The organism is Hafnia sp., from assembly GCF_036648275.1.
GTDB lineage: Bacteria > Pseudomonadota > Gammaproteobacteria > Enterobacterales > Enterobacteriaceae > Hafnia > Hafnia alvei.
In genome coordinates this window covers 1-57671 of the sequence record NZ_JAVXIQ010000002.1, presented here as the reverse complement: position 1 = coordinate 57671, position 57671 = coordinate 1, and the positions used below count along the sequence as shown (strand labels likewise).

Sequence of the window (57671 nt, the reverse complement as noted above, 5' to 3'; positions counted from 1 at the left end):
CAATAAGGCCCCCAAAAGCTATTTTGACAGAATTCATTGACTAACAACTAATCGTCTTTGGTTCGATTCCGTTGCAGATATATCGTACTCGAAAACTTCATTTTATCTTATCTCAATGAGATCCTCGTAAAAGACCTAGTGTCTGCCGAGCTCGCAAAATATCAACAGCCCGAATATAAGGGGATTGTTCTTGCCAGCTAAATCCCTTCCTGTCGATACGGACCAGTTCGTATTTTTCCACCAGAAAATTCACGGCATCAGCCAGCGTGATACCGGCATCGATATGTTCCTGTATAACACGTTCCTCACTGAATGGTGTGTCGTTGAGGGTGAGACCATAGTGCTGTTCCAGCAGGCGTGTCAGTAACATTTGCCAGACAGCCACGGGCGACAGACAGGGCTTCGTCGCCCGCGAAATTGTTGCAGGTAGAGTTTTCATGTTTGCTCTCGTGAAATTCTTTAGCGTTGAGTGGGATAGACGGCGATATATACATAGCCGCAACTGCCAAGAGTGTCGGCTTCGCAGGTGAAACCGTTGTGATACAGGATGACGCAATGGGCATGGCGGAGATTCATTTCACCAGTGGTCAGCATCGATTCCATTTGGCTGATAAAGTGCGGGAATGTTTCATCCAGCTTCCGGCATTCGGCGTCACTGAATTTACCGGTGATACTGGCCCGGTCAGCCAGATAATGCAGTTGGTTCCCCTCCTGTACCAGACGGGCTCCCAAACGCGGTGTGGTATCCCGCTGCAGGCCCCATGTAATGTTGCTCATTTATAACCTCCTTTATTGTCAGTTCAGAGTGATACTCATCAGACAGGCATAGGGCCCGTTGCGGTCCTGGCGGCGTTCGGCGTATACCGCCAGCACGCCGGGAATGTCAGGAACGGCCAGACCTGTGTAATGACAGACACTGCCATGCCACTGGTATCTGCCGGTGCAGTATCGAAAAATGCGGGAGGCCGGATGCTGACGGTAAATCGTCATCGCCCTGCGTTTACTGATAATTTTCATGTCATACCTCACAGCAGACCGTGTTCTGCGAACGAATAGATTTGCCTGCCGCCGACAATCAGATGGTCAGGGACACGGATATCCACCAGTTGAAGCACCTGCACCAGTCGCTGCGTGAGGGCTTTGTCAGCCTGGCTGGGCGTCGTCTCGCCGGAAGGATGGTTATGCGCCAGTATCACCGCCGCCGCATTGAAATAAAGAGCACGTTTGACCACTTCCCGGGGATGGACCTCGGTGCGGTTAATCGTGCCGCTAAAGAGCGTCTCATGGGCAATAAGCTGATTCTGGTTGTCCAGATACAACACCCGGAACTCTTCCCGCTCAAGCGCGGCCATATGCAGTCGCAGCCATTCACGTACGGCGTGGGTGGAGGTGAAGGCTACCCCGGGCTCATGCAGATGCCGGTCCAGAATCCTGAGGGCTCGCTGGATGAGACGCCGGTCCTGTGGCGTTATCTCGCCGGGTAAAAAGGAAAGCTGGTTCATTCGTTGTACCTCCGGTCAGTCGATGATGCGCAGAATGGCGTGAGCTTCAGGATGCTGCAGGGCATAGTCCCGCAGGCGGTAATAGTGCGCGGTCATTGCGTCACACTCTGTACGGCAGGCGCGATGGCTGTATTCAATCAGGCAGACCGCGATACCTGCGGCTTCTGCACTCATATCCGCATCATTGCCGTTCATGCTGTTGAACAGACGCCATTTATCGTCACTGTCAGCATCAGGTGCCATAAACGCGCCGCCATTACTAAGCGTGTAAAAGGACCAGATACCACCACTGTACTCATCACAGAAGCGGTCCATCCAGGCGAAAATACGCGGTTCCAGCGTTATCCATTGCGGGATCTCGCCAAAGTACAGCGGCCAGAAATCGAGACGCTGTACGTCAGGTACTGGTGTTGCAGTAAGGGCAAATTGAGGTTCATTAGCAGACATCAATTCGTATTGCGTTTGTGTCGTCATGAATATTCTCCGTCATTAAAAACGCCAGCGACGATGGCTGGCGTATGGGAAATAAAGGACATGCAGGGATGATGAATGGGTGTGGTCAACAGGAGGATGCATCTGAGGATGCCGTATTGCCGGATATAGCGGTTAAGTCCTTCACCGGCATCCGTTTCAAAGCACCACGCCCGCCAGACCATTCGGCCTTCAGAGTCACGAACCACCAGACGGAAGTGGCTGCCCTGGTCGTCTTCAATGCTGATGTTGTGATACCGGCGGGTAACACCTTCAGCCTGCCGTCGGGTGAAAGGTCCCGGTGGCAACATGTGAGATTCAGGCATTCGGTGTACCTTAAAAGCAAAAGCCCCTGACGCAGATGCGTCAGGGGCTGTGGGTGTATGCAGGTGTGGGGGGATTATCAGTAACCGGTTTGTACCTTATACAGCCTCAGGGTTTTGCTGCCCCGGACAATCTTCACATACAGGGCATTATCTTTCGTGCCTCGCACAAAACCGGCCTGCACATCGCCCTTACAGTCACCACCATCGTAAGGAACATTGATGCCGGTCTGGCGCACCAGGTCGATAACCCCGAAGCTTAAATCTTCACAGGCAGGGCCCGGCAGGTCCTGAATCAGGGCAAACTTACGGTCATGACTGACGCCGGTCAGTGAGCACATGGAGGTGTTGATGTCGTTTCCCTGGCACCAGTACTCCTGGCCTGGATTGTCTTTATCCATCAGGCTTGCCGGAAGCTGTGCGGCACCGGTACTGAAGGTGGTGAGTGACAGAATGAGAGCGGGTATGGCTGAGGTTATAATTCTTAACATGGCATTCTTCCTGAATTAATGGGTGTCCTATACACCCGATAGATTGCCAGGCATCTGATGTAATTTAAAACGCCTGTAACCAGATTCTCAGCAGTTACCAGTACGGCGGCACAGTTCAGCCATGCTTTGCTTTGCCACCCACTGCTGCAGTTCGCGGTCTTTTTGAGAACGCTTAGCCGCCAGCGCGGCCTGTTGTTTTGGATTGACGCAATTATCCGGCACGACCAGCAGGGCTTTCGGAACGTAGGTAGACCGGACATGGTTCAACGCTTCTGTCGGATTATCTATACCACCCGATCTCTGTTGTGCTTCGTCCAGCAGCGAGGCCTGGGTATCAATCAGAGTGAACCCACACGCCTTACCCTCTCCCTGGTACACGGATGTCAAATCGGCGGGGGAGCCACTGGCCGTTTTGAGTGCAAGTTTGCGTACCGTTTTGGTGTTTTTGTCAGCGAGAAAATAGCCTCCGTTGTATCCCATCCGTAGCAGAAACTGCCGGGTCCAAGGGTAATTATCAATGACTCTGGCGCCGTAGAGCGCATTGCTGAGGGTGTGATTGTCCAGACCATCGGCTGATTTCCAGCCGTCAGCTTGCATGTATTGCCAGGCCTTAACAGTCCCTACGACATTTTCAGCGGCTACTGGCAAAACGGTACCCGCGCACAGACTGAGCGCCAGCGCCGTGGTAGTAAGTAATTTCATATCTGTTCCTTTTGAGGTGAAAACCCGTCGTCACTGACAACGAGCAGTGAGTGGAAGGTTTGAAAGTAAGGTAATACCCGAAGAAAATCGGGATTTGACAGCAGGTTACGCACCCGTGCATCCGGCACGAACAGTGCCGGGTGGAAGGTTACCGTGTGAATATCGCCCAGCGAGAAAACCGTTATATGCCCCCCGAGCTCACCGGTCAGATACCAGCAACCGTCGCTGCACACCAGACGGTAAGGAGCCAGGCCGGAGTAACGACCGCCTTCTGCCAGTAGCGTCACCCGACGGTGTTCAGTGATAGCGCGAACCAATCGCGTAAACACTTCAGGCCGTGCCAGTGCCCGGGAGGTAGCGCTGTGCCAGATAAGGCAGGGAGATTCGCTGGCACTCAACAGAGAGGTAACCAGTTGATTGTCGATATCCGGAAAGAGCGCCTCCACACCGGAGTGGCGGACGAAAGTCTGCACCGCCAGCTCCCGCTGGCGACTACCGGACAGCAGGCTGCACTGCCCGTCACGGAACTCCAGGTCGAGATAGGTCAGCCGCTCACGAAAATCCCTACGCAGCGTGCGAACTGACACGCCAAACTCGGCAGCCAGCTTCTGCATGATAAGTGTTTCTCCCGCTACAAGGCGGCTGATAATCAGCGACAAGCGGACCGCAAGGCGCTCATGGCGGCGCTCAGCCTGAGACATGAGAGGCGTTCTCCATTCTGTTAATGGACTGAAAATTAAGTGATTATTGTAACTAGAGGGCCGGACAGGATATGGACAGCCGAAGCTGTATTTTTTCAGCAGGCTGAATGCAATCAGAATGCGGCTTCGTGTCCAGTCAGAGGAAAAATTGCCTGTAAATTGAGCAGCGAACGGACAGGTGATGTCCGCATTAATCCGGAGCTAGTATTTGTTTGTCTGCAACCCGCTGAGCATCGTTTCTGCCATCACCCACAGCGCACGGTTAAGCTTCACATCACCGTCAATACCGCGCACCGCACGGGTATGCGTTCGTCCGCCTTTCGCACTCCGACCACTAAGCCCGCCCTTAATCAGGTTCTCCTGAATACGCTGATACGTGGTCCACAGGTCGTTGCTTTCATCCTGCCAGCGGCGTGGGGACAGCACCTGTGATGGAGCAACCGGCTGGTGGTCTTCCCCGAAACGGTACGTCAGTGCAGCCTGTGCCAGCGCCTGTTGCGCAGGAGGTGGCAGTATCAGCGACTGCATCGCATCCCGTTTTTCCTCCACGCGGTCAAAAATCCCCAGCACCTCATACACCCCTTCAATCACCTGACTCACCACATCCCCTTTGTGCGGCACCCGCACCTCTCCAAACGACTCACCGCAGACGAGCCCGTTCTGGCACACTGCACGAAATAGTCCCGGCAGCATCTGGTACGAACTTGTACCATCATGAGAGTTGAGCAGAATGATTTCCGGTACCTGTTTGCCGGTGATTTGTCCCTCCCGGCGCAGGCGTAACATATGCTTTGTATGCTCACGGCGATCGGGGTCACGAACGCGAGTCTGACAGGCAAAGAACGGCTGAAAGCCTTCGCGTTGCAGGCTGTCGAGCAGGGAAATTGTGGGAATGTAGGTATACCGCTCACTGCGGGACGCGTGTTTATCCTCACTGAACACACTGGGCACCACGCGATACAACTCTTCACGGGTTAGCGGACGATCACGACGAATAAGGTTTGCTGCGCCAAAGCGCGAAGCCAGACGGGTCATAAGCAGACTCCTCATGATGGATAAAAAAAGCAAAAAAGCCTTGTCGCTCAAATGGCGACAAGGCTCAGGAAACGACGGATTAAGTGGCAATATTCAGAAGAAGAAATTCCAGACGGCACGGGCGACTGACACCACGGTATCGCGTACAGCCTGAATGATTGCCCGAACCGGGGCTGGTATCAGGGGCAGGGAACTTATTGTGTCCACTACCGAGCCTACCGTTTCCCCAAAATCGTCACAGGCTTTTTTATTAACGGCATCGGTACGAAGCGGCGCACTGAGCTGTACCGCTACCGGACTGCTGGCCTCGCGTGGCAGGCAACGGATCATCCTTTCAGCCATTACCCGAAGCTCCCATTGCAGACGTACTGACACCGCGCAAACCGGGTTTACCGGCTGGAACAGTTCATGTAACAGGCAGATTTTGCGGCTGATATTGCGTTTCTGCTCCGTAGATAATATCTCGCTGCCACTGGCTGGCTCAATCTTGTCGGCCTGACTGATGACAAACAGCATCTTATGCCGGTACTGCTCGCCAATCACCTGACGGTAAAAATGCTCATCCACCGCCAGCGCCCGGTCATCGGCCTTAATCAACCACAGCACCAGGTCAAGCCGGGGAAGCTGTTGCCGGTACAGCGTGACATATTCCGTATCACGACTTTCGCTTTCACCGACACCTGGCAAGTCCACAATAGTCATAAAGCGCTCGCCAATCTGCAAACGAAAGCGCAGGGGGTCACGGGTACAGGCCACCACATCGCTGACCGGCGATACCTCTCCGGCAAACAGGGCATTGCACAAACTGCTCTTGCCCGCCCCGGTTTTACCCATAATGCCGATCACCGGTTCGTAGTGAGTAAGCTGGTTTATCTGCTGCAGAATACGCTCCGACGCCCACTGCGGCAGGCCAGAAAGCGATTGCTGCAGGGGCTGCAGGCCTTCCTGATTTTTCATGACATCTCCTGAGATAAAGAAAACAAAAAACTGCAGAACCGTTAGGTTCTGCAGTTAATGAGGTATGTTCAGGGAGATGATATATATTTGAATTCTTTTTAAATAAACAAAAGTATTTTACTTTCTACAGATCATTCCTAGCACACTCACTTTCAATAAGCAAGCTCATCATATCCAACTCAGAAATCTCGTATTTCTGTGAAAGCTTCGTCAGTTTTTTTCTTATTTTTGCTGGGAGTTTTAGTTCTGCATTATGATTATTTACTGTCTTACGACCCAGTTTCATCTTCCAGGCTTTTTCCAGTTCATCCATCAAGACAGCCTTGTGTTTCCTCGGAGGGCAAACAGATAACTTTAACTCAAGGCGTTGCGGACTTATTTTTTTCTGACCTCTCGTTAATTCATCAAGCTGCTCTTTAGTCCATCCCTGCCATAAATCGAAGGTTGCGCAGATAAAATGCCAGCGCTGAAAATTATTGAGTGGATTAACTGGAGGGGAAACGCCCTTATCCTTCATGGTATTCCAGGCCCAAATGCACTGTTGTTCGTTTTTAATATCCATCCATGAAAAAGCCTGTTGAAAATCCTCCTGGGCTCTTACCCATGCCTCATTGGTTTCTTTTATAAAACTCAGAACATTATTCATATCGAAGAAAGATAAAGTCTTTATTATATAAGCGGGAATATCTTCTATTCCTGTAAAGTCTTTGGCAAAATATGGGAAGAAAACTCCATTGGCAGGTTTGTTATTCAACTTATAAGTATTAAGCTTATTGATGATTTTATCTATGTCTTCTTTTGGATTTTCTTGAATGACGGATACTGTATTCATCAAACTGTTCTTTTCTAATTTTTCTTGTACCTCCTGTGCAACTGATTCAGATTTGTCTTGGTGAGAATTAAAATCGAAATCCGATGTGATCCCACCGATCGTAGCCCTTACTTCTGGTTGCTGCTCTGGTGTTTTATCAATAGCGATTCTAAATAATTTGGTTCCGAGAGCTTCTGCTGATAATGGATTATCATATTTTTCAGTTTTCGGCACAACGCAGCCACCTCTGGATTTTTGGAAATTAATTCCCAGGTAAAAAAAGAAAAAAAATGCAGCTCTTGGTTCTTTATTCAACCATTTTAGTTTGTTTTTTATCCAGGCCTTATTTTCTGCCTGTTCCTTTCTGAGCCTGATTTTTTCTTTTTCGGAACGCTCTATCTCCCATGCCCGACTTTTCTCAACATCCGTTTTTTCGTTCATTTTGTCACCACCCACAGAAATTCATTAACTTCATCTTACATAGTAAAAACGTAAAATGGCAATAGCGATAACGATGAATAAAACAAAAAAAATCATAGATTTTTCATAGTTTTAGTGTAGTAAAAACGTATTAACAAAAAATGGTTGAAAATTTAAATATCAATAACTTACAGAGAAAACATCTTTGATTTACTAGGTAATGGCTTGACTACGAAGAGCATACCTCAATCCGCAGTTTAAACATCAGGAAGAAGTCCTCGTGTCGAGCAGGCTGAGCACGTTCAATATGGGTATAAGGGGCATACTTAATCAGCAAGGCAGAAAGCGCTTCGGAGTTGGGCAACAATTATCTCTAATTTTTTACAGCTCCACCGGTATCTATGCCGGAGCGGGCAGCAGTGATTCATAATTCGACTCCGGTATCCATTTAGCTACCGGAGGGTCTAATCATGACCATTAAAACTTCCCTACTCGAAGACCAGTTCATCGATATGGCTTTCATCACGCAACTCACCCAACTTACTGACAAGTGGTTTTACAAACTGATTAAAGACGGTAGGTTTCCAAAACCTACCAAATTTGGACGCAGTTCCCGCTGGCGGAAAAGTGAAGTGGAAGCCTGGTTGCAGTCTCGTATCGAAGAATCCCACAAACAGCAGTAAGCCTTACTTCACCAAATAACATTCATCCAGGCCGTGCTTGCACTATCCGCTCTCTGCGGAGGATTACGGCTGCCTGAGATTTAATAATCAAGGAAAATTACCCATGAAAAACATCCACTTGCTTAACCATTACCAAACCTGGCTCAATGATTTTACTCGAATCAATTTGTTCCATGGTTTGTGCCAGCAGGAAATAGAGCACTGGCACAAGCTGGCGATTACATCGTGCAGATCTTCGGGCGATATGACATCGGTAATTGTCGTCCCACAGTGTCTGCTGCAGGTCACTCAAACATCCCAGGAGGAAGAGTGTGCCGTTATTCCCCGACTAAACAAACGTACTGACTATTCTCTGTTGCCTGGGGTGTTGCTCAGTGAATGTTACCGTCTTGGGAAAAGCAGACTGGCGGAACAATTACAAATGTTATTCCGGCTGCATACGCAACCGGGCTTTCGACAAACACTGACACTACTCTGCTGGTGTGAACTGGTTGCAGGCCGGGATTTGGATGAATGGTATTCGCTGCATTTACCGCTTCCTGACACGCTGAAGCAATGGATATCAGAAAAACAAAAATCATACCGAGGACTGAAAACGCTAACTGAAAATTATATTCGTGCCACTAGGCCAATGTGAGGGCTGGTGAATGCGAATGCTGAAATGTTATATCGCACAGCGAGGCACCGGCGAAATTGTGCCCGCCCGCCAAGTGAATATAGCCGAAAGTGAAGACTGGCGCTGTCACCACTGTCAGTGCCCATTGATATTCCACCTTCCCACCAGAACGTCCCCGCTCTGGTTCGAACATGACATACTTCAGGGAGTGCCGGAAGTACTGCTGCAGTGCCCTTATCTGGCAACCGTCAATAGCAAGCCTTCAGCAGTGGCGAAGCTACAGCGCCTTCTGGCACAACTCCCGCCGGTCATTACGACTACCCGGTGGCAATGCACCATGTGCGGTTTGACGTATGGAGGTAGAAAAAAATGCCCTCAGTGCGGAACAGGAATATACAGTCGAGAGGGATAAATAGGGTTTTAGGACCTGACTTGTCGTCCGTATTATTTCCCCTCGCAAAGGCGCGATCCGGGGAAATATTAATTTCGGTTAATTAATATAATTAAGACTCACTCCCTGCTCGTAATCAAGTAAGCAACTACTGTCCGCAGCCAGTTCCATCTGCTGCCTGTAATCCATCTACAGTCGGTTATTTTTCCCTGTTATGGATTTATCTTCGGCATCTCAATGCTGTGTTACGCAAACAGAAATACCGCGATACCCGCTTCAGGGCATCGACACTATCCCACATATTAATTCAAAACTGATCCTGCTATCGGCGATCAGGAGATAACGCTATGAAAAAACGCAACTGGACACCGGACTGGTTTTTGAAATCTGTCCTTGATATGCATATTAACGCGATGGTTAATCGCTATTCCTGTCTGAGGGTAATACGGCAGGATCTTTTCTATCAAAAAAATACCTTTAAATATCACCATCCGGATCATCAGCAGATGGAGTCTGATGTCCGGCATCTGATGGACGAAATGATGAGTATGCCCGTAGTGGTGGGTTATTTTTGGGTAATTGAATGGACCGAGGATCACCTGTTCCATGCGCATGTGGCTTTCTGGCTGGATGGTAATAAGACTCAGAAGCCCTTTTTCTGGATGGAGAAGGCCGGGGCATGCTGGCGTGAAATCACGGAAAATGACGGCTGTTACTATCGTTGTGAGCATAAGCCGAACTATGAGGCGGATATCAATATACCGGTCCGTTACAGCGATTCGGGAAGCATTTCTAACATGCGCGACGTACTGGAATACATGACCAAGATTGAACAGAAAAACGCGCTACTAATGTACGGATGCAACGAAGTACCCGAGCGTCCATTGACAGGACGCCCCCGGAGTAACAGTACCTTAATCTGATCGTTGTTCAGGCCGCATCACATTGTGCGGCAATCACAATGATGTATACCCAGTAATCCATTCACTCTATGCCGTCTGCTTGGTCTTAAAGGACGGCTTACCCTGCTTACAGGGTTTTAGTCTATGGTCAATTTCTGTTCGTAGTAACAACTAACCATCGAAGCCTGGAGCACTAGAACATCCTCTAAACCTGAACTGACCATGTATTTTGGATACAGCTCTCAAAAAAACAAGAAAATCACTGGTAAGATCATGTTTCGGTGAGGTTTTTATCTTGATAATTGAAGTTTACAAAATTTCACTTCGTTGGAGATAATGTTAGATCGCTCATAAATAGGGACTTTAGCATGCCTGTAATTACTCGGTTGATACTGCAAAATTTTAAAAAGTTTCCGCGCCTGGACCTGTTTTTCAATGCTGATCGAAACATATTCATCGGTGATAATGAATCGGGTAAAAGTAGCATCTTACTGGCTCTTGATTTGGTTTTGAGTGACAGTAGACATCGTGTTGAAACTCTGGGCGTTGAATCCCTTATTTCACAATCTGCGGTGGAGAATTTTCTGGCGGGTGAACGTCGGGCCGATCTGCTACCAGTACTTATCGCTGACGTCTTTCTTCATCAAGGTAACAATCCTGATCTCAATGGCCGACAGAATCTGGCTGGCATAGATGCCGATGGCCTCAGAATGCGAATTGCACCGATGCTTGACGAATATGGCGAGGACATTCGACAAGTTTTGCAGCAGGATCCGACAAATTTCCCCTTCGAATACTACGCGGTTAAATTCACAACTTTTTCTGGAAGCCATTTTGCGAGCTTCAGGCGCTACCTGCGGCATCTGCTTCTTGAAAACGCACGTATCGATAGTGATCATGCTGCACTGGACTATACTCGCACAGTTTATGGTGTGAATGTGTCTGTCGCGGAACGGTACCGCCTTGAAAACAGTTATCGTCAACAGAAAAACCTCTTCTGTAACCAGCAATTGTCCGCTGTTAACAGCACGTTGGAAGATTATCAGTTTGGTATCCGTTCGGGAGCTAAATCGGGACTCGAAGCTAACCTGGATATTACTGAAGGTGGGATCTCTATCCGTAATAGGGGTAAAGGTCGGCAATGCTTTATCAAAACGGAGTTTGCCCTACGAAGGCATCAGCAACAGGGTGAGCTTCATTCATTATTGCTTGAGGAGCCGGAAAACCATCTTAGTCACGTGAGTATGAAAAAGCTGGTTAATCAGCTTGCCGCTGAGCAACAGAAACAACTTTTCATCGCAACACATAGCAGCCATATTTCATCCCGTCTTGATCTGCGTAAAGCAATCCTCTTTGGGGAATCCCGACCCGTTTTATTAAATGAGCTTTCAGATGAAACGGCAGCTTTCTTTATGAAGGCACCAGATAATAATGTTCTTGAATTTGCTCTGGCAAGACGAGTATTACTGGTAGAAGGTGATGCCGAATATATCCTAATCGAGTCTTTTTACCGTCAGCTCTTCAATGCCGTCCCTGAAGATGATGGTGTTCATATTATCGCTATTGGCGGTACTAGTTTCCGCCGTTATCTTGAACTGGCACTTTTACTGGGGAATCGAGTAGCTGCTTTACGAGACAACGATGGCAACTACCAACAGAATTGCTCCGAACGTTATGCTGATATTATCTGCGATCACATCAATGTTTTCGCCGATCACAACGATGAGCGATCAACGTTTGAAATCTGTCTGTATCAGGACAATATGGCGTTATGTGAGCTGCTGTTTGGGGAAGGCCGACGAACATTGACAGTGCAAGACTATATGCTGGCCAATAAGGCAGAAGCTGCATTTAAGCTGTTACAACATGATGGAGAAGAGCTCTGCGTTCCTGACTACATTCAGGAGGCTCTGGCATGGCTAAGAGGGTGATTTTTGCCGTTGCTGGCTCAGGTAAAACCACACTACTGATAGACAGACTCAAGGTAAACAGTCGTACACTAATTCTGACGCATACCATCAATAACGAGACGCATCTGCGATCCAAGATCATAAATTTGTTTGGGTTTATGCCTGAAGGAATCCGTGTAATGACTTGGTTTGAATTTCTTCACGGTTTCTGTTTTCGCCCCTTTCTCCAGGAACATTTGGCTTCTCGCGGCCTGAGTTTTTCCCAGCCGCCACAGAGGATCCCACGCACTAAGCGACTGCATTATCAGGATAATAGCGGCCGCATATATCATCGGCGGCTTGCTCAATTATTAATGGCTAGAGGTATGCTGCCGGATATATGCGATCGTCTTGAACGATATTACGACGAACTATTAGTCGATGAAGTGCAGGATTTTGCCGGAAACGATTTTAATTTCTTATTGGCTCTTTGCGAGGCAGAAATATCAGTCCTTTTTGCCGGTGATTTTTATCAGCATACCTATGATACGAGCAGGGATGGCAATGTTAACTCCACGCTTCACGACGATATTACCCGATATGAAGCCCGCTTCACTGCTGCTGGATTGGTGGTGGATCGTGAGACGCTCAGTAGAACGTGGCGTTGCTCAAGCACAATATGTGAATTTATTACTGAGAGACTGGATATCCGCATCGATGCACATGACTTTCGTGAAACATCTATTGACATCGTAACCGATACTGAGCGTGTGGCCACCTTACATTCAGACGATAGCGTCATTAAGCTTTTCTATAGTGAGCACCATCGTTATGGTTGTTACTCTCTAAATTGGGGAGCCAGTAAAGGACTGGATCATTTTCAGGACGTATGCATTGTGATGGGTGCTACGCACTGGCGTCTTCTAAATAGCTCGAATCTACAAACACTTCCACCTTCGTCGCGCAATAAGCTTTATGTAGCTTGCTCCCGGGCTCGGGGAAACATTTATTTCGTTTCTGAAGCGAATTTCAGAAATTACAAAAGATGAAAAAACCATGGTAGCTAAGTGGCAGAAATTGTTCTTCCAAATAAGGACCAGGGCACTAGCTGCCACAAACTTCGTTTCAAGTCATTACCTGAAACACAAATCTGTGTAAAATCAGAGCTAACCCAATTTTGTGGAGTGCCCTGCTATGGCTGGCGTGAACAAAACGCACCTGACTGAAACGGATATCATCAGCAAATTTATCCTGCCTGCGGTTAAGGATGCTGGCTGGGATGATTTGGCGCAGATTCGTCAGGAAGTGAAGCTGCGAGATGGCAAGATTGTCGTCCGTGGAAAACTGGCCTCACGTATCAAAGTTAAGTCTGCCGATATCGTGCTGTACCACAAGCCTAACTTGCCATTGGCAGTTATCGAAGCCAAGGCTAACAAGCACGCCATCAGTAAAGGGATGCAGCAGGGACTGGACTACGCAAGCCTGCTCGATGTTCCCTTTGTATTTGCCTCCAACGGTGACGGGTTCATCTTCCACGATAAAACCAATCCGCAGCAGCTCGAATCCGAAATTGCCCTCAGTGACTTCCCAACGCCTGAGCAGCTCTGGCAAAAATACTGTGTCTGGAAAGGGTTCACTCAGGAGCAGTTGCCGGTTATCAGCCAAGACTATTTCGACGACGGCAGCGGAAAATCACCCCGTTATTATCAGATGCAGGCGATTAACCGAACGGTAGATGCCGTATCAGCTGGAAAGAATCGCATTCTGCTGGTCATGGCAACCGGTACGGGTAAAACGTATACCGCATTCCAGATTATCTGGCGGCTGTGGAAGGCCAAAAACAAAAAACGCATTCTATTCTTGGCGGACCGCAACATCCTGGTTGATCAAACTAAACGTAACGACTTTCAGCCGTTCGGTAATGCGATGACTAAAGTTACCGGGCGCACCATCGATCCGGCTTATGAGGTGCATCTGGCGTTGTACCAGGCCATTACCGGACCAGAAGAACACCAGAAAGCCTATAAACAGGTGGCGCCTGATTTCTTCGACCTTATTGTCATTGACGAATGCCACCGTGGCAGCGCCTCCGAAGATTCCGCCTGGCGAGAAATACTGGAGTATTTCGGCAGTGCCACTCAGGTCGGTCTGACCGCAACGCCAAAAGAAACGGAAGACGTCTCCAATATCGATTACTTCGGTGAGCCGGTTTACACCTATTCGCTGAAAGAGGGTATTGAAGACGGTTTCCTCGCCCCTTACAAAGTCGTGCGCGTTGATATAGACGTTGATGTCCAGGGCTGGCGACCTGTCAAAGGTCAACTGGATAAATACGGCGAAGAAATTGAAGACCGTATCTACAATCTGAAGGATTTTGATCGCACGCTGGTGATTGATGAGCGCACCATGCTGGTGGCGCAGACCATCACCGATTACCTGAAACGTACCAACCCGATGGATAAAACCATCGTTTTCTGCAACGATATCGATCACGCCGATCGAATGCGCCATGCGCTGGTGGTGCTCAACCCCGAGCAGGTGTTGAAGAACGAAAAGTACGTGATGAAGATCACCGGCGACGATGATATCGGCAAGGCGCAACTGGATAACTTTATCAATCCTAAAAAAGCTTACCCTGTTATTGCGACAACGTCGGAGTTGATGACCACCGGCGTTGATGCGCAGACCTGTAAGCTGGTGGTACTGGATCAAAACATTCAGTCTATGACCAAGTTTAAACAGATCATTGGGCGCGGCACGCGCATCAACGAAAAACACGGCAAGCTGTGGTTCACTATTCTCGATTTCAAAAAAGCGACCGAGCTGTTTGCCGACCCACGCTTTGATGGCCTGCCAGAAAAAGTGCTGGTGGTAAAACCCGGTGATATTTCTGACAAAGATTCAGACTTCAATGAACAACTGGATGCGGAAAATAACGCGGATGGCGGTGATAATGATGCCAGTGAAGCGCGAGAAGACGTCGCTGACTATCAGGTCAATCGTGACAAGCAGGCGGGCAACGGTGAGTTCCATGATGACGATGAAAACAAAGTCCGCAAATTCTATGTGAATGGCGTGGATGTAAAAGTGCTGGCTAAGCGCGTTCAGTATTACGATTCTGATGGCAAACTGGTGACTGAATCCTTCCAGGATTACACCCGTAAAACGATGCTCAAAGACAGCGAATACGCCTCACTGGATAGCTTCGTGCGCAAATGGCAGGATGCACCGCGCAAACAGGTCATCATCGAAGAACTGGAGCAACTGGGGATTCTGTGGGACGTGCTGGCCGAAGAGGTGGGTAAAGATCTCGACCCGTTTGATTTGCTCTGTCATGTGGTGTACGGTCAGCCGCCGTTAACCCGTCAGGAACGCGTGGCCAATGTGCGTAAGCGCAATTACTTCACCAAATACGCCGAGCCAGCACAGCAGGTACTTAACACGTTGTTGGATAAGTACGCCGATGAAGGCGTTCAGGAAATTGAGGACGTTCAGGTACTCAAACTGAAGCCATTCGATACGCTGGGGCGTCCGATAGAAATCATCAAAACCCGCTTTGGTGACAAAAAGGCGTATGAGCAAGCCGTCAACGAACTGGAGAACGAAATCTACCAGTTACCGCCACGCTCAGCCTGATAACGTATAAATACATTGCCACTGGCCGCGTCTGCGACCGGTGGCATCCTTTTTTAAGTATGGAAAGAAAACATGTCGATTAGCTCAGTCATTAAATCCCTTCAGGACATTATGCGTAAAGACGCAGGTGTGGACGGCGATGCCCAGCGTCTGGGGCAGCTTTCATGGCTGCTGTTTTTGAAGATTTTTGATACCCAGGAAGAAGAGCTGGAACTGGAGCAGGATGACTACCAGTTCCCGATCCCCCAGCGCTATTTATGGCGTAGCTGGGCGGCGAACAGCGAAGGCATCACCGGTGATGCGTTGCTGGAATTTGTGAACGACGACCTGTTCCCGACCCTGAAAAATCTCACCGCGCCGATCGATAAGAACCCGCGTGGGTTTGTGGTCAAACAGGCGTTTAGCGATGCCTACAACTACATGAAAAACGGCACGCTGCTGCGTCAGGTGATCAACAAGCTCAACGAAATCGACTTCAGCAGCAGCCAGGAACGCCATCTGTTTGGCGATATCTACGAACAGATCCTGCGCGACCTGCAAAGCGCCGGTAATGCGGGTGAGTTCTACACCCCGCGTGCCGTGACGCGTTTTATGGTCAACCGTATAGATCCGAAACTGGGCGAGTCGATTATGGACCCGGCGTGCGGTACCGGCGGCTTCCTTGCCTGCGCGTTTGACCATGTGAAAGAGCATTACGTCAAAACGACTGAAGACCACAAAACTCTGCAACAGCAGATCCACGGCGTAGAGAAAAAACAGCTGCCGCACCTGCTGTGTACCACCAACATGCTGCTGCACGGCATTGAAGTGCCGGTGCAAATTCGCCATGACAACACGCTCAACAAACCGCTCTCCTCATGGGACGAGCAGTTGGACGTGATTATCACCAACCCACCGTTTGGCGGCACCGAAGAAGACGGCATTGAGAAGAACTTCCCGGCAGAGATGCAGACCCGTGAAACCGCCGATCTGTTCCTACAACTGATTATCGAAGTGCTGGCAGACAAAGGCCGTGCGGCGGTGGTGTTACCGGACGGCACGCTGTTTGGTGAAGGCGTAAAAACCAAAATCAAAAAGCTGCTCACCGAAGAGTGCAACCTGCACACCATCGTGCGGTTGCCGAACGGCGTGTTTAACCCGTACACCGGCATCAAAACCAATATCCTGTTCTTCACCAAAGGTCAGCCAACCAAAGACGTCTGGTTCTACGAGCATCCGTACCCGGACGGCGTGAAGAACTACAGTAAAACCAAGCCGATGAAGTTTGAAGAGTTCCAGGCGGAAATCGACTGGTGGGGTAACGAAGCTGATGGTTTTGCCAGCCGTGAAGAGAACAATCAGGCGTGGAAAGTCAGCATCGACGACATCATCGCCCGCAACTTCAACCTTGATATCAAGAACCCGTACCAGGGTGAAACCATCAGCCACGATCCGGATGAACTGCTGGCGCAGTACCAGACGCAGCAGGCTGAAATCAGCGAGCTGCGTAACCAGTTGCGCGATATTCTTGGTGCAGCTCTGGCGGGCAGCAAGGGGGCGAACTGATGACCGTAGAGAAGCTGATCACCGACCATATCGATATCTGGTCCTCTGCGCTGCAAACCCGCTCCACGGCCGGGCGTGGTAGCAATGGCAAAATCGACCTTTATGGCATTAAGAAACTGCGCGAGCTGATTCTGGAACTGGCAGTGCGTGGTAAACTGGTACCCCAGGATCCGAATGATGAGCCGGCATCGGAACTGTTAAAGCGTATTGCCGCAGAGAAAGCGGAGCTGGTGAAGCAGGGGAAAATTAAAAAGCAGAAGCCGCTACCTGAAATTAGCGAGGGTGAAAAGCCGTTTGAATTGCCGGAGGGATGGGAGTGGGTGAGGTTAGGTTTTATTACTAACTATGGCGAGTGTGATAAAGCAGAACCAACAGATGCGGATGCAGATACGTGGATAGTTGAACTTGAAGATATTGAAAAGAGTACATCCAGACTCTTAAATCGAGTTACGTTCTCTGAGCGTCCATTTAAAAGTTCAAAGAATAAATTTAATAAAAATGATGTCCTCTACGGGAAGTTACGACCATATCTGGATAAAGTTTTGGTTGCTGATGATAGTGGTGTATGTACAACTGAAATTATTCCTATAAAAGTCTACGGTAATATTCTCCCTGGTTACCTTCGCCTTTTACTTAAATCTCCAAGGTTTATTGCTTACGCAAATGAATCAACGCATGGAATGAACTTACCAAGGTTAGGAACCGATAAAGCCATTAATGCAGTGGTTGAATTAACAGCAATTTCAGAACAATTAAGGATTGTGAATAAAGTTGACGAACTAATGTCCCTCTGCGACCAACTGGAACAGCAATCCCTGACCAGTTTAGAAGCGCATCAGCAACTGGTTGAAACGCTTTTGGCGATGCTGACCGATAGCCAAAATGCCGAAGAACTCGCCGAAAACTGGGCGCGAATTAGCCAGCACTTCGATACCCTCTTTACCACCGAGGCGAGTATCGATGTGCTTAAGCAAACCATTCTGCAACTGGCGGTAATGGGTAAACTGGTGCCGCAAGATCCTAACGACGAACCTGCTTCTGAACTGCTTAAACGTATTGAGCAGGAAAAAGCACAACTGGTAAAAGAAGGAAAAATTAAAAAACAAAAACCATTGCCACTAATTAATGATGATGAGAAACCGTATGAGTTGCCGGAAGGGTGGGAAACAGTTTATATGCAAGATATAAGCGAGTTAATAACAGATGGTACCCACCAGACGCCTAAATATACAGAAAGCGGCAGGCCATTTGTTTCTGCTCAATGTGTAAAACCATTCAAGTTTATGCCAGAGAATTGTCGATTTGTTTCTGAAGACGATTATCAACAATACATCAAAAATAGAAAGCCAGAATTAAATGATATTTTACTATCACGAGTTGGTGCAGGTATTGGTGAGAGTGCCGTCATAGATTCAGATTTAGAATTTGCGATATATGTTAGTACTGGATTGATAAAACCAATGAAAAGAAATATTAATTCACATTATTTAGTGTTGTGGCTGAATTCTCCGATAGGGAGAGAATTCTCCTCAAAATACACATATGGCAAAGGCGTATCTCAAGGTAATTTAAATTTGTCTTTGATCAGGTCTTTTTTGGTTTCTCTTCCCCCAAGGCTAGAACAAGAGCGGATAGTCTCGAGAGTTAATGAACTATTTTCAATCTGCGATATTCTCAAATCCCGTCTGCAATCCGCCCAGCAAACCCAGCTCCACCTGGCGGACGCCCTCACCGACGCAGCATTAAACTAAGGAACAGACGATGCCGGTTCATCATGCAATCTGGCGGATAGGGGAGAATCCCCAGCCGCTAACTATCAGCAAACTCGCCAGCGAGCAACTGCTGGAGAAGATGATTTTAAACGATCCCACTATCCTCTCTGATCAGTGGATGATCATCGGCCATCAGGAAAATACGCTCGATAAAGGGCGTATCGATCTACTGGCGATTGCGCCGGATGCGTCGCTGATCCTGATTGAACTGAAACGCGACCGCACGCCGCGCGAAGTGGTTGCTCAGGCGCTGGATTACGCCTCCTGGGTGGATGATTTAAGTGCTGAGCGTCTGTCGCAGATTTACGATAGATTTTCCGGTGGTGGAAACTTGGGTGACGCATTCAGACAACGCTTCAACGCCGAGCTGGAAGATGATGCCATCAACAAATCACATCAAATCATTATTGTGGCAGCGGAGCTGGATCCCTCCACCGAGCGTATCGTCGATTATCTGAGCAAAAACGGCATCTCGATTAACGTTCTGTTCTTTAAAGTATTCCAGCACGGTGACGAACAGTTCTTAAGCCGTGCCTGGCTTATTGATCCGAGCGAAACGCAAACCAATGCCGCACAGGCCACCGCTACAAGTGCCAATGCAAAGGAACCCTGGAACGGTGAGTTTTATGTCTCGTTTGGCGATTCAAACAGTCGCGTCTGGGAAGAGGCGCGCCGCTACGGGTTTATTAGCGCGGGGGGCGGGAGCTGGTACAGTCAGACGTTAAAACAGCTTCAGCCTGGCAACCGCGTCTGGGTGAAAATTCCGGCAACAGGTTACGTCGGCGTAGGGATTGTGCAGAGCGCTGTTGAGCCTGCCAGTAGCTTCACCATCAACACTGACGATGGCGAAAAGCGGGCGATGGATGTGCTTAAGTACAGCGATCTCTATCACCGGAACGCAGATGACCCCGATAAGTCCGAGTATTTTGTTCCCGTTAAATGGTTGGAAACCCGCAGTGAGCAAGACGCGGTGAATGAGGTCGGATTTTTCGGCAATCAAAACACAGTGTGTAAGCCCACCACGCCGAAATGGCGTCACACCGTCGAAAAATTAAAGCTCTATTTTAAAAACTGGGATGTTCAAGTGTAAAATCCCAGATTAACGAGAGGCCTGAAAAGGCCTTTTGTCATTTCTTCACCGGATGGATTCTTATCGAGACGCGCAAGGGAGAGTCGCGCCCGCCTGTTTTACGCTAGCGCTCTGCTAGTGACAGCCAGCTCGCAGGGAGTGAGCTGACCGTGTTTAACGCCCTACCGAGGGGCGTAAATTGCACACAGAGGTTAATGATGGCTAAAGCGCACTCCACGCCGCTCAACGATATTGCGATTATCGCTGCGAATTTAAAAGACCGTTATAAAAACGGCTTCCCTGTTTTGAAAGAAATTGTGCAAAACGCGGATGATGCGCAGGCATCATCCTTAATCTTTGGCTGGAGCCCGGGCATTGCCGGATCCGATCATCCATTACTGGGTGATCCTGCGCTTTTCTTTATCAATAATGCGCCGCTGACACTCGAAGATGTAGAGGGGATCCTCTCCATTGGCATTGGCACCAAACCGGGTGACGAAAATGCGGTGGGAAAATTTGGGCTCGGTATGAAAAGCCTGTTCCATCTCGGTGAAGTATTCTTTTACCAGTCTTTTGACTGGCATACCGCCTCGGCCAAATCAGACGTTTTTAACCCCTGGGACAGTTACAGATCTGCCTGGGCCGAGGTGAGCGAGCAGGATAAAGTTCGTCTTGAGGATGAAGTCCGCGCAATTACCCAAAATGAGTGTGATGGTTATTTCGTTGTCTGGGTTCCGCTGCGTTCAGAGAGTATCTATCAGGCCCGGCAAGATGATGAAAACTTTATTATTGTTGGCGAAGACTATCGTTATGAGGTACCTGATTTTATCACTGACCGGCGATTAGGGGATAAGCTCGCCAGCCTTTTACCGCTGATGAAAACCTTGCAGGACATTGAGCTGGTCGTGAAAACAGGGCAGGGGTATCAGCGTCAAATACATATCTCGCTGCCTGAAAAGGCGACTCGCCCACAATTTACCAATCTTAATGGTGCTGGGGAATGGCAAGGCCACATTAGCGTTCAGCATGCTGGATTGCCGGACCCTCAGCAAAAATACTACGTCGGGCATGAGGTTTTGCTGAATACGCCTGAGTTTTCTGCCCTGAAATCACAACGCACCTGGCCATTCAGTTATTCACGAGAAGGTAAGAAGACCGCGGATAAAGCGCTGCCTCATGCAGCTGTAGTGATGCTGGCGGAGAAAGTACCTGAAGGAGAGGCAACGCTGACGGTGGAATGGGCTGTGTTTTTACCTTTAGGTGAGCAGGACACCGCGCAGCATGCGCAGAAACAAAAATTCTCTCTTTCTGGTCAATACTCGTATCAAATTGTTCTGCACGGCTACTTTTTCATTGATGCCGGGCGAGTGGGTATCCAGGGGTTGGCTACACTCACCAGCGCCACGCCGTTATTCAATGCCCCTGATTCTCCTGCTCAGGAACAACTGGTTCAGGAATGGAACCGCTGTCTTGCTACTCAGGGAACGTTGCCGTTATTACCGAAAGCGCTTGCCTCTCTTATGTCGCTTATTCACTCCGGGGATGCGGAAAAAGCGGCAATTTCGGATGGTGTGCGTAGAGCTTTACGCAACAATAATGCCTGGCTCCATTGGGTAACGTTGTACCATCTGTGGGTATGCGAACTAACGCGGGATGGAAGTCAGTGGTGTTTAGTTGATGCGAATACTCCCGTTCGTCTATTGCCTGCCACACCTTCAGGTGAAGCGCATCGCCCCTGGGAAGTGCTGCCCGCTCTGGAAAGCCTGGGTGTAACGCACAAATTTATCGATGAAACGCAGCAGAATATCTACAACGAATTTAAAAGTAAGTGGCAGTTGTCTGAGATTCAGGCGTTGCTACAGGCCATACCGTCAATGGTGTTTACGGCACCAAAGCTCACGAACTATCTCAACCAACTGCTGAAAACGTTGCCGATTCAATCAGACATCTTTGTGCCTGACTTAATTGCATTGCTCAGGAAAACGTTTTTTAACGTGCCGCTGGTGGAGCTCTCACGTAACCAGACTGCGATCGGTGAGTTGATGGCGCTTATTCGCCCGACCTGGCGTTACAGGATTGCCATTGATCGTCAGGAGCAAGCCCTGTGGGAAGCGCTTGGGCGTACTGCTATGGATACGCTGCTGGTGCCCGCTTTTCTCGATAACAGTAAAGAACCCGCCAGTGCTTCTTTGAACTGGGAGACGGTTGGCAGCCTGCTACAGGCGATGCAGGCGCAGGCTTCTGCCAGCGATGACTTTGAAAAACTGGTGCAGAATTTTATCGACAAACTCTCAGTTCCCGATCAACAGGAATTGTATCGCCGGTTTGATACGTTGAAGATCTTTAAGGTTTCACAGCCAACAGGGAAACCTTACCTGGAGACGCGCCGTCACTTGCTTGAACTAAAACAAAAGCGAAGGATCTTCAAACTTGGCGGGAGCGCCAACTTTGGTATGGGTTTAAGTGCATTGTTGCAGCAGGCACTGTTTGAAAAAGAAATCGTACTGATCGCTAATAAAACTAACCAGACCCTTTTTGGTGGTTCTGAATATTCTGAAGCACAGGAGTGTGATAGCGCAGGCGTGGTCCATTTGCTTGAGCTTCATCCTCGCCTGGATTTTCCGGCAAAACGCATTGATCTGCTCAATAAAATGGCTGCCGATGGGGACAAATTTGGCCCCAGAGAGCGGCTTGCGTATCGCTATCTGATGCACGGTAATTCGGATGATACTGGTGAAGCTGAATTGTGGAAGGCGGGTAAAGCGCATCCCGTATGGGCAAAAATTCTTTCTGATGCCGATTCGCAGCAGGTTAAGTGGACTATTATTTCGCCAGAAATAGAGCAGAATCTTGGGCTGACTCCCGGATTCGAGAAGGCGCTAAGGCTTGATAGTGTTACGCCGGATCATGTGATCCACCGCTTCAAAGAAAGCCTTGAATATCTGGAGTTTGATGACTTATCTGCAGAAGATGCGGAAGAAGTTCTGATGCACATTGGTCGCTCTATGGGCGAAGCAATGTGGCGGCAGATGGCACTTCATCGTAGGGAAGGCAAAGACGGGTATATATCCCTTGATGAGCGTTGTTTCTTGCGTGGGGGGCGCATTGAACTGCCCACTGAATTGAATGACGACGTGACGTTCATCCAATCCGCCAGTCAGCCAGAGGTGCAGGAGCAGCAGCGCAAATATCTGCCAATGGTGAACGCTGAACATGCGGTCATGCTGGCTTTATCCGAGCCGAACCCGGAACGATACTGCGGTTTTATCCTGCAATTGTTAATGCAGCCGACGAATGGCTTGTCTTCAGAGAGAGTATTCAACAACCTGCGCAGCCAAAAATGGCTTTTGCACCGTGGTGTTGCGATAGCTCCAGAAAATATTCTGGATATCAAAGCGGCAGACTACCCGGAGATAGCGAAGCTGACGGAAGCCACACCGCTGATAGCGCTGCTTGAGGATATTGCTCTACCAGAAGACGCTAACCGCGCGCTGAGCCAATTTATCTTGCAGGGCAAGTCTGCGTTTTATAAAGCGCTCAATGTGGCAGGCACACTTCCGCTTTATGCTATCGGCATCAGCTTACGTCTCACTGATACGGTTATTCTTCAGGCCAGCGACAGGTCTTATGCGTTTGAGAACTTTGAAGGTTGGCGGCTTTTAATTGAGTGCCTTAAAGGTGCTGAGTCACTTGAGGGAAATGAGGCCATCAATGCGCTGAGTTTTGCGCATCCAGTGACGGACAAGATAGTTGCAAGCTACCGGCGTCTAGTCGATAGCATGAGTCCAGCCCAAAGCGGTGAATTGCGTAAAGCGCTGTTGAGCTCGTTGTGTCATACCCATTCAGCACCTACTAGTGTATTGCGTTCAATGTCGCTCAGAACGGCAGCGGATACCTGGGCGCTAGCCGCCGATCTCTGTTATGGCGTAACGGGGGCAGAGCGTAGTGCTGTACTGCATGAAGACGACTGGGCGTATTTGCAGCCTTGGCTGCAGGCTAGTGATTTGACGGTAGACGGCACTGAGTCTGAAGGGCATCTCACTCATGTGGAGCATTCAGCCAATGTCTTAAGGGACTACTTTGCTCCATGGGAACGCTGGGTTCCACGTAAGGCAATCGCTGCGCTGCTGGCTTTACTGGCGGGGAATCGTAAGGTTCGTACGCTGTGTGAGAGCTATCTGGGGCTGCAAAGTTATGCCCTGTTTGTGAAAGAACTGTCGCAAGACAGTAAACCTTTAACTAACCATGAAGCTCACTTTGCGGGGTTAACGCTCTTACAGTGCATTGAGAAATATGCCTTTGCCGTGAAGGTTTACGAAGAAAACACGTTGCAGGTTCATTCACTGTTCCAGGAACGTTTGACCGTGGCGCTGGCAACTGATCTGGATACAATCTTTGTGGGTCAGCACGGCTACGCTTTTTATACCGGCCAGGCACCGCAAATCTTCATTCGCCGATTTTCCCCAGACCAGTACACCTCTCAGCAGCTCCTGGCAATTTTAAAGCGCAGTACTAGCTGGCTGCAGGAAGGCATTTATCTGCAGCGAGCAAGGCTGGATACGCTCTGGCAATCCTTTGAGCAGGCCGAGCAACTGGACGTGAATATCGCGCGAGTCACTATCCTGAACAGCATCGTTGAGCGCCTGAAAACGCTGGGCCTTAAAAACTCTCAGCTTAACGTTTTAATGAGAGCCTATGAGAGTGAGCTTCACTCTCTTGCTGAAAGTAGTGGCGGCAAGTCGCTCCACAGCCCGAGGCTCACTGAAATTGTCTATGACATTGCGAATGCCATCCGGGATCGCCCTGAGCTGCAGGCTGAAATATTAACAGCGGTCAGAAAGCGTATAGAGGATGCTCAGTATCAGCCATCAAGCGTTCCTTTTGAGCTGTTCCAGAATGCCGATGATGCAGTAGAAGAGTTGTTTAAGCTGGATAGCGATGCCCGTCATGAGCGGGTGCACCAGAAATTTATGGTGAAAGAGCAAAACGGCGGGTTGTCGTTCTTCAACTGGGGTCGAGAAATAAACCGCTTCCAGAGCGTGAAAAATGAGCAAGTCGAGAATGTTCATGATGGCTACAAAAACGATCTGAAAAAAATGCTGGCGCTTTACCAGTCAGATAAAGAGCAGGGCGTTACCGGCAAGTTCGGTCTTGGCTTCAAAAGCTGTCTGCTGGTGTCTGATAATCCTTACCTATTGTCGGGGCGGCTGGCGACTAAAATAGCGGGTGGAATTGTGCCCGAGTCCTGTGACGCTGAAAGCTATAAACAACTAAATCAACTCACTGAAAGTGCCGCGATAAATGGCTTGTCACCAACTCTTGTGTATTTGCCACTGCGCCAGCATATGCAAGCGGAAATGGTGTTAAAAGATTTTACTCTGTACGCAGGTTTACTAAGTCTTTATGCACGTAACTTGCGCCAGATTGTCATTGATGAGCATGAATGGCGCTGGGAGCCTGCTCAGTATAAACGTATTCCTGGTCTGTCATTGGGCAAGGTTATGTTGCCGAACAGCAAGGGTGTTCAGTCACCAGTGCGAGTGGCGGTTTACCAGACCGAAATCGATGATGAACGCTGCCATCTAGTTTTCCAGGTCACGCGCAGGGGCCTGAGAGGTTTTGACACTCATATTCCGCGACTGTGGAATTTGTCTCCGTTGATGAGTGATACCCGGCAGGGTTTTTTGATTAACGCTGGATTTGAGGTTGATATTGGTCGGCGCCAGTTGGCTATTGAAGCTGAACGTAACCGGGGCATCATTCAGAAAGCAGGAGCGAAAGTTCATTCTCTGCTGGAATTGCTCTGGCGTGAAACTGAGTATAACTGGGAGGCGCTGGTTGCTGAGTGGGAACTAAGCCCAGAATTAACTCATAGTCAGTTCTGGGAAAGCATCTGGGACGTAATGTCTACAGGCATCAGTAACGACGCTACCGCGATGGAAAATGAAAAGTTGCTACAGCAACTTTACGAAAGCGAAAACGGCATCATGAGCTTCTATCGCTCATATCCCGCGCTGCCCAACGGATTTAAAGAGCAGGCTGCCGGGCTGATAAAGTGGAGCGACAGAGTGCGTTGTGCGGATGAACTGGTTTCTCGTCTGGCGAGTTCACTGATTCATCTCCCTGCGTTTCAGGCATTGCACAGTGCACAGTGCCTGGTAGCAGACACGACGGGAGGCAAACTTAAAGTCGAAAGTAAACTGTCGCTTGAATCGTTATTAAACGCGTCATTGCCGGATAAACAGGGCGTTGATATCCAGCATCTGGCACAGCGGGATGCGGAAAAGCTGGCAGTCGTATTTAACGAAGAGTTCGATAAGCGACTAGGTGAACTGACAGGCTGGCAGGATAAAATTGAGGCTTTCAGAAAACAGCTGGCGAACCTTCATGTGCAAACACAAGCAGGTTCCACACGTCCGATTAGCCAAATTTTGCTCGGTAACACTCCTTGTGCCGAAAAAAATGAACGGTTGATATCTGGGTTTGCACCTGCCGGTACCATCATTTCGTCATCATATTCTAAGCAGGCCTGTGAATTTATTGTTTATTGCAAACGCAGAAGTCAGGGATATGTTTTTGACGATTTACTTGAATGGGCAGGTCGCAATGACCTGGCGGCTGATAATCAAAAGCAACAAGCATTTTGTCGTTTTCTGATTGAAGGTCTGGAAGGAGATAAACTGGCGGGTAAGCTAATGGAAGAAATACCTCCAGGTTGGTTACTTGAACTTAAACTGCGCCCAGGCGCGTTCCCGGCAGACTGGCACTGGAGCAATAATGATATTGCCTCTCTCCTGCAGGGAAGGTTACTGACTAATAGCGACAGAACAAGGGCATTGGAGCGCGAAATTTGCGAGACACCAGAAGAATACAAACCGTTGGTGACTCCTGGTGAGGCGGTACAAAAAATTTACCGCTGGTGGGAAGAGAACAAGCAGGAAGAGTTGGCGAAATACAATACCCGACTCTACCCAGAAGGTTGGTTTGACTGGGAGGCTTTGAGAAATGGCTCTGACGATCAGCGTTCGCGCATGGCGTTATTGAAACTGCTTTATCTTGGTTCGTGCCAGACCATTGGCAGGACTCAGGAGGAGCAACACCGTGCCGCAATTGAGCATTTTGAGGAAAAAGGATGGTGGGAAACGTTTATAGATCCAGGTGCTGCGCAGCAGTGGTTGGATGTGATGGACGATTACCTTGAGGATTCTTTGTACGGAGATACGTATCGTATCTGGTTGCAAATACTTCCGTTGTATCGTTTTTCCAAACACTTAGATACCTACGGCGAACTGCTTAATATGTCGGAAGCGTTCCTTGAAGATATTGGCGATTTACTGCGACCGGCATCCAGTTTCAGGCTTTCAGGAACAAGGGTCGGTATCGTTCCCGAGTTACGTGCGACGCTGGGGACCGGGGTGAACTTTATCTTCCGTGAATTGGTGCGTAATAACGTGTTTACCGATTCCAGCATTCATCGATATTGTTTCTCTGCGCCGGAACGCGTCAGGCGTCTGTTACTGGCGATGGAGTTCGACGAAATAGATGTTAGGCAATCCACAGCCAGTGATTCACTTTTGTTGTGGACGTTTTTCAGCGAACACCTCGGCGAGGAAGATGCGACCTTTAATCATTGTTTCGACATACCGCTACGCATTTTAACCAGTGACGGGAAACGCTCACTTCGTATTGAGATATTTGGACAGGATCCCCTGGATTACGTATGAAAATGATATTTCAGCAGGGCCAGCAGGTACGACATGAACGCTTTGGGTTAGGGACGATTGAACTCCTGCGAGAAAACACCGCACTCATTCGTTTCGAGTCGAGTTTTGAAGAGCGTCCTCTTTCCGAACTAGAGCCAGTACGCAGCGCGCAGGACGCTTTAGCTGAAGGTAATTATGACGATTTGCGTGAAGTCCTTGCGCGCAGTCAGGCGCTTGCGATCCGCTCCATCAATGATAGTTGGGGGGTGTTCTCCACTTCACGTATCAACCTGCTGCCGCATCAGTTATGGGTATGTCACCGCGTGTTACGGCAATGGCCGGTACAAAAGCTGATTGCTGATGACGTAGGGTTGGGGAAAACCGTTGAGGCAGGGCTGATCCTTTGGCCGCTGCTGGCGAAAAAACGTGTACAGCGTCTGTTGGTTTTAGCGCCTGCATCGTTAGTACCGCAGTGGCAGGAGCGTTTGCGGCAGATGTTTGATATTCGTTTGTCCCTCTACTCCACGGAAATTGATACTGAGCGATCAGATTACTGGAATACGCATCCCTGGGTGGTCGCTTCATTGCCGACACTGCGAAAAGATATTAATGGCAGGCACGAGCGAATGCTCAAAGCAGACGACTGGGACTTGCTGATCATCGATGAAGCACATCACCTTAACTCGCTAGAAGATTCGGGGGCGACTCAGGGCTATCGATTTGTGCAGAAGCTTATCGATCACGGTAAGTTCGCCTCGCGGCTTTTTTTCACAGCTACCCCGCATCGCGGGAAAAATTACGGCTTCTTTGCCCTGCTGAGGCTTTTACGTCCAGACTTGTTTGACGTGAATAAGCCATTTGAAACTCAGCAGCATCATGTTCGGGATGTTGTGATTCGCAATAATAAGCAAACCGTCACGAATATGGACGGTGAACGTTTGTTCAAGACCGTCAACGTGACCTCACAGACCTATCATTTTTCTGAGGCTGAACAGTCATTCTATGACCGGCTCACACGATTTATTCTTTCAGGGCAGGCCTACGCTTCGTCGCTGAGCTCCGCAAACCAGCAGGCTGTGCAACTGGTGTTAACTGCAATGCAGAAACTGGCGGCAAGTTCGGTAGCGGCAATTTATGCCGCAATAAATGGGCGTATCGCCAGGCTCGGGGAAAATCAGAAAAAGCTGCAGGCGCTGAGTGATGAAATGAATGCCATCATGAGTGATTCTCAGGCCCCGGATCTCGATGATGCCTACATTGCGCTTGAAAGCGAATATGTTGAAATGTCTGCTTCGGTTCAACTTATGCAGAATGAGCTGCCCATGCTTGAAGAGCTGCAGGCGTTGGCGGGGAATGTAGAATCGGAAACGAAAATCCAGACCCTACTTAATGTGCTGGAAACCACGTTTCTTAATCGCACCGTCGTATTCTTTACTGAATATAAAGCGACACAGGCTCTGCTAATTAATACTCTGAATGCTCGCTTTGGCTATGGCTGTGTCAGCTTTATCAATGGCGAAGGACGGCTGGAAGGGATTTACAATAAACAAGGTGTCAAAACGTCATGGAGTATGGATCGATACCATGCTGCGGAGCAATTTAAAAGCGGGCAGGTACGCTTTATTGTTTGTACAGAAGCCGGTGGTGAAGGTATTGATTTGCAGGACAACTGTTATTCCATGATTCATGTTGATCTGCCGTGGAATCCGATGCGTCTTCACCAGCGTGTAGGGCGACTCAATCGCTATGGCCAAAAACATCAGGTTGAAGTTATTACTTTACGCAACCCCGATACTGTAGAGTCCAGAATTTGGGATCTATTAAACAGCAAAATAACCACAGTTATGCGTTCTTTGGGCGACGCGATGGAGGAACCGGAAGATCTGTTGCAGCTTATTCTTGGGATGAGTGATAAAGGGTTTTTCAATTCACTTTTTGCTGATGGCCTGATACAAAAACCAGAGACTCTAAATACATGGTTCGATTCCAGAGCAGGGACCTTCGGAGGTCAGTCGGCGGTCAGCGTAGTTAAGGGGCTCGTTGGTCATGCTGATAAATTCGAATATCAGAATTTACAGGAAGTCCCTAAGTTGGATCTAAATAACATGTATAGTTTTTTAGAAAATATGCTCAAATTGAATGGCCATCGTCTTGAAAATGAGGGGGGGACACTTTCTTTCGTTACACCGAAAGAGTGGATAACCCAGTTTGGGATTAAGAAAAAATATAATAACATGACGTTTGACAGAATATCTGAAGACAAGTCACTTGAAGTGCTTGGCGTTGGGCACGTCATTTTAAATAATGCGATCGCGCAGGCAGAGAAATTCAATGCGTCAACGGCGGTAGCTCGGGGAATTTCTGCGCCTTTACTCATTTATATTCTTCGCGATCAAATTACTGGTGACAGTAATGTACATTCATTCACCGTTGTAGGTGTATTACTGAATGACGAACCGAAAGTTCTGGTGAACGACGACCTTGTCCATCAATTATCTGTTATTTATGAAGGTATGCCTAAGGGATCACCAGTTGTAAAACTTGATAGTACCTACCAAATTGATTCTGCCAGTGATCTTAAAATTGCAGAGATATCGTTAGAACAGGCAATTGCTTCGTTAAATTTGCCTTACGAAAAAGTCAGTTGGAACCACACAGCAACATTTATACCTCAATAAATTATTTTATTATAGATACCAACTCCACCTTTAAAACAAAGGTGGAGTTGGTTTATGATTATTCCTTATGGAGACGCATTTCACAATTTTGAATATAATCACCATACCACTGCATCATTTCCCTACGACCATCCAGATACTGGGCATGGTTATAAGTACCACGAATCGAGTTTTTATCTACATGTGCTAGCTGTGTTTCAATCCAGGCCGTGTTAAAACCTTGCTCATGAAGAATGGTACTCATAGTGTGGCGAAAACCATGGCCGGTAGCTCTTTTATCATATCCAATTCTCTTCAAAACCATGTTAACACTGGCTTCACTCATCGGTTTATTAACATCATTTCGTCCAGAGAAAATAAACTGATAGCTTCCAGTGAGTTGTTTCAGTTGCTGAAGGGCTTGCAAGGATTGGCTAGATAGCGGGACGAGATGCGTTCGCTTCATCTTCATCCTGTTTTTAGGTATTTCCCAGAGACTGTTTTCGAAGTCAATTTCGCACCATTCAGCCATTCGTAACTCTACTGTTCTTAATCCAGTTAGCATCAACAAACGAGTCGCGAGCAGAGTTATTAAACTACCTGAATAATTTGATAATTTCTGTAAAAATTCAGGTAATTCAGGCACGGTCAGAAAGGGATAATGATGTTTTTCATATCCTTGCAATGCGCTGGCAAGATCTGCGGCTGGATTGTATTCAGCACGCCCCGTGACTATTGCGTATCGAAAGACTTCACTGCAGCGTTGGCGAACTTTACTGGCTAACTCAGGCGCGCCACGTTTTTCTATACGCTGAAGAACGGATAAAAGCTCTAGCGGCTTGATTTCGTTAACAGGCCTGGAACCTAAATGAGGGAAAACATTATTTTTGAATCCACGATTAACATAATCGGCATAGTTTTTTGACCATCCAGAGATTTTCGCGTTGTACCACTCTGTAGCTATTGCCTCAAAGGTATTTGTGATTGATCGTTTTTTGGCGAGTAGTTCTGCTTTTTTTACTTCACCTGGATCTTGATCGTTAGCCCGAATTCTCCTTGCGTCATCGCGCCTGGTTCGTGCATCAGCCAGAGAAATATCTGGGTATGTACCAAATGATAATTTTTTCTCTTTACCAGCAAATCTGTATTTCATCCGCCAGTATTTTGAACCGTTAGGGTTAACCTGGAGATACAGTCCACCACCGTCAGCGAGTTTATAGGCTTTGTCTCTGGGCTTTGCAGTCTCGACCTGACGCGCATTTAAGGGCATTTGGGGGCCTCATTTTTCATTGAACAGGATAAGCCCCCACTAAGGCCCCCAAACGTTTATTGATTCACGTTGAGATGGGTAGATATCGGTTGACATCACACAGCCAGAACAGAGGGTTTATTACTGATTATAAGGGGATTTTATTGAATTCGGTAGACGTCAGGAGAGTTGTATATGGTGTCCCCTGCAGGAATCGAACCTGCAACTAGCCCTTAGGAGGGGCTCGTTATATCCATTTAACTAAGAGGACAACGGCCGCCATTATACGCATTTTTATCAATAGAATAAGTGTGGTTGGTGTTGATTGCCTGCTTTGTCACCAATCTTGTGAAGTTTTCCTCGCAAAGCGCATTACTTTCCCTTTTCGATATTCCCCCATGTTATGTGTTTATGAAATATATTAATCAAATGTAACTCGCCGTAACGCTGCATCGGCGGAGAGGGAGGCGTGCTAATCTCGCCATTGGCGGTGCTCTGCTGGATGGGGTGAGATATCACTCCTTGATCTGACGCGGAATTTTACCTCCATGTGGGTAGTTTTCGCACAGGCTGCGGGGTACGAGCTGTTATAGGCTTATGATATGATGTGCTATCTCGATTTTAGGAATACATTCTTCGATGCTGAATATCTCCCTTCTAACCTGTAGCCGTGACGAGCGAGTGCTGTTTAGCCAGCTTAGTTTTCAGGTTAATGCGGGTGAAATGGTGCAAATAGAAGGCCCGAATGGGGCAGGAAAAACTACCTTGCTACGGATGATTGCCGGACTGTCTCAGCCTGAAAGTGGCGATATTCAGTGGCAACAAAAATCTATTCGTAAACAGCGCGAAGAGTATCAACAGCAGATGATTTATCTTGGCCATCAGGCCGGGGTGAAATCGGTGTTAACGCCGTTTGAAAACCTCGCCTTTTACCAAGAAGTGCAGGGCGATAATAATCAAGATGCGATTTGGGACGCACTGGCTCAGGTTGATCTTATCGGCTATGAAGACGTTCCCGTTGCCCAGCTTTCTGCCGGGCAGCAGCGCCGAGTTGCGCTGGCGCGGCTTTGGCTGAGCAAGGCAAAACTCTGGATTCTAGACGAACCGCTCACCGCCATTGATAAATCTGGCGTGGCGAAGTTGATCGCATTGTTTGAGCAACACACGCGGTTGGGAGGCATTATTTTGCTGACCACGCATCAGGATTTGGATTATCGCATGCGTAAGTTGCGCCTAAGCGGAGAGGAAACGGCACTATGATCATGACCGTTTTGCGCCGCGAGCTGAAAATTGCCTTTCGCAACGGCGCTGAAATTATTAATCCGCTGTGGTTCTTTTTGATCGTCATTACGTTGTTTCCATTAAGTATCGGCCCTGAACCCCAACTGTTGGCGCGTATCGCCCCCGGCGTGGTTTGGGTTGCGGCTTTGCTGGCGGCGTTACTTTCGTTAGAACGATTGTTCAAAGACGATTATCTGGATGGCACCTTAGAGCAACTGATGCTCACGCCATCTCCGCTGGCGCTAACGGTGTTGGCAAAGGTATTCGCTCATTGGCTGGTCACTGGACTGCCGTTGCTGATCCTTTCTCCGTTAGTGGCGCTATTGCTCTCTTTTGATATGGCAACGTGGTGGGCAGTGGCATTAACGCTGTTACTCGGCACCCCGACGTTGAGCTTTATTGGTTCGATTGGCGTTGCGTTAACGGTTGGGTTACGCAAAGGCGGCGTGTTGTTGAGTTTGCTGGTGCTGCCTCTCTATATACCTATTCTAATTTTTGCGACGTCGGCAATTGATGCGGCTTCGATGGGAATGCCTATCGGGGGTTACTTAGCTATCTTAGGTGCCATGTTGGCGGGAAGTATCACGCTGTCGCCTTTTGCCGCAGCCGCTGCGCTTCGGGTTAGCGTGCAATAGCACATTCGGTGAAGCCGAATTCAGCTATTAACAAAACCTTTTTGTTTGTTGCTAGCAACATGCGTCAAACTAACAAGTAAATATGTATTGCGGTATTAAAGTAGATTGACTGAAAAGAGCCTGCAAGTAGTAGAAGACAGCGCCTTTCTGTGGGGTTTCGGCAGTGACGCCGAGACAAAAATTTTTCGTTTTGTGAGCATAAATCTCAATGTGGAAATGGCTTCATCAGCTTGCCAAGCCTGAGCGGCTTTATCATCTTTGCGGTAAGTTCGTCCCGTGGCTTGGATTAGCCGGGGCGGTATGCCTGTTAGTCGGTTGGATCTGGGGTTTTGGCTATGCGCCGTCCGATTACCAGCAGGGTAACAGCTATCGCATTATGTACATCCATGTGCCTGCGGCTATCTGGTCGATGGGGATCTATGCCTCCATGGCGATTGCGGCGTTTATCGGTTTGGTCTGGCAGATGAAAATGTCCGATCTGGTGAGTGCGGCTATGGCACCAGTTGGCGCGGTGTTTACCTTTATTGCGCTGGCAACAGGATCGGCTTGGGGCAAGCCAATGTGGGGAACGTGGTGGGTTTGGGATGCTCGTTTAACCTCCGAACTGGTGCTGCTGTTCCTCTATTTAGGCGCTATTGCGTTGTATAACGCCTTTGAAGATCGCCGTACTGCCGGTCGTGCCGCCGGTATTCTGGTGCTGGTTGGCGTGGTCAATCTGCCGATTATCCATTTCTCCGTTGAGTGGTGGAATACCCTGCATCAGGGTTCGACCAATATGCAAAATACCATTGATCCAAGCATGCGCTATCCGCTGCGTTGGGCGATCTTCGGCTACCTATTTTTCTTTATTACCTTAACGTTGATGCGTTTACGTAATTTAATTTTACTGCAAGAGCGTAGACGCCCTTGGGTGAATGCCTTAGTGAACCCTCGCCCAAAAAATCAGCCTAAGGAGCGTTCCTGATGAGTCCAGCATTTTCCTCTTGGCAAGATTTCTTCGCGATGGGCGGTTATGCCTTTTACGTTTGGCTTTCTGTTGCCGCAACGCTTATCCCATTACTTTTATTGGTTTGTCATACCCAGTGGCAACGCCGCCAAATTTTGACTGAAGTTCTCCGCCATCAGGCGCGCGAACAGCGAATTAAACAAGCGCAGGGTCAGCAGCGCGCTTCGTCAGCTTCACAAGGAGAGCAATCATCATGAATCCGCGTCGTAAGAGTCGCCTCTATCTGGCCATTGTCGTTTTACTCGGCTTGGCAGTGACGATCACTTTGGTGCTTTATGCATTGCGCTCGAATATTGATCTGTTTTATACGCCAACAGAAATCCTACAGGGTAAAGGTGAAAACCATGAGAAGCCTGAAGTGGGTCAGCGTTTGCGTATTGGCGGGATGGTGATGCCTGGGTCGGTGAAACGCGATCAGCAAAGCCTGAAAGTCTCATTTAAAATCTACGATGCACATGGCGCTATTGGTGTGACCTACGAAGGCATCTTGCCGGATTTATTCCGCGAAGGGCAGGGCGTAGTTGCACAAGGCGTGATGGGTGAAGACAACGTGGTGCATGCCAAAGAAGTGCTGGCAAAACACGATGAAAAATATACGCCACCTGAGGTAAAAGAAGCGATGGAGCAAAACCATAATCGCCCAGCTGAGTCCTATCAGCAGAATAGTGGCAATGCGAATGCGGGGAGCCCGCAGTCATGATCCCTGAAATTGGCAATTTCCTGCTATCGCTCTCATTAGCGCTCTCCGTATTGTTGAGCATTTACCCGCTGTGGGGTGCAGCGCGGCAAGATGTGCGCATGATGTCGGTGGCGCGTCCATTGACCTATGGTTTGTTCTTTAGCATTGCGATCTCATTTGGTTGTTTGGTGTATGCCTTTATTACCAACGATTTTACGGTTTCCTACGTTGCGGCAAACTCAAATACCCAGCTTCCGGTCTATTACCGCATTGCGGCAACCTGGGGCGCACATGAGGGATCGCTCCTCCTCTGGGTGCTGCTGCTAAGCTGTTGGACGCTGGCCGTGGCGCTATTTAGTCGCAGCATGCCGCAAGACTCGGTGGCACGCGTGCTGTCAGTGATGGGGATGATTAACGTCGGCTTCTTGCTGTTCATTATTCTCACCTCCAATCCCTTTACGCGCACGTTACCGAACTTCCCCATTGACGGCAGCGATCTGAATCCGCTGTTGCAGGATATTGGCCTGATTTTCCATCCACCGTTGCTGTATATGGGCTACGTTGGATTCTCGGTCGCCTTTGCGTTCTCCATCGCTTCACTGATGGCTGGGCGCTTAGATACCGCATGGGCGCGCTGGTCACGCCCGTGGACGATGGCTGCGTGGATTTTCCTCACCATGGGCATTGTTTTAGGTTCCGCTTGGGCCTATTACGAGCTGGGCTGGGGCGGTTGGTGGTTCTGGGACCCGGTAGAAAATGCCTCCTTTATGCCTTGGCTGGCGGGTACGGCGTTGCTGCATTCGTTGGCGGTAACCGAAAAACGCGGGACTTTCAAAGCGTGGACGGTGCTGTTAGCGATCACGGCGTTTTCTCTGTGTCTGTTGGGGACGTTCCTTGTGCGTTCCGGCGTATTAGTTTCTGTGCACTCTTTCGCTTCCGATCCGGCGCGTGGAATGTTCATTCTGGCCTATTTGGTTATCGTCATCGGTGGCTCATTGCTGCTGTATGCGGTCAAAGGTGCGCAGGTTCGTAGCCGCACGCAGCACGAGGTGTTTTCACGCGAAACCTTCTTGCTAGGAAACAACGTGCTGTTAGTTGCTGCCATGCTGGTGGTGCTGTTAGGGACATTGTTGCCGCTGGTGCATAAACAGCTTGGCTTGGGCAGTATTTCCATCGGCGAGCCTTTCTTTAACTCGATGTTTACCTGGCTGATGGCACCGTTCGCGCTGCTGTTGGGCGTTGGACCGTTAGTGCGCTGGCGTCGTGATGAACCGGCTAAGTTCTGGAAGCGTTTGTTGGTTGCGATGATTGTGACCGTGATCCTTTCCGTGCTGCTGCCTTGGCTGATGCAGGACCGCGTTGAAGGGATGACGGTGGTTGGTCTGCTGATGGCATTCTGGGTAGTGATTCTTACGCTGATGGAATTGCATGAGCGCGCCACGCATCGCCACGGTTTCTGGAAGGGGCTGACCAAACTGCCTCGCAGTCATTGGGGCATGGTGCTAGGCCATTTGGGCGTTGCCGTTACGGTGATTGGTATCGCCTTTAGCCAAAGCTACAGCATTGAGCGCGATGTGCGCATGAAGTCCGGTGATAGCGTAGATATTCACAATTATCACTTTGTGTTCCGCGACGTGCATGACATCAAAGGCCCGAACTATACCGGCGGGGTGGGCATCATTGATGTTACGCGCGACGGTAAGCCAGAGGCCACTCTGCGCGCTGAAAAACGTTACTACGCGACCGCGCGCAGCATGATGACCGAAGCGGCCATTGACGGCGGTTTAACTCGCGATCTGTATGCGGCATTGGGTGAAGAACTCGATGACGGAGCGTGGGCTGTGCGTCTTTATTACAAGCCTTTTGTGCGCTGGATTTGGTACGGCGGCGTGCTGATGGCAATTGGCGGCGTGTTATGCATGCTCGACCCGCGCTATCGTTCAAGCCGTAAAGAAAAGGCACAACAAGAGAAAGCGGAGAAAACAGCATGAATCGCAAGCTGCTCTTTATCCCGTTAGTGTTATTTATGCTGCTGGTGCTGGCGTTTGTCATCCAGCTGCAGCGCAACGCGGGTGGGGAAGATCCCACTATGCTGGAATCCGCGTTGATCGGTAAACCCGTTCCTGAATTCAAGCTGGAATCGTTGGATCAGCCGGGCAAAACCTTTGACCAAGGCGTTCTCCACGATGGTAAACCCATGTTGCTGAACGTATGGGCCACATGGTGTCCAACCTGCTATGCCGAGCATCAGTATCTGAATAAGCTGGCGGCGAAAGGGATCCGCGTCGTTGGGCTGAACTATAAAGATGACCGCCAGAAAGCGGTCAAATGGCTGAATGATTTAGGAAATCCCTATGCGTTAAGCCTGTATGACGGCGACGGTATGTTGGGTTTGGATCTTGGCGTTTATGGCGCACCTGAGACTTTCCTGATCGATGGCAACGGCATTATTCGCTATCGCCATGCGGGCGATCTTAACGATCGCGTATGGCAACAAGAGATCGAGCCTTTATATCGCCAATATGAAGGAGCTAAATAATGCGAATGCTACGATGGGTTAGCGCGCTGGCGGGCATTATGCTTTCGGTGAGCGCGTGGGCGGCTATTGATACCTACAGCTTTAAAAGCGTGGAACAAGAGCAGCAGTATCGTGAGTTAACCGAACAGCTGCGCTGTCCAAAATGCCAGAACAACAGCATCGCTGACTCCAACGCTATTATCGCCTCCGATATGCGTCAGAAAGTGTATGAGCTGATGGAAAAGGGCTACACCAACAAGCAGATCACCGAGTATATGGTGGCGCGTTATGGCAACTTCGTTACCTACGAGCCGCCGTTAACCGCAGCGACCATTATTCTTTGGGCTGGCCCTGCGCTGTTTGTTTTACTGGGCGCAATCGTGGTGATTACCCGAGCACGCCGTCGCCGTCCTAACGAGCCTGAGGTTTCGAGCAGCGAGACGCTCAGCGAGGCCGAGAAACAACGTTTAAACCAGCTACTTAACGACAGCGACAGGGAACATTAATAATGGCTTTTTGGTTGATAGTTTTAGTTTTGTTGATTATCGCTGCCGCATTATTGCTGGTTCCAGTGCTACGTCAGCCTCAGCGCGATCTGCCGGAAGATCGCGATCGCCTTAATACGCGTTTTTACCATCAGCGTTTGCAAGAGCTTGAGCAAGATGAAGAGCAGGGCGTGGTGGCTGAGCGTCAGGTGATGATTGAGGAACTACAGCAAAATCTGTTGTCTGATGTTCCTGATGCACAAGCGGCGAAACCTGAGCCGTTAAACCGCTGGGTTTTACTGCCGGGCGTGGTTATTTTGGTGCTGATCTCAGTCGGTTTTTATCTTAAAACCGGCGGTCTGGCGCAGGTACAGGGCTGGAATTTGGTCATGAGCGAAATGCCTTCCCTGCGTGAGCGCGTGATGAATGAAGATAAGCAACCGCTGACGATGGAAGAGATTGCGCGTTTAGGATTAGGCTTGCGTACCGAGCTGCAAACCGATCCGCGTAACGTCGCTGACTGGGTGATGTTAGGCCGTATCGGCATGGCGCTAAATAATGCAACGACTGCCACTCAGGCGTTTTCTCATGCGTATCAATTAGCACCGAATGAGCCGGAAGTGGCACTGGGCTACGCAGAAGTGCTTACTCGCTCCAACGATCCTGAAGACAATAAGCAAGCGGCGGATATGTTGGCCAATATGATGGCGCGCAACCATCAAGATGTGCGGGTTCTCAGTTTGTTAGCCTTCAATGCTTTCGAGCAGGGTGACTATAAGAAAGCAATCGGTGCATGGGAGATGATGCTGCGCGTGTTGCCGGAAAATGATAGCCGTCGCGAAGTGTTAAAGCGCAGCATTGAGCAAGCCAAAGCGCAGTCAGGTGCGGATAATACGCAGTTGAGTGTCACGATTAATCTGTCACCGGATGTCGAACGCCAATTGCCGCCAACGGCGGTGCTGGTGGTGTCAGTAACCGATGGCGTTGCGCCTATTCCTGTGACGGTTAAACAGCTGCCTTTGGGGCATTTCCCGGTTACGGTATCGCTATCCGATGCGAATGCCATGATGCCAGAGCGTTTGCTCTCGGCACAAAAGCAGGTGAAGGTGCGTGCACGGATCTCTCGAGATGGTTTAGCCAATCCGCAACCGGGTGACTGGTTCGGTGAAAGTGCGGTTATGCCCTATAATAAAGAGAGTCAGATTAGCGTACAGATTGATCATCAAGTACCATAAATCGTCTGTTGCAAAGACCTAAGCATCTGGGCATAAGAACGATCAGAATAAAAATATGAGGATCGCTGACGGCGGAGTCAATTTTCAGCCGGTTATCAGCGGTCCCTTTTCATGGAGAAGATATGAAACTTCGGCTGACAGGAGTGGCTCTGGCAAGCGTATTGCTGGCGGGGTGTGCGTCTAGCTCATCTAAACCAGAAGCTCAGGGGCGATCTGACCCGTTAGAGGGTTTTAACCGCGCGATGTTTAGCGTGAACTACGACTATCTAGACCCGTATGTACTGCGTCCTGTCGCCGTCGCTTGGCGAGACTATGTACCCGTGCCTGCACGAACCGGTATCTCGAACTTCACCAGCAACCTTGAAGAACCAGCTAGCATGGTGAACAGCTTCCTTGAAGGCAAGGTTTATGATGGCTTCGTGCACTTTAACCGATTCTTCCTGAATACTATTTTAGGTATGGGCGGCTTCATTGACGTTGCCACGATGGCGAATCCTAAGTTAGCGAAGCAGGAGCCGCATCGTTTTGGTAGCACGCTAGGCTATTACGACGTGCCTTATGGCCCGTATGTCGTGCTTCCAGGCTACGGCAGCGTGACGCCACGTCAGGACGGCGGTGACTACGTTGACTATCTGTATCCAACCTTAAGCTGGCTGACATTCTGGATGTCTGCGGGTAAATGGGTGGTTGAAGGTATCGAAACGCGTGCACAGTTACTGGATTCTGATGGCCTGCTGAAAAATTCTTCAGATCCTTATATCTTTATGCGCGAAGCGTATTTCCAACGCTACGATTTCTTGGCAACCGGTGGCCAGTTAACCGCGCCAGTCAATCCGAATGCGTCTGCGATTCAGGATGACTTGAAAGATATCGATTCAAACTGACACTAAGCTTGATGTGAGAAAGCGCCTTAGGGCGCTTTTTTTATGCCTGAAGTTTATTTTGCCCCAAACAAAAAAGCGCCCAGAAGGGCGCTTTTGATAACGATGCGTTTTAAAAATTAGAACGCGTAGTTGAAGTTAGCGCCGTACAGCCACGCTTTACCTTCAGACTTGAACTCGTATGGACCTTCGTTGATGGTCACTTTCGAGCCGTGCATATAGGAAACACCTACGTCAACAGAAGCGTCTTTGTTAAAGGCGTAGCTGGTACCCGCACTGATCCATGCGCGATCCTGATCGGGAATCGAGATAGAACGAGTACCGGCTGGCACTGGGCTATCATCGAACGCGATACCGGTACGGAAGGTCCAGTTGTCGTCGTAGAAGTAAGTCGTACCGATCGCGATGCGGTAAGCATCTTTGAAGCCTTCGTCTTTATAGAACAGCGTCTGGCCGTTAGAACCTTTCGCTTTCAGCTCTTGGAACTGGCTCCAGCTGGTGTATGCCAGGCTGTAGTGAACGGCCCACTGTGGTGCCACTTTGTGGTAACCAGAGACTTCCCACATTTCAGGCAGGTTTAAGGTCAGAGAACCCGGAACGGTTGCACCGTTGGTACCCGCTGGCAGACCAATCATTGAACCAATACCGTTCAGAGAAGATGGCAGGTCGCTTTTGTAATCACCGTCGAAGTCGATTTTAACTTCTGAACGATAGGTAAAGCCGAAGCGGTTGTTTTCATCCACTTCATAAAGAATACCTGCGTTCCAACCAAAGCCCCACTCATCACCTTTCAGGTGGCTGATCTGAGTATTCGCAGGGATTTGTGCGATCTGGCCCGCAAGAGCAGGTGGCAACTTGCCTGAACCTGCAATCAGCAGCGGCAGATCACCTGCGTAGCGGTCAATCTTAGCTTTGGCGTAGACCGCATCAAAGCCCAAACCGAAGCTGAAATGCTCGTTGGCGCGGTATGCTGCGCTCAGGTTCAGGTTAGCAGTGGTCAGGTCGGTAGTACCGCCCATAGAGCCTGCTGCGTAGTTATCGTTAAACTCGGTTGCCAGACCATAGTTAGAGGTGACAGACGCGCCTACGGCCCATTGGTCGTTGATCGGCTGTACGTAATGGAAGTTAGGTACCCATGCGGTTGGTGCGATGTTTTTCGCGTTCAGGCTCTGACCGCTTGGAGAACGACCAGAGATATCAACGTCTGGATCGATAAATACGCCGCCGATGGACATCGCTGGGCGATCGTACATGCTCAATAGTGCCGGGTTGCGGCTGGCAGATGCCGGGGTATCTGCGATGGCGCCTTCACCGGAATAGGCTCGGCCCAAGCCAGCGGCTGAGAACTCATTCAGCTGGAAACCAGCGGCATTGACGTTTGATGAAAGCAGTGCCACTGCTGCAGCTAATGCTGACTTAGTAAACAGGTTTTTCTGGCGCATGACCGAAACCTCATTATTGTGTGTTTTATTTAAACTATGTTACGTACTGTAACAAGGAGCGCGGATTGTAGGGTCCGAGTTCGATCTGACAAATCAGACCAGTGAGCTGAGTATAGGTCTGACCTCTTGGTATGTTGCAAGAATGTTTATTAAATATTTCCAAATTGATTCAAGAAAAGAGATCTCTGTAACAAAAAACAACGGAACTAATAAAGAAATGATTACAAGTGCGGAGAAATAACCGCCAAATAATGTGATTTTGCTCACTTAATGTCATTCATCTGGCATATCACTAGTCTCTGTCGTGGGAGAGGAGTAAAATACCCACAGTTTTTATATTTTTTGAGCCAGATCATAATTGGCGATATAAAAGGGGTTCATTCCCCATCGAGGAGATGATTGAAATGACTGATGCTATTAAAAAATGCAGTGCACAAGAAACAGCCGCTTGCTGTTGCGTTGATGTCGGCACCATCATGGATAACACCGACTGCACCGCATCCTATAGCAATGTATTTGCTACGGAAGCTGATGCGAAAGCCATGCTGGAACAGCTGACACAAAAAGCACGTGGTATTGAATCAGACCCATGTGAAATTAAGAGCAACATTACTAAAACAGCAGAAGGCTATGCGCTGACCGTTGATTTTGCTTTTGCCTGTGAAGCTGAAACTCTGATTTTCCAACTTGGCCTGCGTTAATCGCATCGCGTGAGTTGGTCGTATTTTAAGCGTGGCTTTGGCCGCGCTTTTTTATATTTAAATAAAGCCTCTCGCGCTCCTGCATTTCTATTTTTATCCGTGCATATATTCACGGACTATATTATTTCCTCGAAATTCATTCTTCTCTTCCCGCATTCTCTCTGAATAAGAAACCTGCTTCTGTTCTCAGTTCTTACGTTTTGTTGTTTGCTAAATGTAAAAATTGGGTTAAGAATTTACGCTATCAGGTCAGACCTGTTAACTGAAAGCAATGAGCAGATCATGCAAGCTGACTTTCATGACTCAGGGTTTGGTTACAATTTTGATATTTTTAGCGTATTGCGCAGGAGCACAAAATGAGTCAGGCACTTCCTTTGTCATCCCCATTGGCTCTGACGACTCGCACAGGCGATCGCGTCGCGATTGTGCAGGGGCTAAGAACGCCCTTTGCTCGTCAAGCGACGGCGTTTCATGGTATTCCTGCCGTTGAACTAGGCAATATGGTCGTGAGTGAATTACTGGCTCGAAGCAATATTTCTCCTGAGGCTATCGATCAACTGGTGTTTGGGCAGGTGGTGCAAATGCCAGAGGCACCGAATATTGCGCGAGAAATTGTATTGGGCACCGGAATGAGCATTCACACCGATGCTTACAGCGTATCGCGAGCCTGTGCAACCAGCTTTCAGGCGATTGCCAACGTGGCAGAGAGCATTATGGCCGGTACCATTTCTGTGGGTATTGCGGGGGGCGCTGATTCGTCCTCGGTTCTCCCTATTGGCGTAAGCAAAACGCTGGCGCGTACTTTGGTCGATGCCAATAAAGCACGCACGTTGTCTCAACGTTTAAAATTATTCAGCAAGCTGAAACTCCGCGATCTCCTGCCGGTGCCGCCTGCGGTTGCGGAGTATTCAACCGGGCTGCGTATGGGCGACACCGCGGAACAGATGGCAAAAAGCCATCACATTAGCCGAGAAGAGCAGGACGCCTTGGCGCATCGCTCGCATACCTTAGCGGCTAAGGCGTGGGAGTCAGGCGTTTTGCGCGACGAAGTTATCACTGCTTATATCCCGCCTTACAAGCAGTCGCTTGATAAAGACAATAATGTGCGCAGCGATTCTTCTATGGCCTCTTACAGCAAGCTAAAGCCTGCCTTCGATCGTCGCCACGGTAGCGTAACGGCGGCGAACAGCACGCCATTAACCGATGGTGCCGCTGCGGTGCTGATGATGAGCGAATCACGAGCGCGTGAGCTGGGGTTAGTCCCGTTAGGCTATCTGCGCAGTTTCGCTTTCTCCGCAATCGATGTTTGGGAAGATATGCTGCTTGGGCCGTCGTATGCGACGCCGCTGGCGTTAGACCGCGCCGGTATCACGTTGCAGGATCTCACCCTGATCGATATGCATGAAGCCTTTGCATCACAAACGTTGGCGAATTTGAAAATGTTTGCCAGCGATGAGTTTGCGCGTGAAAAATTAGGCCGCCAGCAGGCGATTGGCGAAGTCGATATGAATAAGTTCAACGTGTTGGGCGGCTCTATTGCATATGGACATCCTTTTGCCGCTACCGGAGCGCGCATGATCACCCAAACGTTGAATGAATTACGCCGTCGCGGCGGAGGGCTCGGGTTGACGACCGCCTGCGCCGCAGGTGGTCTCGGTGCCGCCATGATCGTGGAGGTGGAATAATGTCAGCTCAAGAAAACCTCGCTATGCAAGAAACTCAGCCGAGCGCTTTTCGTTTTAGCGTGGTAGAAAATGATATCGGTGTGATTACCATCGATGTTCCCGGCGAGCGCGTGAATACGCTTAAAGCAGAATTTGTGCAGCAGATCGAAGACGTGTTGCAACAGGCGCAAACGCACAAGTTACAGGGCATTGTGATTATTTCTGGAAAGCCGGATTCATTCATTGCCGGTGCGGATATCACCATGCTTGATGCTTGCCAAAGTGAGCAACAGGCGCGCTCATTGGCACAAAAAGGGCAGGTTACGCTGGCGAAAATCGCCGCGCTTTCTATTCCTGTGGTCGCGGCTATCCACGGCGCTTGCTTAGGCGGCGGCTTGGAATTGGCATTAGCCTGTCATCGTCGTATTTGTTCACTGGATGATAAAACCGCGCTAGGACTGCCTGAAGTGCAGCTTGGTTTGCTGCCGGGCTCAGGCGGTACTCAGCGATTACCGCGTTTAATCGGCGCTTCGCAGGCCCTAGATTTGATGCTGACCGGTAGGCATGTGCGCGCGAAACAAGCACTGAAAATGGGGCTAGTTGACGACGCGGTTCCGGCCTCGATTCTGTTGGAAAGCGCGATCCAATTGGCGCGTCAGGGATGGCGTACCCGCCCTGAACTGCCAGTGATCGAACGTTTGCTTAACGGGCCATTAGGGCGTTCGCTGCTGTTTAGCATCGTGCATAAGAAAACCTTAGCTAAAACGCAGGGCAACTATCCGGCGGCGGAAAAAATCATTCAGGTGGTGCGCCAAGGGTTAGAACACGGTAGCGCCAGTGGTTATGAAGCCGAGGCGAAGGCGTTTGGTGAGCTGGTTATGACGCCAGAGTCTGCGGCGTTACGCAGCCTGTTCTTTGCTTCGACGTCGCTGAAAAAAGAGGCTGGCGGTACTGCAAAACCCCATGAACTACGCCATATCGGTGTATTAGGCGGCGGGCTAATGGGCGGTGGTATCGCCTGTGTTACGGCCACTCGCGGCGGACTGCCGGTGCGTATCAAAGATATCAGCGAGCAGGGGATTAGCCACGCGCTCAGCTACAGCTGGGATACGCTGACCAAGCGGGTTCGCGCCCGTCGTATGCGTCCGGCTGAGAGACAAAAGCAGATGCAGTTGTTATCCGGCTGCACGGATTACAGCGGATTTAATCAGATGGACGTGGTGATCGAGGCGGTGTTTGAAGATCTGAAACTCAAACAGCAAATGGTGGCTGATATTGAACAATATGGTGCCGCGCATACTGTCTTTGCCTCGAATACGTCATCGCTGCCGATTAGTCAGATTGCGGCGCAGGCACAACGACCTGAGCAGGTGATTGGTCTGCACTATTTCAGCCCAGTCGACAAAATGCCGCTGGTGGAGGTGATCCCACATGCCGGAACCAGCGAGCAGACTATTGCTACTACGGTGGCATTAGCGCAGAAGCAGGGCAAAACGGCGATTGTCGTCGGCGATCGTGCCGGTTTTTACGTAAACCGAATTTTGGCTCCCTATATCAGCGAAGCGGCACGCTGTTTATTAGAGGGCGAGTCCATCAATGGAATCGATCAGGCGATGCTGAAAGGTGGCTTCCCTGTGGGGCCATTTGCGTTGTTAGACGAAGTGGGTATCGATGTGGGCACCAAAATCATTCCTATTCTGGTGGCTGAACTGGGCGAGCGCTTTGCGGCACCCGCGGCGTTTGATGCCTTGATTAAAGATAACCGTAAAGGGCGTAAAAACGGCCGCGGTTTTTATCTCTATAAAGCCAAAGGGAAAAAGGGCAAGAAAGAGGTCGATACCTCAGTTTATTCATTGCTCGGAGTGACGCCGAAACCACAGATGAGTGACGCGGATATTTTTCAACGCTGCGTGATGCTGATGCTCAACGAAGCTGCCCGCTGTTTGGATGAAGGGATTATTCGCAGCGCCAGAGACGGCGATATTGGTGCCGTTTTTGGCATCGGTTTCCCTCCGTTTTTGGGTGGGCCATTCCGTTATATGGACCGCTTAGGCATTGATAAAGTGATTGAGGTATTGCAAACGCTCAGTCTGCGCCATGGAACACATTTCACGCCGTGTGAGAGATTGTTGCGAATGAAAGAGCAAAATCAGCGCTTTTATTCGTAATCCATAGAGCTTCATATAAAACTGCATGTTGCTTGGTTGCAAGCATTTATCTGGGAATGAGAGGCCGATCACTGCTTGCAACTCTTTCACCGTTTGCCTCTGTACAGGCAATTCTGTGCAAGGTAATTTACGGCGTTGGACTGACGGTATCGGTGCTGATGCGCTGAACGGCGTTTCGTAGTATATTTAGATATTGGATAAAAGATAAACAGCATCCATGTATGCTTTTATCAATACCCACGTGGATGTTTTCAGTCTGCGTGACTAACGCGCGGTAAAATTAGCGTGTTAATTCTGTGTCGAATCAGGCAGAATGCCCGACCGTCAAATGCCCTCTGGCCTGACGGTACAGGATTCAGCCAACAATAGCGGTGCAATATGCAAGTTTTTATTATGCGTCATGGTGAGGCCGCTCTTGAAGCAGCTAGCGATTCAATTAGGCCTCTGACGACCCGTGGTCACGATGAATCAGTCTGTATGGCCTCTTGGCTACAGACGCAATCAGGCAAAATTGAAAAGGTGTTAGTGAGCCCTTATCTGCGAGCCCAGCAAACGCTGGCGGCAGTACGTGAAGGGTTAGCATTACCTGAAAATGTTGAGGTGATGCCAGAGCTAACGCCAGGCGGCGATCCCGCTATGGTCGGATGCTATCTGGAAGCGTTAGCGAAAACCGGTGTTGGCAGCGTGTTGGTGATTTCACATCTGCCTTTGGTTGGCTACTTGGTTTCTGAGCTCTGTCCAGAAGAAGCCCCGCCGATGTTTGCAACGTCTGCGATTGCCGGTGTCTCTTTCGATATCAGCACCGAACGCGGCGTATTTGACTGGCAGGTTGGGCCTGCGCAGGTCATGGCGAAAGTTTAACGCTTCTCTTTTTGGCAATGTGCTTTTGGCAATGTGGCGGTCATCGCCGCCACACCCATCGATTACCGACGTTCTTCCCGCTCATCAATCTCAATCAATACTAACAACGCCGCATCGCCGCCCCATTCGCGGGACGCTTGGTGAAAAGCGATTACGTCTGGATGCTGAGCAAGCCAAAGCGGCGTTTGTTGTTTAAGAATATGTTTGCCGTGACCGTGCATGACACAGGCGCAATGCACATGTTCGCGTCGACACGCCGCGATCAGCGCGCCCAGTTCCTGCTTCGCTTGTAGCTGAGTTAAACCATGCAAATCTAAAAACAGCTCGGGTGAATAGTCTCCGCGCCGCAGTTTTTTAAGCTCAAAATGGCTGGCATCGGGGCGGATATAACGCATCGGCCCTTCGCTATCCAACTGTGGCTGAAATTCATCTGAGAAATAGAAGCTGGCATCAATTTGCTCTTGCAGCATTTTTTCTGGCGCTATTTTGCGTGTACTGCGCTTAGGCTTATGTACCACGGTGTCTTGCGCAATCTTACGTGCTCCACTGATGGACTCACGAAAAAGGGCGGCATCTTCGCCGCTGATTGTTTTATTTTTCTTCATTATTAATCTGCCTTAGTCACTCTTATCCGTAGTGTATCTAAACTTCACGCAGCATCTAAGAAAAACTCGTCACCAATCTTTCCACAACGATAGGTGCTCATATCCATGACAGCCATATTCCTGCTGATTTGTGGGGCTCTTCATGGCAAACTACGGGATTGCTTACTTTTCTCATTATTGAGACTTCATGACTGCTTTAACGGTACGCATGGGGTCAAAGAACAGGTCTGTTGGAGGCTAATTTGGACAAGATTTTCGTCGATGAAGCGGTGAATGAGCTGCACACCATTCAAGATATGCTGCGCTGGACCGTCAGTCGTTTTAATGCAGCGAATATCTATTATGGTCACGGCACTGATAATCCGTGGGACGAAGCCGTGCAACTGGTGCTGCCAACCTTATACCTGCCAATGGATATTCCCGAAGATATGCGCTCTGCGCGTCTAACGCTGAGCGAACGTCATCGCATCGTTGAGCGCGTCATCCGTCGCGTGAACGACCGTATTCCGGTTGCTTATCTGACCAACAAAGCGTGGTTCTGCGGGCATGAATTCTATGTGGATGAGCGCGTGCTGGTTCCGCGTTCTCCGATTGGTGAACTGATCGACAACCGTTTCAGCGGTATTATCGACCACAACCCAAGCCATATTTTAGATATGTGCACCGGCAGCGGCTGCATTGCGATTGCTTGCGCTTATGCATTCCCAGAAGCCGAAGTTGACGCCGTTGATATTTCAACGGACGTGCTGTCTGTCACCGAGCAAAATATTCAGGAGCATGGTCTGGATCAAAGCGTTACGCCGATCCGCTCCGATCTATTCCGCGAGTTGCCTCCGCTACAATACGATCTGATCGTCACTAATCCGCCGTATGTGGATGAAGAAGATATGTCGGATCTGCCGGAAGAGTTCCGCTTCGAGCCAGAATTGGGCTTAGCCGCGGGCAGCGATGGTCTGAAACTGACGCGTCGTATTCTGGCCTGTGCGCCTGATTATCTTACCGATGACGGCGTGCTGATTTGCGAAGTGGGTAACAGCATGGTTCACCTGATGGATCAGTACCCGGATATTCCATTCGTATGGCTAGAGTTTGAAAACGGCGGTGACGGCGTCTTCATGTTGACCAAACAGCAACTGATCGACTGTGCACCGCACTTCGCGCTCTACCGTTCGTAGAAACAGGTTACGCGTGCAAATCGCGCAGGCATACGCCTCGTCTTATGAAGGGTAGAGGCCGATAAGTCCTGCGCGATTCATGACACTAAAACACAACATTCATCTGCAAGTCAGAAAACAACGCTAAGGAGCCGCGCATGGCAGGCAATAGCATTGGGCAATTTTTCCGTGTCACCACGTTCGGTGAATCACATGGCATCGCATTAGGCTGTATCGTTGACGGCGTGCCGCCGGGCATTCCGTTGACCGAAGCCGATCTTCAGCACGATTTAGATCGCCGGCGTCCAGGGACTTCGCGTTACACCACGCAACGTCGTGAACCCGATCAGGTTCGTATTCTTTCTGGGGTGTTTGAAGGTATTACCACCGGTACCAGCATTGGCCTAATGATTGAAAATACCGACCAGCGTTCGCAAGATTACGGCGCTATTAAAGATTTATTCCGCCCAGGCCATGCTGATTACACCTACGAACAAAAATACGGTACGCGCGATTACCGCGGTGGCGGTCGTTCTTCTGCGCGTGAAACTGCGATGCGCGTTGCCGCAGGGGCGATTGCCAAAAAATATCTTAAAGAAAAATACGGCGTACAGATCCGTGGCTGCCTGACTCAGATGGGTGATATCAGCTGTGAAATCAAAGATTGGGAGCAGGTAGAGCAAAATCCGTTCTTCTGTCCCGATCCTTCTCAGCTAGAAAATTTAGACGAACTGATGCGCGCGCTGAAAAAAGAGGGTGACTCCATCGGGGCTAAAGTGACCGTGGTTGCTGAACAAGTCCCAGTGGGTTTAGGCGAACCGGTATTCGATCGCTTAGATGCGGATTTGGCCCATGCGCTGATGAGCATCAATGCGGTGAAAGGCGTTGAAATTGGTGATGGTTTTGCGGTTGTGAACAAGCGCGGCAGTGAAAATCGCGATGAAATTACGCCGGAAGGTTTCCAAAGTAATCATGCTGGCGGCATTTTGGGCGGCATTAGCAGCGGACAAGATATTGTTGCGCACTTAGCCTTAAAGCCAACGTCTAGCATCATGGTTCCGGGCAAAACTATCAATCGCCAAGGCGAAGCCGTTGAAATGGTGACGCGTGGGCGTCACGATCCCTGCGTTGGGATCCGTGCGGTGCCGATTGCGGAAGCGATGATGGCGATCGTGCTGATGGATCATTTGCTGCGCCAACGTGCGCAGTGTGGTGACGTGATTTCTAACGTTCCTCGTTTCTAAATGGCCTTAGGCTCATTTTGATGATGGGTTGTCTTTTATGCAAAGAATGAAGTGTTACATGGCAGGTTTGTTTGCGTTAGCGGTGAGCGCACAAGCGATGGCGCTCACGCCGTGGCAGCAGATAACTCAGCCTGTGCCGGGAGCAGCGCAGGCGATTGGCGGTTTTGCCAATGGCTGTATCGTGGGGGCTAACCCGTTACCGCTACAGGCCAATGACTATCAGGTGATGCGTCCCGATCAGCACCGCTACTATGGCCACCCTGATTTATTAGCGTTTATTAACCGTCTGGCGGGAGAAGTGAATCAACGTCAAATGGGGACGTTGCTAATTGGTGATATGGCGATGCCAGCCGGTGGGCGTTTCAACGGCGGTCATGCGAGCCACCAATCTGGCTTAGACGTTGATATCTGGCTACAGTTGCCTAAACAGCGCTGGAGTCAGCAACAGCTTTTGAAGCCAACGCCGATTGATTTAGTAGCGGTGAATGGCCGCAACGTGATCCCATCACAGTGGCGTCCTGAAACCGGTGAACTGATTAAGCTGGCGGCAAAAGACAACGAAGTGACGCGCATTTTTGTTAATCCAGCGATTAAACAAAAACTGTGTGACACCGCAGGCAATGACCGTGATTGGTTGCGCAAGGTGCGACCTTGGTTTGCGCATCGCGCTCATATGCATGTCCGTTTGCGCTGCCCGGCAAATAGCCTAGAGTGCGAAGACCAAACGCCACCACCGGCCGGTGATGGCTGTGGGGCGGAATTGGCAAGCTGGTTCCAGCCACCGCCTCCGGGCAGTAAACCATCAAGACCATCAACGCCGCCGCCATTGCCGCCATCGTGTCAGGCATTGCTGGATAACCACTTTGCGGGTTAATTCGGTGAAATAAAAACGCTCCAATTATGGAGCGTTTTTTTATCGCTATTTCCTCGCTATGCGTTTTTTGCATAGCAAAAACCATTCTTGCATTTTCCTGCGTTATTCATCACATGCTATGTTCGAAATCGGTCTTCTGGCCATGCTATTTAAATTATTAAGCACTCGAAGAAGTGCAGAATAGACTTTCATAAACATTATTAATCTATATCCCAAATAATTCGCTTTGCATCAAAGTGGTCATTTCAAATATGGCAGGGATATATTTGCAAACACAGGGCAGGGAATATATGGCAAATCAAGAAGCAGAACTGGCAATACCCAGCCAGAAAATAAAAGTTACGTGGGTAGGTTATCTTTCATTTTTTCTCACCATTATTTTCTTTTCAGGTATGTTTTCCGGCAGTGATGGCTGGTGGCGAGTCTTTGATTTCACCGTTCTTAATGGCTCCTTCGGGCATGTAAACGGTGATAGTGCAAAGACGGCATTAACATTCCGAGGCGTGAATGGGACAGGCGCTAAAGATGGCTTTCTGTTCGCGCTTGAGCTGGCACCATCGGTGATTTTATCGCTGGGAATTATTGCCGTTACCGATGGTCTTGGTGGGCTGCGCGCCGCCCAGCAGCTGATGACCCCCATCTTACGCCCTTTGCTCGGTATCCCCGGAATTTGCTCGCTGGCGCTGATTGCCAACCTACAAAATACCGATGCAGCAGCAGGTATGACCAAAGAACTGGCGCAGGATGGTGAAATCACCGAGCAGGAAAAAGTTATTTTTGCCGCCTATCAAACCAGCGGAAGCGCCATTATTACTAACTATTTTTCATCAGGCGTCGCCGTATTTGCTTTTTTAGGAACGTCGGTAATTGTGCCACTTGGCGTTATTTTATTATTTAAATTTGTTGGCGCGAATATTCTGCGGATATATATCAACGTTGCTGAGCAGCGTGTTGTAAAAAATAAGGAATAAAACCATGACGGCTCAAGTACGCAAAAATGTGATGGATATGTTTATTGACGGCGCTCGGCGTGGTTTTACTATTGCAACAACGAATTTATTGCCCAACGTGGTGATGGCGTTCGTTATTATTCAAGCATTGAAAATTACCGGATTACTCACTTTAGTGGGCGACGTTTGTCAGCCGATAATGGCGCTATGGGGATTGCCCGGTGAAGCCGCGACGGTTTTGTTGGCGTCGTTGCTGAGCATGGGCGGTGCGGTTGGCGTTGCCGCCAGTTTAGTGACGGCGGGAACGCTTAGCGGGCATGATGTCACGGTGTTATTACCCGCCATTTACTTGATGGGAAACCCGGTACAAAACGTTGGGCGCTGCCTCGGTACGGCTGAAGTTAATGCCAAGTATTATCCCCACATTATTGGCATTTGCGTGATTAATTCACTGCTGTCGATCTGGGTTATGCAACTGATTGTAAGATAACGAGGAGCCGGAAATGGACTTAACTTCCGCAGGATTTATGTTGTTACGTGGGGCTCAGGTCTATGCACCTCAGTCACTGGGTGTGCAGGATGTTTTATTGGCCTACGGCAAGGTATTAGCCGTTGCCCCGCAGATCCCGAGCGATGTTTTACCCGACTGTCAGGTTATCGATCTGAACGGTTTGATACTTTGTCCCGGATTTATCGATCAGCATATTCATTTCATCGGTGGCGGCGGTGAGGCAGGGCCAGCTACGCGCACGCCAGAAGTGCGTTTATCAAAGTTGGTTGAGGCGGGCGTGACAACGGCCATTGGCCTGCTCGGCACCGATTCGGTGACGCGGCATCCTGAATCATTATTAGCCAAAACACGGGCGCTGAACGAAGAAGGGATCACCGCCTACATGTTGACGGGGGCCTATAGCATTCCGTCGCCGACGATCACCGGCAGCATTGAGCGTGACGTGGCATTGATCGACCGCGTTATCGGCGTGAAGTGCGCGGTGTCCGATCATCGTTCTTCTGCACCGCATGACGCAGCCTTGGCGAACATGGCGGCTCAGTCACGGGTGGGCGGATTACTGGGTAACAAAGCGGGCATCAGCGTATTTCATATGGGGAGCAGCAAAAAAGGATTAGCGCCGCTCTACGCCATTCTGGAAAACAGCGATGTACCCATGAGTAAACTGTTGCCAACCCACGTTAATCGCAGTGAAACACTGTTTGATGCGGCCATCGAGTTTGCCTTAAAAGGCGGACATATCGATATCACCAGCGGGATCCCAGGCCCTGTCACGCCGTCACAGGCGGTGAAGCGAGCCGTTGACTCAGGCGTCGCGCTTGATTTGCTCTCTGTGAGTTCTGACGGTAACGGAAGCCAGCCCGTCTTTGATGCACAAGGTAACCTCACCGGTATTGGCGTAGCAGGTTTTGAGAGCCTGTTAGATACGCTGGTGGCGTTGGTTCAAGTTCAGAATATGCCGCTTGCTGATGCGCTAATTCCCTTTACCCGCAGCGTGGCAAAATTCCTTGGGTTGGAAAGCAAAGGCGAAATTGCGGTGGGTAAAGACGCTGATTTTGTAGTGTTAACACCGGCGCTGGCGATCCATCAGGTTTATGCCCATGGGCGTCTGATGGTGCAAGAGGGCAAAGCCTGTGTGAAAGGAACCTTCGAATAACGGTTTGTCTGTTGTCGCGCCGATCCTCGTGCTAATAGTATGTTTGGGAAGATACTCGGTGCGACAACAGGAATTGAGATGAGCATTGTGCACAATATTGAAACGAAATGGCTGTATGATTTTTTGACGTTGGAAGAGTGCCGCAATTTTTCTCAAGCCGCAGTAAAGCGCAATCTGTCGCAGCCCGCTTTCAGCCGTCGAATTCGTTCCTTAGAACAGGCCGCAGGCGTCGAACTATTCAACCGAGAAGTCTCTCCCTTACAGCTGACAGAGCCCGGTAAGGTGTTTCACTCGCAGGTACGAAATTTATTACAGCAGCTTGAAAGCAATCTCACCGAGCTGCGCGGCGGCAGTGATTTTATTGAACACAAAATCAAAATAGCGGCTGCGCATTCATTATCCTTAGGGCTGCTCCCCTCCATTGTGAAACAAATGCCGAGCCGGTTTGCCTACGCCGTTGAAGCGATAGATGTAGACAGCGCGGTCAACACGCTGCGTGAAGGGAAAAGTGATTTTATATTCTCCTACCACGACGAGTATTTATTGCAGGCACCTTTCGCACATATTCGGTTATTCGAAGCCCAGCTGTTTCCTGTTTGCGCCTGTGATGAACAGGGGCAGCCACTTTACTCGTTGGAACAGCACGATTTTCCACTGCTAAATTACAGTCAAACGTCGTACATGGGACGTTTGGTCAATCGGATGTTGGCCAAAAATACGCATCTCAATTTTCGTACCGTATTTGTTTCATCTATGAGCGAGCTATTAAAGCAGGTTGTGCTTGATGGTTCAGGGGTGGCATGGCTACCAGATTGTTTGATTTCGCCTGAGTTAGCACAGGGGACATTGATACGTTTGGACGAAGAGGCGCTCACTATTCCTATTTATGCTTACGCGTACCGGATGGATACGCGTATGAGCATGACCGCAGAGAGCTTTTGGCGCGATCTGAGAAAATTATTCCACACCGAGTAATTCAGGGCGTTCAGGGGAAACCGTTTCTCCATTTTTTTCTTCGTACCAGCGGATCGCGGCCCTCACCAGTGCGGCGGTTGAGTCAATAAAGGTACAGTTAAACCGCGCAACCTCCGTATTGATAATCAACGGTATTTCCGTGCAGCCCATAATCAGCGTATCTACGCCGCGTTCAATCAACGCCTCAATCTGCGGGAATAACAGCGTCTGAGACAGCAAAAGATCGCCTGCTTTGTAGGCATAAATCGCCTGCATCACCGCGCACTGATGTTTCCCTTCAGGAACGAATAACGTTTTCCCCTGCTGCACCAGTTTGCGTTGGTAAAGTCCGGTAGCCAGCGTGGCGTCGGTTGCTAGCAATCCTACAGTTTGGCTGTGTTGAGGCAGTTCGGCCAATGTGGCATCCAGAATATTAATCATCTCGACATGGGCGCTGTGCTGAAGGCGTTCAAACCAGTAATGCGCAGTGTTGCAGGGAATGACGATGCACTCAGCGCCTGCGCCCTCGAGCATATGCAGATAGCGTTCAAGATAATCATAGGGTGAAGGGCCACCGGAAAGCAGACACGCGCTGCGGTCGGGAATATCTGGGATCGAGCAGGCAATAATCGGAATATGCTGCTGATCTTGCCCTACATGCCGAAAATGCACGAATTTACTCAGCATATCTGCCGTGGCGGCGGGGCCCATTCCACCGAGAATACCTATTGTGTGCTGCATACATTCAACCTCACTGATCGTTTACTTGCTTCACACACTATCAATCTGAACTTAAAAGGATAAATGCCGATTGCTTAGCCGCAATGCGCAAAACGCATAGGTAAATGAGCGCTAATAAAATGGTTATGAAAAATGATAATGAAGATTGGCGAGGGAAAGTTGAACATTGCTGGTTGTGATGTTTATTTTTTGTTACGTACAGCGTAAGGTGTGCGGCGAATCACAATACAGCACCCATTTCGCGCAGCTTACTCGGCGTCACCGGTGCGCTAAATAATAAGAATTCATGCTGCTAGATTCGGCGTGAACAACGAACAAATGTTTGGCAAGAAATATGGGTGAAAGATGATGGATTTAATCAGTGGGCTACCGGTAAGTCCTGAACTATTAGGGATACTCTTTTTTGTCGCGATGCTGGCGGGATTTATCGATTCCATTGCTGGAGGCGGTGGGCTGTTAACCGTTCCCGCGCTGTTAGCCGTGGGCGTGCCGCCAGCGCAGGCGTTAGCAACCAATAAGCTGCAATCGGTGGGCGGTTCGTTTTCTGCCAGCCTGTATTTTATCCGCCGTAAAGCCGTTGATTTAAACGACCAGAAACTGGTGATTGCGTTGACCTTTGTGGGGTCAATGATCGGCTCGATTCTGGTGCAGAATATTCGGGCGGATATTCTCCGCCAAATGCTGCCGCTGTTGGTGGCGGGAATTGGTGTCTATTTCCTGCTCACGCCGCGATTAGGTGAATCCGATCGTCTGCGGCGGTTATCGTATATCCCGTTTGCCATCGTGGCAGGCGGCTGTGTGGGCTTTTATGACGGCTTTTTTGGCCCTGGTGCGGGTTCATTTTATGCGTTGGCCTATGTCACGCTATGCGGATTTAATCTCGCCAAATCTACGGCGCATGCCAAGGTCTTGAATTTCACTTCCAACGTGGCCGCGCTGATGTTTTTTATCATCGGCGGTAAAGTTATTTGGTCGATTGGTTTGGTTATGCTGGTGGGGCAGGTGATTGGCGCTAGAACCGGCGCAAAAATGGTGCTGAGTAAAGGGCAAAAACTAATAAGGCCGATGATCGTGTTTGTATCTTTAGCGATGACCTGCAAGCTGATGTATGACAACCACGGGCCAGAAATTATGCAATGGCTAGGTCATTGGTTCTGAATAACCACACTTTATTTGCGTATTAACGCTATTGATAGTGCGCCTTTGCGGTGAGCGTGAGATAATTTCCTCATACCCGTCATATTTGAAGCTGCATCAGCGTTGGCTGCACTCACTCACCCGAATCACTTACTTGAGTAAGCTCATCGGGATTCGCTCCTTTGCCGCCTTGATGCAACTCCAATTATCTTGGGTATGGGTTAGCGGTATCGTTACAACGATGCCGCTTTTTAATGATTTTTTTGTCGACGGCCATCATGTCTCAAACTCACCATTTTCAGCAATTAATCGATCTGTTCAATCAGACCTTCAGTGACGACTATCAAACACAGCTTGTAGCGGGTGACGATGAGCCGATCTATCTGCCCGCGGATGAAACATCACCTTTTCACCGCATCGTTTTTGCCCATGGCTTTTACGCCAGCGCCCTGCACGAGATTTCTCACTGGTGTATTGCCGGTGAAGCGCGTCGCCAGCAGGTTGATTATGGTTATTGGTATTGCCCAGACGGTCGCGATGCTAAAACCCAGTGTGAATTTGAAGTGGTAGAGATTAAACCGCAGGCGTTTGACTGGTTATTCTGCGAAGCGGCCGGTTATCCGTTTAACGTCAGTTGCGACAATCTTGAGGGGGATTTCGATCCCGATCGCATCGCGTTTCAGCGAAAAGTGCGTGAGCAGGTTCTCTGGTATTTAGAAAACGGCATTCCAGAACGTCCAGCGCGCTTTATTCAAGCGTTACAATCGTTTTACAATACGCCAACGCTAACCGCTGATAGGTTCCCCTATCCGGAAGATTTATAATAATCCCGAGGACCCACGATGATCGCAGATTTTGAAACCCGCATTCTGGCGCTGATTGATGACATGGTTGAACACGCCAGCGATGACGAATTATTTGCCGGAGGCTATCTGCGTGGGCATTTAACGTTGGCAGTGGCTGAACTGGAAGCTGAAGGCGAACATACGCCGGCGGCACTCAATGACGCGGTTCAGCATAGCTTGGATAAAGCCATTAAAGCCGGTGAGCTTTCGCCACCCGACCAGATTCTGGTGAACAATATGTGGGAATCGCTGTTTGCTAAGGTTTCAGGCTAAGCTTCTGCTGCATACACTCTTTTAACCCTCCTTTTGCAAGGAAGAGCCGTTCGGTGCAAGTTGAAACCTGATCGGCTCCTCCCCCTGACAAGGGTGTTCAGACCGGAGACATAGTAGACGGATGTTCGGAGACATGGTGTACACTT

The 57671-nt window shown here is 49.4% G+C and carries 51 protein-coding genes, 1 tRNA gene and 1 pseudogene; 36 read left to right on the top strand and 17 right to left on the bottom strand.

The annotated features are described in order from the left end of the window. Positions 1-112: 112 nt before the first annotated feature. The 12 genes and pseudogenes from RSC70_RS02870 to RSC70_RS02815 all read right to left on the bottom strand — a co-directional run bounded on the left by RSC70_RS02870 (position 113) and on the right by RSC70_RS02815 (position 7434). Positions 113-439, bottom strand: coding sequence for a TA system toxin CbtA family protein (locus RSC70_RS02870; protein WP_180208558.1), 327 nt, complete (start codon positions 437-439; stop codon positions 113-115). Positions 440-459: 20 nt separating this feature from the next. Then, entirely contained in the window at positions 460-777 is a 318-nt protein-coding gene (locus RSC70_RS02865; RefSeq protein WP_332541605.1) for a type IV toxin-antitoxin system YeeU family antitoxin, read from the bottom strand. Between the two features lie 18 nt (positions 778-795). Beyond that, on the bottom strand, positions 796-1017 hold the full coding sequence (locus RSC70_RS02860; protein WP_332541603.1) for a DUF987 domain-containing protein: 222 nt from the start codon (positions 1015-1017) through the stop codon (positions 796-798). Between the two features lie 8 nt (positions 1018-1025). Continuing rightward, entirely contained in the window at positions 1026-1502 is a 477-nt protein-coding gene (locus RSC70_RS02855; protein ID WP_332541602.1) for a JAB domain-containing protein, read from the bottom strand. 15 nt (positions 1503-1517) lie between these two features. Further along, positions 1518-1976 carry an antirestriction protein gene (locus tag RSC70_RS02850; RefSeq protein ID WP_332541601.1) on the bottom strand — a complete coding sequence of 153 codons (459 nt, stop codon included), beginning with the start codon at positions 1974-1976 and terminating at the stop codon, positions 1518-1520. 107 nt (positions 1977-2083) lie between these two features. Next, positions 2084-2299: pseudogene (locus tag RSC70_RS02845) on the bottom strand (DUF905 domain-containing protein); the annotation flags it as partial. 77 nt (positions 2300-2376) lie between these two features. Continuing rightward, the gene (locus RSC70_RS02840; RefSeq protein WP_332541599.1) at positions 2377-2787 is read right to left on the bottom strand and encodes a hypothetical protein; all 411 of its coding nucleotides are present in this window, start codon (positions 2785-2787) and stop codon (positions 2377-2379) included. 87 nt (positions 2788-2874) lie between these two features. Further along, positions 2875-3489: a hypothetical protein gene (locus RSC70_RS02835; protein ID WP_332541597.1), complete on the bottom strand. Its 615-nt coding sequence runs from the start codon at positions 3487-3489 to the stop codon at positions 2875-2877. Beyond that, positions 3486-4190 carry a WYL domain-containing protein gene (locus RSC70_RS02830; protein ID WP_332541596.1) on the bottom strand — a complete coding sequence of 235 codons (705 nt, stop codon included), beginning with the start codon at positions 4188-4190 and terminating at the stop codon, positions 3486-3488. Before RSC70_RS02830 ends, RSC70_RS02835 begins: the two co-directional genes overlap by 4 nt. Positions 4191-4391: 201 nt before the next feature. Further along, positions 4392-5225, bottom strand: coding sequence for a DUF932 domain-containing protein (locus RSC70_RS02825; RefSeq protein ID WP_332541595.1), 834 nt, complete (start codon positions 5223-5225; stop codon positions 4392-4394). Positions 5226-5318: 93 nt separating this feature from the next. Beyond that, positions 5319-6182 (bottom strand): GTPase family protein, encoded by an 864-nt coding sequence (locus RSC70_RS02820; protein WP_332541594.1) that lies wholly within the window; start codon positions 6180-6182, stop codon positions 5319-5321. 124 nt (positions 6183-6306) lie between these two features. Next, on the bottom strand, positions 6307-7434 hold the full coding sequence (locus tag RSC70_RS02815; protein WP_332541592.1) for a hypothetical protein: 1128 nt from the start codon (positions 7432-7434) through the stop codon (positions 6307-6309). Between the two features lie 449 nt (positions 7435-7883). Here RSC70_RS02815 and RSC70_RS02810 point away from each other — a divergent pair, with 449 nt between their 5' ends. The 12 genes from RSC70_RS02810 to RSC70_RS02755 all read left to right on the top strand — a co-directional run bounded on the left by RSC70_RS02810 (position 7884) and on the right by RSC70_RS02755 (position 30297). Further along, positions 7884-8096 carry a helix-turn-helix transcriptional regulator gene (locus RSC70_RS02810; protein ID WP_137398799.1) on the top strand — a complete coding sequence of 71 codons (213 nt, stop codon included), beginning with the start codon at positions 7884-7886 and terminating at the stop codon, positions 8094-8096. 103 nt (positions 8097-8199) lie between these two features. After that, positions 8200-8733: a secretoglobin family protein gene (locus RSC70_RS02805; protein WP_332541591.1), complete on the top strand. Its 534-nt coding sequence runs from the start codon at positions 8200-8202 to the stop codon at positions 8731-8733. A gap of 10 nt (positions 8734-8743) precedes the next feature. Continuing rightward, the gene (locus RSC70_RS02800; protein ID WP_332541590.1) at positions 8744-9124 is read left to right on the top strand and encodes a putative zinc ribbon protein; all 381 of its coding nucleotides are present in this window, start codon (positions 8744-8746) and stop codon (positions 9122-9124) included. A gap of 326 nt (positions 9125-9450) precedes the next feature. Then, on the top strand, positions 9451-10026 hold the full coding sequence (locus RSC70_RS02795) for an inovirus-type Gp2 protein (RefSeq protein WP_023301383.1): 576 nt from the start codon (positions 9451-9453) through the stop codon (positions 10024-10026). 347 nt (positions 10027-10373) lie between these two features. Then, positions 10374-11936 (top strand): ATP-dependent nuclease, encoded by a 1563-nt coding sequence (locus RSC70_RS02790; RefSeq protein WP_075184008.1) that lies wholly within the window; start codon positions 10374-10376, stop codon positions 11934-11936. Further along, positions 11921-12943, top strand: a complete 1023-nt coding sequence (locus RSC70_RS02785; protein WP_332541589.1) for a DNA helicase UvrD — start codon at positions 11921-11923, stop codon at positions 12941-12943. The genes RSC70_RS02790 and RSC70_RS02785 overlap by 16 nt, the downstream gene beginning before the upstream one ends. A 145-nt stretch (positions 12944-13088) precedes the next feature. Beyond that, positions 13089-15530 (top strand): EcoAI/FtnUII family type I restriction enzme subunit R, encoded by a 2442-nt coding sequence (hsdR, locus tag RSC70_RS02780; protein WP_332541588.1) that lies wholly within the window; start codon positions 13089-13091, stop codon positions 15528-15530. 72 nt (positions 15531-15602) lie between these two features. Beyond that, positions 15603-17075, top strand: coding sequence for an N-6 DNA methylase (locus tag RSC70_RS02775; RefSeq protein WP_332541587.1), 1473 nt, complete (start codon positions 15603-15605; stop codon positions 17073-17075). Then, positions 17075-18826, top strand: coding sequence for a restriction endonuclease subunit S (locus tag RSC70_RS02770; protein WP_332541586.1), 1752 nt, complete (start codon positions 17075-17077; stop codon positions 18824-18826). The genes RSC70_RS02775 and RSC70_RS02770 overlap by 1 nt, the downstream gene beginning before the upstream one ends. A 10-nt stretch (positions 18827-18836) precedes the next feature. Continuing rightward, positions 18837-19937: a nuclease gene (locus RSC70_RS02765; RefSeq protein WP_332541584.1), complete on the top strand. Its 1101-nt coding sequence runs from the start codon at positions 18837-18839 to the stop codon at positions 19935-19937. Positions 19938-20134: 197 nt separating this feature from the next. Continuing rightward, on the top strand, positions 20135-27640 hold the full coding sequence (locus RSC70_RS02760; protein ID WP_332541582.1) for a sacsin N-terminal ATP-binding-like domain-containing protein: 7506 nt from the start codon (positions 20135-20137) through the stop codon (positions 27638-27640). Next, positions 27637-30297, top strand: a complete 2661-nt coding sequence (locus tag RSC70_RS02755; RefSeq protein WP_332541581.1) for a DEAD/DEAH box helicase — start codon at positions 27637-27639, stop codon at positions 30295-30297. Before RSC70_RS02760 ends, RSC70_RS02755 begins: the two co-directional genes overlap by 4 nt. A 58-nt stretch (positions 30298-30355) precedes the next feature. On the opposite strand, the gene RSC70_RS02750 is transcribed toward RSC70_RS02755, so the two are convergent. Together RSC70_RS02750 and RSC70_RS02745 are read right to left on the bottom strand one after the other, a co-directional pair. Beyond that, complete coding sequence (locus tag RSC70_RS02750) at positions 30356-31546, bottom strand: tyrosine-type recombinase/integrase (RefSeq protein ID WP_072440058.1); 1191 nt, start codon at positions 31544-31546, stop codon at positions 30356-30358. Between the two features lie 175 nt (positions 31547-31721). Beyond that, a tRNA-Arg gene (locus tag RSC70_RS02745) sits at positions 31722-31796 on the bottom strand. A 368-nt stretch (positions 31797-32164) separates the two neighbouring features. On the opposite strand from RSC70_RS02745, the gene ccmA reads away from it, so the two are divergent. From ccmA to mlaA, 10 genes are all read left to right on the top strand, one after another. Next, on the top strand, positions 32165-32785 hold the full coding sequence (gene ccmA / locus RSC70_RS02740) for a cytochrome c biogenesis heme-transporting ATPase CcmA (RefSeq protein ID WP_040045538.1): 621 nt from the start codon (positions 32165-32167) through the stop codon (positions 32783-32785). Beyond that, positions 32782-33441, top strand: coding sequence for a heme exporter protein CcmB (gene ccmB / locus RSC70_RS02735; protein ID WP_040045539.1), 660 nt, complete (start codon positions 32782-32784; stop codon positions 33439-33441). Before ccmA ends, ccmB begins: the two co-directional genes overlap by 4 nt. A 208-nt stretch (positions 33442-33649) precedes the next feature. Continuing rightward, positions 33650-34405 (top strand): heme ABC transporter permease, encoded by a 756-nt coding sequence (locus RSC70_RS02730; protein ID WP_130934219.1) that lies wholly within the window; start codon positions 33650-33652, stop codon positions 34403-34405. Continuing rightward, entirely contained in the window at positions 34405-34644 is a 240-nt protein-coding gene (gene ccmD / locus RSC70_RS02725; protein WP_332541579.1) for a heme exporter protein CcmD, read from the top strand. The genes RSC70_RS02730 and ccmD overlap by 1 nt, the downstream gene beginning before the upstream one ends. Next, entirely contained in the window at positions 34641-35147 is a 507-nt protein-coding gene (gene ccmE, locus RSC70_RS02720; RefSeq protein ID WP_043494276.1) for a cytochrome c maturation protein CcmE, read from the top strand. Before ccmD ends, ccmE begins: the two co-directional genes overlap by 4 nt. Continuing rightward, complete coding sequence (locus RSC70_RS02715; RefSeq protein WP_096388116.1) at positions 35144-37117, top strand: heme lyase CcmF/NrfE family subunit; 1974 nt, start codon at positions 35144-35146, stop codon at positions 37115-37117. The genes ccmE and RSC70_RS02715 overlap by 4 nt, the downstream gene beginning before the upstream one ends. Continuing rightward, positions 37114-37665 carry a DsbE family thiol:disulfide interchange protein gene (locus tag RSC70_RS02710; RefSeq protein ID WP_025797743.1) on the top strand — a complete coding sequence of 184 codons (552 nt, stop codon included), beginning with the start codon at positions 37114-37116 and terminating at the stop codon, positions 37663-37665. The genes RSC70_RS02715 and RSC70_RS02710 overlap by 4 nt, the downstream gene beginning before the upstream one ends. 5 nt (positions 37666-37670) lie before the next feature. Continuing rightward, on the top strand, positions 37671-38150 hold the full coding sequence (locus RSC70_RS02705; protein ID WP_404872868.1) for a cytochrome c-type biogenesis protein: 480 nt from the start codon (positions 37671-37673) through the stop codon (positions 38148-38150). Positions 38151-38152: 2 nt separating this feature from the next. Further along, complete coding sequence (ccmI, locus tag RSC70_RS02700; protein ID WP_332541578.1) at positions 38153-39364, top strand: c-type cytochrome biogenesis protein CcmI; 1212 nt, start codon at positions 38153-38155, stop codon at positions 39362-39364. A 122-nt stretch (positions 39365-39486) separates the two neighbouring features. Next, positions 39487-40248, top strand: coding sequence for a phospholipid-binding lipoprotein MlaA (mlaA, locus tag RSC70_RS02695; protein ID WP_025797749.1), 762 nt, complete (start codon positions 39487-39489; stop codon positions 40246-40248). A gap of 116 nt (positions 40249-40364) precedes the next feature. Here the strand turns inward: mlaA and fadL are convergent, their stop codons facing one another. Beyond that, positions 40365-41687, bottom strand: a complete 1323-nt coding sequence (gene fadL, locus RSC70_RS02690; RefSeq protein WP_025797751.1) for a long-chain fatty acid transporter FadL — start codon at positions 41685-41687, stop codon at positions 40365-40367. Between the two features lie 404 nt (positions 41688-42091). On the opposite strand from fadL, the gene RSC70_RS02685 reads away from it, so the two are divergent. The 4 genes from RSC70_RS02685 (at position 42092) to sixA (ending at position 47081) form a co-directional block, all read left to right on the top strand. Next, positions 42092-42388 (top strand): YfcZ/YiiS family protein, encoded by a 297-nt coding sequence (locus RSC70_RS02685; protein ID WP_074399238.1) that lies wholly within the window; start codon positions 42092-42094, stop codon positions 42386-42388. Positions 42389-42744: 356 nt separating this feature from the next. Further along, complete coding sequence (gene fadI / locus RSC70_RS02680; RefSeq protein ID WP_282807325.1) at positions 42745-44073, top strand: acetyl-CoA C-acyltransferase FadI; 1329 nt, start codon at positions 42745-42747, stop codon at positions 44071-44073. Next, positions 44073-46220: a fatty acid oxidation complex subunit alpha FadJ gene (fadJ, locus tag RSC70_RS02675; RefSeq protein WP_332541575.1), complete on the top strand. Its 2148-nt coding sequence runs from the start codon at positions 44073-44075 to the stop codon at positions 46218-46220. Before fadI ends, fadJ begins: the two co-directional genes overlap by 1 nt. A gap of 378 nt (positions 46221-46598) precedes the next feature. Further along, a complete protein-coding gene (sixA, locus tag RSC70_RS02670; protein WP_040045549.1) occupies positions 46599-47081 on the top strand; it encodes a phosphohistidine phosphatase SixA in 483 nt (160 codons plus the stop codon). 62 nt (positions 47082-47143) lie between these two features. On the opposite strand, the gene smrB is transcribed toward sixA, so the two are convergent. Next, a complete protein-coding gene (smrB, locus tag RSC70_RS02665) occupies positions 47144-47686 on the bottom strand; it encodes an endonuclease SmrB (protein WP_040045550.1) in 543 nt (180 codons plus the stop codon). Positions 47687-47928: 242 nt separating this feature from the next. On the opposite strand from smrB, the gene prmB reads away from it, so the two are divergent. The 7 genes from prmB (at position 47929) to hypT (ending at position 54550) form a co-directional block, all read left to right on the top strand. After that, entirely contained in the window at positions 47929-48861 is a 933-nt protein-coding gene (prmB, locus tag RSC70_RS02660) for a 50S ribosomal protein L3 N(5)-glutamine methyltransferase (protein WP_046457615.1), read from the top strand. Positions 48862-48998: 137 nt separating this feature from the next. After that, positions 48999-50084 carry a chorismate synthase gene (gene aroC, locus RSC70_RS02655; RefSeq protein WP_063586752.1) on the top strand — a complete coding sequence of 362 codons (1086 nt, stop codon included), beginning with the start codon at positions 48999-49001 and terminating at the stop codon, positions 50082-50084. Between the two features lie 58 nt (positions 50085-50142). Beyond that, the gene (gene mepA / locus RSC70_RS02650; protein WP_404872856.1) at positions 50143-50958 is read left to right on the top strand and encodes a penicillin-insensitive murein endopeptidase; all 816 of its coding nucleotides are present in this window, start codon (positions 50143-50145) and stop codon (positions 50956-50958) included. A gap of 290 nt (positions 50959-51248) precedes the next feature. Next, positions 51249-51929 carry a nucleoside recognition domain-containing protein gene (locus RSC70_RS02645; protein ID WP_115102128.1) on the top strand — a complete coding sequence of 227 codons (681 nt, stop codon included), beginning with the start codon at positions 51249-51251 and terminating at the stop codon, positions 51927-51929. 4 nt (positions 51930-51933) lie between these two features. After that, positions 51934-52398 (top strand): YjiG family protein, encoded by a 465-nt coding sequence (locus tag RSC70_RS02640; protein ID WP_025797773.1) that lies wholly within the window; start codon positions 51934-51936, stop codon positions 52396-52398. A 13-nt stretch (positions 52399-52411) separates the two neighbouring features. Next, entirely contained in the window at positions 52412-53575 is a 1164-nt protein-coding gene (gene iadA, locus RSC70_RS02635) for a beta-aspartyl-peptidase (RefSeq protein ID WP_332541574.1), read from the top strand. Between the two features lie 78 nt (positions 53576-53653). Next, positions 53654-54550: a hypochlorite stress DNA-binding transcriptional regulator HypT gene (gene hypT, locus RSC70_RS02630; protein ID WP_040045556.1), complete on the top strand. Its 897-nt coding sequence runs from the start codon at positions 53654-53656 to the stop codon at positions 54548-54550. Here hypT and RSC70_RS02625 read toward each other — a convergent pair. Beyond that, the gene (locus RSC70_RS02625) at positions 54533-55270 is read right to left on the bottom strand and encodes an aspartate/glutamate racemase family protein (RefSeq protein WP_332541573.1); all 738 of its coding nucleotides are present in this window, start codon (positions 55268-55270) and stop codon (positions 54533-54535) included. The genes hypT and RSC70_RS02625 overlap by 18 nt on opposite strands. A 345-nt stretch (positions 55271-55615) precedes the next feature. Between RSC70_RS02625 and RSC70_RS02620 the strand changes: the two genes are divergently transcribed. From RSC70_RS02620 to RSC70_RS02610, 3 genes are all read left to right on the top strand, one after another. Next, positions 55616-56428 carry a sulfite exporter TauE/SafE family protein gene (locus RSC70_RS02620; protein WP_043494243.1) on the top strand — a complete coding sequence of 271 codons (813 nt, stop codon included), beginning with the start codon at positions 55616-55618 and terminating at the stop codon, positions 56426-56428. A gap of 257 nt (positions 56429-56685) precedes the next feature. Beyond that, positions 56686-57231, top strand: coding sequence for an elongation factor P hydroxylase (locus tag RSC70_RS02615; RefSeq protein ID WP_025797781.1), 546 nt, complete (start codon positions 56686-56688; stop codon positions 57229-57231). Between the two features lie 18 nt (positions 57232-57249). After that, entirely contained in the window at positions 57250-57525 is a 276-nt protein-coding gene (locus RSC70_RS02610) for a YfcL family protein (RefSeq protein ID WP_025797782.1), read from the top strand. Positions 57526-57671: the final 146 nt, after the last annotated feature.

Coding starts and splice junctions, on each gene's coding strand:
- RSC70_RS02870 (WP_180208558.1), bottom strand. CDS start 439: ATGAAAACTCTACCTGCAACAATTTCGCGGGCGACGAAGCCCTGTCTG.
- RSC70_RS02865 (WP_332541605.1), bottom strand. CDS start 777: ATGAGCAACATTACATGGGGCCTGCAGCGGGATACCACACCGCGTTTG.
- RSC70_RS02860 (WP_332541603.1), bottom strand. CDS start 1,017: ATGAAAATTATCAGTAAACGCAGGGCGATGACGATTTACCGTCAGCAT.
- RSC70_RS02855 (WP_332541602.1), bottom strand. CDS start 1,502: ATGAACCAGCTTTCCTTTTTACCCGGCGAGATAACGCCACAGGACCGG.
- RSC70_RS02850 (WP_332541601.1), bottom strand. CDS start 1,976: ATGACGACACAAACGCAATACGAATTGATGTCTGCTAATGAACCTCAA.
- RSC70_RS02840 (WP_332541599.1), bottom strand. CDS start 2,787: ATGTTAAGAATTATAACCTCAGCCATACCCGCTCTCATTCTGTCACTC.
- RSC70_RS02835 (WP_332541597.1), bottom strand. CDS start 3,489: ATGAAATTACTTACTACCACGGCGCTGGCGCTCAGTCTGTGCGCGGGT.
- RSC70_RS02830 (WP_332541596.1), bottom strand. CDS start 4,190: ATGTCTCAGGCTGAGCGCCGCCATGAGCGCCTTGCGGTCCGCTTGTCG.
- RSC70_RS02825 (WP_332541595.1), bottom strand. CDS start 5,225: ATGACCCGTCTGGCTTCGCGCTTTGGCGCAGCAAACCTTATTCGTCGT.
- RSC70_RS02820 (WP_332541594.1), bottom strand. CDS start 6,182: ATGAAAAATCAGGAAGGCCTGCAGCCCCTGCAGCAATCGCTTTCTGGC.
- RSC70_RS02815 (WP_332541592.1), bottom strand. CDS start 7,434: ATGAACGAAAAAACGGATGTTGAGAAAAGTCGGGCATGGGAGATAGAG.
- RSC70_RS02810 (WP_137398799.1), top strand. CDS start 7,884: ATGACCATTAAAACTTCCCTACTCGAAGACCAGTTCATCGATATGGCT.
- RSC70_RS02805 (WP_332541591.1), top strand. CDS start 8,200: ATGAAAAACATCCACTTGCTTAACCATTACCAAACCTGGCTCAATGAT.
- RSC70_RS02800 (WP_332541590.1), top strand. CDS start 8,744: ATGCGAATGCTGAAATGTTATATCGCACAGCGAGGCACCGGCGAAATT.
- RSC70_RS02795 (WP_023301383.1), top strand. CDS start 9,451: ATGAAAAAACGCAACTGGACACCGGACTGGTTTTTGAAATCTGTCCTT.
- RSC70_RS02790 (WP_075184008.1), top strand. CDS start 10,374: ATGCCTGTAATTACTCGGTTGATACTGCAAAATTTTAAAAAGTTTCCG.
- RSC70_RS02785 (WP_332541589.1), top strand. CDS start 11,921: ATGGCTAAGAGGGTGATTTTTGCCGTTGCTGGCTCAGGTAAAACCACA.
- hsdR (WP_332541588.1), top strand. CDS start 13,089: ATGGCTGGCGTGAACAAAACGCACCTGACTGAAACGGATATCATCAGC.
- RSC70_RS02775 (WP_332541587.1), top strand. CDS start 15,603: ATGTCGATTAGCTCAGTCATTAAATCCCTTCAGGACATTATGCGTAAA.
- RSC70_RS02770 (WP_332541586.1), top strand. CDS start 17,075: ATGACCGTAGAGAAGCTGATCACCGACCATATCGATATCTGGTCCTCT.
- RSC70_RS02765 (WP_332541584.1), top strand. CDS start 18,837: ATGCCGGTTCATCATGCAATCTGGCGGATAGGGGAGAATCCCCAGCCG.
- RSC70_RS02760 (WP_332541582.1), top strand. CDS start 20,135: ATGGCTAAAGCGCACTCCACGCCGCTCAACGATATTGCGATTATCGCT.
- RSC70_RS02755 (WP_332541581.1), top strand. CDS start 27,637: ATGAAAATGATATTTCAGCAGGGCCAGCAGGTACGACATGAACGCTTT.
- RSC70_RS02750 (WP_072440058.1), bottom strand. CDS start 31,546: ATGCCCTTAAATGCGCGTCAGGTCGAGACTGCAAAGCCCAGAGACAAA.
- ccmA (WP_040045538.1), top strand. CDS start 32,165: ATGCTGAATATCTCCCTTCTAACCTGTAGCCGTGACGAGCGAGTGCTG.
- ccmB (WP_040045539.1), top strand. CDS start 32,782: ATGATCATGACCGTTTTGCGCCGCGAGCTGAAAATTGCCTTTCGCAAC.
- RSC70_RS02730 (WP_130934219.1), top strand. CDS start 33,650: ATGTGGAAATGGCTTCATCAGCTTGCCAAGCCTGAGCGGCTTTATCAT.
- ccmD (WP_332541579.1), top strand. CDS start 34,405: ATGAGTCCAGCATTTTCCTCTTGGCAAGATTTCTTCGCGATGGGCGGT.
- ccmE (WP_043494276.1), top strand. CDS start 34,641: ATGAATCCGCGTCGTAAGAGTCGCCTCTATCTGGCCATTGTCGTTTTA.
- RSC70_RS02715 (WP_096388116.1), top strand. CDS start 35,144: ATGATCCCTGAAATTGGCAATTTCCTGCTATCGCTCTCATTAGCGCTC.
- RSC70_RS02710 (WP_025797743.1), top strand. CDS start 37,114: ATGAATCGCAAGCTGCTCTTTATCCCGTTAGTGTTATTTATGCTGCTG.
- RSC70_RS02705 (WP_404872868.1), top strand. CDS start 37,671: ATGCTACGATGGGTTAGCGCGCTGGCGGGCATTATGCTTTCGGTGAGC.
- ccmI (WP_332541578.1), top strand. CDS start 38,153: ATGGCTTTTTGGTTGATAGTTTTAGTTTTGTTGATTATCGCTGCCGCA.
- mlaA (WP_025797749.1), top strand. CDS start 39,487: ATGAAACTTCGGCTGACAGGAGTGGCTCTGGCAAGCGTATTGCTGGCG.
- fadL (WP_025797751.1), bottom strand. CDS start 41,687: ATGCGCCAGAAAAACCTGTTTACTAAGTCAGCATTAGCTGCAGCAGTG.
- RSC70_RS02685 (WP_074399238.1), top strand. CDS start 42,092: ATGACTGATGCTATTAAAAAATGCAGTGCACAAGAAACAGCCGCTTGC.
- fadI (WP_282807325.1), top strand. CDS start 42,745: ATGAGTCAGGCACTTCCTTTGTCATCCCCATTGGCTCTGACGACTCGC.
- fadJ (WP_332541575.1), top strand. CDS start 44,073: ATGTCAGCTCAAGAAAACCTCGCTATGCAAGAAACTCAGCCGAGCGCT.
- sixA (WP_040045549.1), top strand. CDS start 46,599: ATGCAAGTTTTTATTATGCGTCATGGTGAGGCCGCTCTTGAAGCAGCT.
- smrB (WP_040045550.1), bottom strand. CDS start 47,686: ATGAAGAAAAATAAAACAATCAGCGGCGAAGATGCCGCCCTTTTTCGT.
- aroC (WP_063586752.1), top strand. CDS start 48,999: ATGGCAGGCAATAGCATTGGGCAATTTTTCCGTGTCACCACGTTCGGT.
- mepA (WP_404872856.1), top strand. CDS start 50,143: ATGGCAGGTTTGTTTGCGTTAGCGGTGAGCGCACAAGCGATGGCGCTC.
- RSC70_RS02645 (WP_115102128.1), top strand. CDS start 51,249: ATGGCAAATCAAGAAGCAGAACTGGCAATACCCAGCCAGAAAATAAAA.
- RSC70_RS02640 (WP_025797773.1), top strand. CDS start 51,934: ATGACGGCTCAAGTACGCAAAAATGTGATGGATATGTTTATTGACGGC.
- iadA (WP_332541574.1), top strand. CDS start 52,412: ATGGACTTAACTTCCGCAGGATTTATGTTGTTACGTGGGGCTCAGGTC.
- hypT (WP_040045556.1), top strand. CDS start 53,654: ATGAGCATTGTGCACAATATTGAAACGAAATGGCTGTATGATTTTTTG.
- RSC70_RS02625 (WP_332541573.1), bottom strand. CDS start 55,270: ATGCAGCACACAATAGGTATTCTCGGTGGAATGGGCCCCGCCGCCACG.
- RSC70_RS02620 (WP_043494243.1), top strand. CDS start 55,616: ATGATGGATTTAATCAGTGGGCTACCGGTAAGTCCTGAACTATTAGGG.
- RSC70_RS02615 (WP_025797781.1), top strand. CDS start 56,686: ATGTCTCAAACTCACCATTTTCAGCAATTAATCGATCTGTTCAATCAG.
- RSC70_RS02610 (WP_025797782.1), top strand. CDS start 57,250: ATGATCGCAGATTTTGAAACCCGCATTCTGGCGCTGATTGATGACATG.